The 56,038-nt window shown below is 68.3% G+C and carries 54 protein-coding genes and 1 tRNA gene (2 of these 55 only partly in view); 37 read left to right on the top strand and 18 right to left on the bottom strand.

Features of this window, described 5'->3' with window-relative positions:
- A protein-coding gene (locus ACTJKH_RS05445) for an extracellular solute-binding protein (protein ID WP_440736045.1) crosses the window boundary here: on the top strand, positions 1-559 show its 3' portion. 1,070 nt of this gene lie to the left of the window's left edge; the window shows 559 of its 1,629 coding nt (coding positions 1,071-1,629); its start codon lies off the left edge, out of view; the stop codon is at positions 557-559.
- Between the two features lie 148 nt (positions 560-707).
- Here the strand turns inward: ACTJKH_RS05445 and ACTJKH_RS05440 are convergent, their stop codons facing one another.
- The 6 genes from ACTJKH_RS05440 to ACTJKH_RS05415 all read right to left on the bottom strand — a co-directional run bounded on the left by ACTJKH_RS05440 (position 708) and on the right by ACTJKH_RS05415 (position 7,334).
- Entirely contained in the window at positions 708-1,874 is a 1,167-nt protein-coding gene (locus tag ACTJKH_RS05440; RefSeq protein WP_440736044.1) for an ROK family protein, read from the bottom strand.
- Between the two features lie 22 nt (positions 1,875-1,896).
- A complete protein-coding gene (locus ACTJKH_RS05435; protein ID WP_440736043.1) occupies positions 1,897-2,880 on the bottom strand; it encodes an acetylxylan esterase in 984 nt (327 codons plus the stop codon).
- Entirely contained in the window at positions 2,870-5,296 is a 2,427-nt protein-coding gene (locus tag ACTJKH_RS05430) for a glycosyl hydrolase family 95 catalytic domain-containing protein (RefSeq protein ID WP_440736042.1), read from the bottom strand. Before ACTJKH_RS05430 ends, ACTJKH_RS05435 begins: the two co-directional genes overlap by 11 nt.
- A 100-nt stretch (positions 5,297-5,396) precedes the next feature.
- A complete protein-coding gene (locus tag ACTJKH_RS05425) occupies positions 5,397-6,374 on the bottom strand; it encodes a zinc-binding dehydrogenase (RefSeq protein WP_440736041.1) in 978 nt (325 codons plus the stop codon).
- Positions 6,375-6,417: 43 nt separating this feature from the next.
- Positions 6,418-6,840 carry an organic hydroperoxide resistance protein gene (locus tag ACTJKH_RS05420; RefSeq protein WP_440736040.1) on the bottom strand — a complete coding sequence of 141 codons (423 nt, stop codon included), beginning with the start codon at positions 6,838-6,840 and terminating at the stop codon, positions 6,418-6,420.
- Positions 6,841-6,866: 26 nt separating this feature from the next.
- A complete protein-coding gene (locus ACTJKH_RS05415) occupies positions 6,867-7,334 on the bottom strand; it encodes a MarR family winged helix-turn-helix transcriptional regulator (protein WP_440736039.1) in 468 nt (155 codons plus the stop codon).
- Positions 7,335-7,408: 74 nt separating this feature from the next.
- Between ACTJKH_RS05415 and ACTJKH_RS05410 the strand changes: the two genes are divergently transcribed.
- Entirely contained in the window at positions 7,409-7,810 is a 402-nt protein-coding gene (locus ACTJKH_RS05410) for a hypothetical protein (protein WP_440736038.1), read from the top strand.
- Between the two features lie 48 nt (positions 7,811-7,858).
- The gene (locus ACTJKH_RS05405; RefSeq protein ID WP_440736037.1) at positions 7,859-9,517 is read left to right on the top strand and encodes an MFS transporter; all 1,659 of its coding nucleotides are present in this window, start codon (positions 7,859-7,861) and stop codon (positions 9,515-9,517) included.
- A 38-nt stretch (positions 9,518-9,555) separates the two neighbouring features.
- Here ACTJKH_RS05405 and ACTJKH_RS05400 read toward each other — a convergent pair whose 3' ends face one another.
- Entirely contained in the window at positions 9,556-10,392 is an 837-nt protein-coding gene (locus ACTJKH_RS05400; RefSeq protein ID WP_210097627.1) for a helix-turn-helix transcriptional regulator, read from the bottom strand.
- A 91-nt stretch (positions 10,393-10,483) separates the two neighbouring features.
- Here ACTJKH_RS05400 and hxlB point away from each other — a divergent pair, with 91 nt between their 5' ends.
- Complete coding sequence (gene hxlB / locus ACTJKH_RS05395; RefSeq protein WP_440736036.1) at positions 10,484-11,065, top strand: 6-phospho-3-hexuloisomerase; 582 nt, start codon at positions 10,484-10,486, stop codon at positions 11,063-11,065.
- A 43-nt stretch (positions 11,066-11,108) separates the two neighbouring features.
- On the top strand, positions 11,109-11,732 hold the full coding sequence (gene hxlA / locus ACTJKH_RS05390) for a 3-hexulose-6-phosphate synthase (RefSeq protein WP_210097629.1): 624 nt from the start codon (positions 11,109-11,111) through the stop codon (positions 11,730-11,732).
- A 66-nt stretch (positions 11,733-11,798) separates the two neighbouring features.
- Here hxlA and ACTJKH_RS05385 read toward each other — a convergent pair whose 3' ends face one another.
- Positions 11,799-12,581: a phosphatase PAP2 family protein gene (locus tag ACTJKH_RS05385; RefSeq protein WP_440736035.1), complete on the bottom strand. Its 783-nt coding sequence runs from the start codon at positions 12,579-12,581 to the stop codon at positions 11,799-11,801.
- 338 nt (positions 12,582-12,919) lie between these two features.
- Between ACTJKH_RS05385 and ACTJKH_RS05380 the strand changes: the two genes are divergently transcribed.
- The 3 genes from ACTJKH_RS05380 to ACTJKH_RS05370 are packed head-to-tail and all read left to right on the top strand — an operon-like array spanning position 12,920 to position 15,800.
- The gene (locus ACTJKH_RS05380) at positions 12,920-13,738 is read left to right on the top strand and encodes a COG4705 family protein (RefSeq protein ID WP_440736034.1); all 819 of its coding nucleotides are present in this window, start codon (positions 12,920-12,922) and stop codon (positions 13,736-13,738) included.
- Positions 13,739-13,761: 23 nt separating this feature from the next.
- A complete protein-coding gene (locus ACTJKH_RS05375) occupies positions 13,762-14,442 on the top strand; it encodes a response regulator transcription factor (RefSeq protein ID WP_440736033.1) in 681 nt (226 codons plus the stop codon).
- Entirely contained in the window at positions 14,439-15,800 is a 1,362-nt protein-coding gene (locus ACTJKH_RS05370; protein WP_440736032.1) for a sensor histidine kinase, read from the top strand. The genes ACTJKH_RS05375 and ACTJKH_RS05370 overlap by 4 nt, the downstream gene beginning before the upstream one ends.
- A gap of 65 nt (positions 15,801-15,865) precedes the next feature.
- On the opposite strand, the gene ACTJKH_RS05365 is transcribed toward ACTJKH_RS05370, so the two are convergent.
- Positions 15,866-15,938, bottom strand: a tRNA-Arg gene (locus ACTJKH_RS05365).
- Between the two features lie 16 nt (positions 15,939-15,954).
- Positions 15,955-16,764, bottom strand: coding sequence for an SGNH/GDSL hydrolase family protein (locus ACTJKH_RS05360; protein WP_440736031.1), 810 nt, complete (start codon positions 16,762-16,764; stop codon positions 15,955-15,957).
- A gap of 70 nt (positions 16,765-16,834) precedes the next feature.
- On the opposite strand from ACTJKH_RS05360, the gene argS reads away from it, so the two are divergent.
- A complete protein-coding gene (argS, locus tag ACTJKH_RS05355) occupies positions 16,835-18,499 on the top strand; it encodes an arginine--tRNA ligase (protein WP_440736030.1) in 1,665 nt (554 codons plus the stop codon).
- 37 nt (positions 18,500-18,536) lie between these two features.
- Positions 18,537-19,397: an LmeA family phospholipid-binding protein gene (locus tag ACTJKH_RS05350; protein ID WP_440736029.1), complete on the top strand. Its 861-nt coding sequence runs from the start codon at positions 18,537-18,539 to the stop codon at positions 19,395-19,397.
- Between the two features lie 2 nt (positions 19,398-19,399).
- On the opposite strand, the gene ACTJKH_RS05345 is transcribed toward ACTJKH_RS05350, so the two are convergent.
- Positions 19,400-20,458 carry a YhjD/YihY/BrkB family envelope integrity protein gene (locus tag ACTJKH_RS05345; protein WP_440736028.1) on the bottom strand — a complete coding sequence of 353 codons (1,059 nt, stop codon included), beginning with the start codon at positions 20,456-20,458 and terminating at the stop codon, positions 19,400-19,402.
- Between the two features lie 149 nt (positions 20,459-20,607).
- Here ACTJKH_RS05345 and lysA point away from each other — a divergent pair, with 149 nt between their 5' ends.
- The 5 genes from lysA to prfA all read left to right on the top strand — a co-directional run bounded on the left by lysA (position 20,608) and on the right by prfA (position 27,566).
- Positions 20,608-22,017 (top strand): diaminopimelate decarboxylase, encoded by a 1,410-nt coding sequence (gene lysA, locus ACTJKH_RS05340; protein WP_440736027.1) that lies wholly within the window; start codon positions 20,608-20,610, stop codon positions 22,015-22,017.
- A gap of 66 nt (positions 22,018-22,083) precedes the next feature.
- The gene (locus ACTJKH_RS05335; RefSeq protein ID WP_210097641.1) at positions 22,084-23,391 is read left to right on the top strand and encodes a homoserine dehydrogenase; all 1,308 of its coding nucleotides are present in this window, start codon (positions 22,084-22,086) and stop codon (positions 23,389-23,391) included.
- Positions 23,388-24,323, top strand: coding sequence for a homoserine kinase (gene thrB / locus ACTJKH_RS05330; RefSeq protein ID WP_440736026.1), 936 nt, complete (start codon positions 23,388-23,390; stop codon positions 24,321-24,323). Before ACTJKH_RS05335 ends, thrB begins: the two co-directional genes overlap by 4 nt.
- Before the next feature lie 196 nt (positions 24,324-24,519).
- A complete protein-coding gene (gene rho / locus ACTJKH_RS05325; RefSeq protein WP_440736025.1) occupies positions 24,520-26,475 on the top strand; it encodes a transcription termination factor Rho in 1,956 nt (651 codons plus the stop codon).
- A gap of 11 nt (positions 26,476-26,486) precedes the next feature.
- A complete protein-coding gene (gene prfA, locus ACTJKH_RS05320; protein ID WP_210097644.1) occupies positions 26,487-27,566 on the top strand; it encodes a peptide chain release factor 1 in 1,080 nt (359 codons plus the stop codon).
- Between the two features lie 37 nt (positions 27,567-27,603).
- On the opposite strand, the gene ACTJKH_RS05315 is transcribed toward prfA, so the two are convergent.
- Both ACTJKH_RS05315 and ACTJKH_RS05310 read right to left on the bottom strand, forming a co-directional pair.
- Positions 27,604-28,257, bottom strand: coding sequence for a response regulator (locus ACTJKH_RS05315; protein ID WP_440736024.1), 654 nt, complete (start codon positions 28,255-28,257; stop codon positions 27,604-27,606).
- Positions 28,254-29,903: a sensor histidine kinase gene (locus ACTJKH_RS05310; protein ID WP_440736149.1), complete on the bottom strand. Its 1,650-nt coding sequence runs from the start codon at positions 29,901-29,903 to the stop codon at positions 28,254-28,256. The genes ACTJKH_RS05315 and ACTJKH_RS05310 overlap by 4 nt, the downstream gene beginning before the upstream one ends.
- A gap of 152 nt (positions 29,904-30,055) precedes the next feature.
- Between ACTJKH_RS05310 and ACTJKH_RS05305 the strand changes: the two genes are divergently transcribed.
- Entirely contained in the window at positions 30,056-31,600 is a 1,545-nt protein-coding gene (locus ACTJKH_RS05305) for a CitMHS family transporter (RefSeq protein WP_440736023.1), read from the top strand.
- Between the two features lie 70 nt (positions 31,601-31,670).
- Positions 31,671-32,072 (top strand): phage holin family protein, encoded by a 402-nt coding sequence (locus tag ACTJKH_RS05300; protein ID WP_259159580.1) that lies wholly within the window; start codon positions 31,671-31,673, stop codon positions 32,070-32,072.
- Positions 32,073-32,097: 25 nt separating this feature from the next.
- Here the strand turns inward: ACTJKH_RS05300 and epsC are convergent, their stop codons facing one another.
- Both epsC and cysK read right to left on the bottom strand, forming a co-directional pair.
- Positions 32,098-32,667 (bottom strand): serine O-acetyltransferase EpsC, encoded by a 570-nt coding sequence (epsC, locus tag ACTJKH_RS05295; RefSeq protein ID WP_210097649.1) that lies wholly within the window; start codon positions 32,665-32,667, stop codon positions 32,098-32,100.
- Positions 32,668-32,675: 8 nt separating this feature from the next.
- Positions 32,676-33,614, bottom strand: a complete 939-nt coding sequence (cysK, locus tag ACTJKH_RS05290; RefSeq protein ID WP_210097650.1) for a cysteine synthase A — start codon at positions 33,612-33,614, stop codon at positions 32,676-32,678.
- Between the two features lie 101 nt (positions 33,615-33,715).
- On the opposite strand from cysK, the gene prmC reads away from it, so the two are divergent.
- The 17 genes from prmC to ACTJKH_RS05205 all read left to right on the top strand — a co-directional run bounded on the left by prmC (position 33,716) and on the right by ACTJKH_RS05205 (position 50,570).
- On the top strand, positions 33,716-34,576 hold the full coding sequence (gene prmC, locus ACTJKH_RS05285) for a peptide chain release factor N(5)-glutamine methyltransferase (RefSeq protein WP_440736022.1): 861 nt from the start codon (positions 33,716-33,718) through the stop codon (positions 34,574-34,576).
- Positions 34,577-34,623: 47 nt separating this feature from the next.
- Entirely contained in the window at positions 34,624-35,331 is a 708-nt protein-coding gene (locus tag ACTJKH_RS05280) for an L-threonylcarbamoyladenylate synthase (protein ID WP_210097652.1), read from the top strand.
- Positions 35,328-36,497: an MraY family glycosyltransferase gene (locus ACTJKH_RS05275; RefSeq protein WP_210097653.1), complete on the top strand. Its 1,170-nt coding sequence runs from the start codon at positions 35,328-35,330 to the stop codon at positions 36,495-36,497. The genes ACTJKH_RS05280 and ACTJKH_RS05275 overlap by 4 nt, the downstream gene beginning before the upstream one ends.
- Positions 36,494-37,069: a hypothetical protein gene (locus ACTJKH_RS05270; protein WP_259159573.1), complete on the top strand. Its 576-nt coding sequence runs from the start codon at positions 36,494-36,496 to the stop codon at positions 37,067-37,069. Before ACTJKH_RS05275 ends, ACTJKH_RS05270 begins: the two co-directional genes overlap by 4 nt.
- Positions 37,070-37,215: 146 nt before the next feature.
- On the top strand, positions 37,216-37,998 hold the full coding sequence (atpB, locus tag ACTJKH_RS05265; protein ID WP_210097654.1) for a F0F1 ATP synthase subunit A: 783 nt from the start codon (positions 37,216-37,218) through the stop codon (positions 37,996-37,998).
- Between the two features lie 43 nt (positions 37,999-38,041).
- On the top strand, positions 38,042-38,278 hold the full coding sequence (gene atpE, locus ACTJKH_RS05260; RefSeq protein WP_042541851.1) for an ATP synthase F0 subunit C: 237 nt from the start codon (positions 38,042-38,044) through the stop codon (positions 38,276-38,278).
- 27 nt (positions 38,279-38,305) lie between these two features.
- Positions 38,306-38,860 carry a F0F1 ATP synthase subunit B gene (locus ACTJKH_RS05255; RefSeq protein WP_210097655.1) on the top strand — a complete coding sequence of 185 codons (555 nt, stop codon included), beginning with the start codon at positions 38,306-38,308 and terminating at the stop codon, positions 38,858-38,860.
- Complete coding sequence (locus tag ACTJKH_RS05250) at positions 38,860-39,648, top strand: F0F1 ATP synthase subunit delta (protein WP_440736021.1); 789 nt, start codon at positions 38,860-38,862, stop codon at positions 39,646-39,648. Before ACTJKH_RS05255 ends, ACTJKH_RS05250 begins: the two co-directional genes overlap by 1 nt.
- A gap of 47 nt (positions 39,649-39,695) precedes the next feature.
- Positions 39,696-41,336, top strand: coding sequence for a F0F1 ATP synthase subunit alpha (gene atpA / locus ACTJKH_RS05245; protein WP_045255377.1), 1,641 nt, complete (start codon positions 39,696-39,698; stop codon positions 41,334-41,336).
- Between the two features lie 20 nt (positions 41,337-41,356).
- Entirely contained in the window at positions 41,357-42,256 is a 900-nt protein-coding gene (locus ACTJKH_RS05240; protein WP_210097657.1) for a F0F1 ATP synthase subunit gamma, read from the top strand.
- A 21-nt stretch (positions 42,257-42,277) separates the two neighbouring features.
- Positions 42,278-43,732: a F0F1 ATP synthase subunit beta gene (gene atpD, locus ACTJKH_RS05235; protein ID WP_045255375.1), complete on the top strand. Its 1,455-nt coding sequence runs from the start codon at positions 42,278-42,280 to the stop codon at positions 43,730-43,732.
- A 2-nt stretch (positions 43,733-43,734) separates the two neighbouring features.
- Positions 43,735-43,995, top strand: coding sequence for a F0F1 ATP synthase subunit epsilon (locus ACTJKH_RS05230; protein ID WP_056308253.1), 261 nt, complete (start codon positions 43,735-43,737; stop codon positions 43,993-43,995).
- A gap of 60 nt (positions 43,996-44,055) precedes the next feature.
- Complete coding sequence (locus ACTJKH_RS05225; RefSeq protein WP_440736020.1) at positions 44,056-44,802, top strand: YaaA family protein; 747 nt, start codon at positions 44,056-44,058, stop codon at positions 44,800-44,802.
- Positions 44,803-44,918: 116 nt separating this feature from the next.
- A complete protein-coding gene (locus tag ACTJKH_RS05220) occupies positions 44,919-45,728 on the top strand; it encodes a large exoprotein (protein ID WP_440736019.1) in 810 nt (269 codons plus the stop codon).
- Between the two features lie 104 nt (positions 45,729-45,832).
- Entirely contained in the window at positions 45,833-46,816 is a 984-nt protein-coding gene (locus ACTJKH_RS05215) for an aldo/keto reductase (RefSeq protein WP_440736018.1), read from the top strand.
- 105 nt (positions 46,817-46,921) lie between these two features.
- Positions 46,922-47,686: a PP2C family protein-serine/threonine phosphatase gene (locus ACTJKH_RS05210; protein WP_210097661.1), complete on the top strand. Its 765-nt coding sequence runs from the start codon at positions 46,922-46,924 to the stop codon at positions 47,684-47,686.
- A gap of 58 nt (positions 47,687-47,744) precedes the next feature.
- Positions 47,745-50,570: an FtsK/SpoIIIE domain-containing protein gene (locus tag ACTJKH_RS05205; protein WP_440736017.1), complete on the top strand. Its 2,826-nt coding sequence runs from the start codon at positions 47,745-47,747 to the stop codon at positions 50,568-50,570.
- 93 nt (positions 50,571-50,663) lie between these two features.
- Here ACTJKH_RS05205 and ACTJKH_RS05200 read toward each other — a convergent pair whose 3' ends face one another.
- Positions 50,664-51,659, bottom strand: a complete 996-nt coding sequence (locus ACTJKH_RS05200) for an asparaginase (protein WP_440736016.1) — start codon at positions 51,657-51,659, stop codon at positions 50,664-50,666.
- 85 nt (positions 51,660-51,744) lie between these two features.
- On the opposite strand from ACTJKH_RS05200, the gene ACTJKH_RS05195 reads away from it, so the two are divergent.
- Positions 51,745-52,239, top strand: coding sequence for an OsmC family protein (locus tag ACTJKH_RS05195; RefSeq protein ID WP_440736015.1), 495 nt, complete (start codon positions 51,745-51,747; stop codon positions 52,237-52,239).
- A 94-nt stretch (positions 52,240-52,333) separates the two neighbouring features.
- On the opposite strand, the gene ACTJKH_RS05190 is transcribed toward ACTJKH_RS05195, so the two are convergent.
- Complete coding sequence (locus ACTJKH_RS05190) at positions 52,334-53,113, bottom strand: lysophospholipid acyltransferase family protein (protein WP_440736014.1); 780 nt, start codon at positions 53,111-53,113, stop codon at positions 52,334-52,336.
- Positions 53,114-53,235: 122 nt separating this feature from the next.
- On the opposite strand from ACTJKH_RS05190, the gene ACTJKH_RS05185 reads away from it, so the two are divergent.
- The gene (locus ACTJKH_RS05185; protein WP_210099152.1) at positions 53,236-54,225 is read left to right on the top strand and encodes an FKBP-type peptidyl-prolyl cis-trans isomerase; all 990 of its coding nucleotides are present in this window, start codon (positions 53,236-53,238) and stop codon (positions 54,223-54,225) included.
- Between the two features lie 37 nt (positions 54,226-54,262).
- The gene (dxr, locus tag ACTJKH_RS05180; RefSeq protein WP_440736013.1) at positions 54,263-55,345 is read left to right on the top strand and encodes a 1-deoxy-D-xylulose-5-phosphate reductoisomerase; all 1,083 of its coding nucleotides are present in this window, start codon (positions 54,263-54,265) and stop codon (positions 55,343-55,345) included.
- Positions 55,346-55,388: 43 nt separating this feature from the next.
- Here dxr and ACTJKH_RS05175 read toward each other — a convergent pair whose 3' ends face one another.
- Positions 55,389-56,038 carry the final stretch of a Mur ligase family protein gene (locus ACTJKH_RS05175; protein ID WP_440736012.1) on the bottom strand. It continues 973 nt past the right edge of the window, so 650 of the gene's 1,623 nt are visible here — the last part of the coding sequence; the start codon falls outside the window, past its right edge; its stop codon occupies positions 55,389-55,391.

The raw sequence follows: 56,038 nt of genomic DNA, 5'->3' as shown, positions 1-56,038 counted from the left end.
CGAGGAGGAGCGCATCCAGGCCATCAAGGTCATCGACTACCTCGTGACGGAAGAGGGCGATCGTCTCGGCGCCATGGGCCCGGAGGGCGAGGCGTGGGTGCCGGCCGTCGACGGCGACGTCGCGCTCGACCCCGAGCTCGACCCCACGTTCAAGCCGCTCACCTACGACGAGACGTCGAACGCCTCGTGGCGCTCGATGGGTCAGTACTGGGACTCGCTCGAGTACCGCAACTCGCAGGTCGTGCCGGAGGACGTGTACTCGCCCGACGGGTATGAGCGTCGACTGCTCAACGCGTCACAGGAGTACGAGCCCTACGCTCCCGACGAGAGCATGCTCTTCCCCGTCGAGAAGCTGTGGCCCGACCCCGACACCTCGGCGGAGCTCGCCGAGCTGCAGACGAACATCGCGACCTACATCACGCAGGCGCAGGCGGAGTTCGTGACCGGTCAGCGCGACATCGATGACGACGCGACGTGGGATGCCTACGCCGCCGATCTCGAGGGCCTCGGGCTCTCTCGCTACCTCGAACTGCAGCAGGCTCTGTACGACGCGCTCTGAGCGACGGACACAGGATGCGCGGGGCGGATACGCCCCGCGCATCTCTGCGTCTCGGATGACAGGTGCCCGGCGCAGAACCCGCGGCGAGCATGCAGAGAGGCGGATGCCGTGCGGCATCCGCCTCTCTCGGAGTCTGTGTCGTGGGGCCTCAGCGCACGAGCGACTGGATGGCGGTGGCGGCGGCGCCGCGTGCCCAGTCCTCGAACGTGTGGGGGCGGGTCACGATTCGACAGCGCACGGCAGCCCCGAACGCGTGGTTCTCGAACGCGTCATGCAGCGTCTTCTCGAAGAGATCGAAGTCGGACACCCCCTCTCCGCCGATGATCACGAGCTCTGGTCCGGTCAGATTCACGAGAGTCGCGATCGCCGTGCCGATCAGGCGGGCGGCTTCGCGGAAAGCCGATTCGGCCTTGGGATCACCCGCGTGCGCGAGCGCCACGGCCTCGTCGATCGCGACGGGCCTACCGAGCGCCGCCGAGACCGCCGCTTCGATCGCTCCGGTCGACGCCGCGGCCTCGACGCATCCGCGCCGGCCGCAGGGGCAGACCAGAGCAGGGTCGGCGAGGGGCAGATGGCCGATCTCGCCCGAGACGCCGAAGGCGCCGCTCACGACCTCGCCGTTGAGGTGCAGGCCGCTGCCGATGCCCCGACCGATCGTCACGATCGCGAATGAGGCGGTGCCGAGGCCGATGCCGAACCAGTGCTCGCCGATCGTGAGGGCGTGTACGTCGTTCTCGATGGTCACCGGCCAGGCGAATCGCGACTGCAGCAGATCCCCGAGGGGGACGTCGGCCCACCCCATGATGTTCGATTCGCGCACGACTCCCGTGGAGCTGTCGACGTCGCCCGACACCGAGACGCCGATGCCGGCGATCGCGGATGCGCCGAGGCCGAGGTTCTGCTCGAGCTCGGCGACGACATCGCTGATGGCATCGATCACGGAGTGCGGATCGTCGGCAGGCAGAGCCCGCCTCGTGCTCGTGAGCACGGTGGTCGCGAGGTCGGTGGCGACAGCGATGACCTCGTCGACGTTCACCTTGACGCCGAGCATCACCATCGACTCGAGGACGATCGACACCGGACTCACCGGGCGGCCCGGGGTGCCGTCGCGATGCGAGGCGGGAGGTGCGTCGACCAGCCCCGCCGCCACGAGCGGAGCGACCGCCTTGGTGACCGCTGCCTGAGACAGACCCGTCTGCCTCGCGATGTCGATGCGGCTGATGGGGCTGCGCGTCAGGATCGTCTCGAAGACCCTCGACCCGGCGTCGGACGCCGAGCGGATGAGGGTGGTGCGCGAGGCGGTGTCGTGGTCCATCAGGTCCTTCGGGTCGTGTCGGCTATCGTAGCGAACTCGCTGCGGTGCGCGTCGGAGCGCCTGCCGCGAGGTGCGCGGCCGCGAACTCGAGCGCGTTCTCCTCGTCGAGATCGCCCCCGGCCTCATGTCCGTTGTAGGGCCAGATCACCACCGTCTTCTCGCCGCCGTATGCCGTGAAGGCCGGGAGCACCGTCTCCGGCGGTGCGATGCCGTCGAGCAGGCCGGTGCTCAACAGCGCAGGGGCGGTGCCCCGCTTGGCGTGATTGATGCCGTCGAAGTAGCGCAGCGTGTCGAGCGCCACGGCGGTGTCGCCACGCCGGTCGGCGAAGTACTGCGTGAGGAGCGAGTAGGGATGCTCGGTGCTGAGCGTCGCCGCCCGGTCGAGCTCGCAGAGGAAGGGCGCCTGCACGATCGCGACCGCGATGTCGGGCACGAGCCCGGCGATCGCGAGGGCGATACCGCCTCCCTGGCTGGCGCCGACCGTGCCGACGCGAACGGGATCGACGCCGTCGATGCTGCGCAGCGCGTCGACGGCGCGCACCGCGTCGGCGTAGACGCGACGGTAGTAGTACTCCTGCGGCGAGCGGATTCCTCGGGTGAGGAAGCCTCCCGCGGACGGACCGCCATCGGCGTGGTCGTCGTCGGTGTCGCCGTGTCCCTGTCCGCGTGCGTCGACGACGAGATGCGCGTAGCCGGCGGACGCCCACCGCAGGTCCCGCAGCGCGTGCCCTCTGCCGTTGCCGTAGCCGAAGAACTGCACGAGTCCAGGCAGGGGCTCGGTGACGCCGTGGGGGATGCGGAGCCACGCCCGGATCGGGGTGCCGCCGAACCCGCGGAACGAGACGTCGAAGACGTCGATCTGGGTGAGTCGGGTGGCATGCGGTGTGACGGTGAGATCGAGGGGAAAGCTTCTCGTCTCAGCGATCGTCTCGGCCCAGAACGCGTCGAAGTCGTCGGGTTCGGTCTGCGTGGTCGCCGCATCGACGGCGCGGAGATCACCGTGCACTGCGTCCCTCCTGCGGCAGAGCGGCCGAACCTGCGGTGGACGGCAGCGCGACATCGACGGTCGCGCCGGCCGCCACGTCGACCGAGGTCTCGCGGTCTGCGATCCTGACGATCACCGTCCGACGCTCGGAGCCAGGATTGTGCAGGGTCGCGCCTGTCACCCGCCCATCGCTCCACGTGAGATCGAGGACGAGGCCGGGGCGCACCGCGATGCCCTGCGCGTCGCCGCGGACCCACGAGTCGGGGAGTGCGGGAAGCAGATGTACGAGGCCGCCGTGGCTCTGCACGAGCATCTCGGCGATCGCGGCGGGGAAGCCCAGGTTTCCGTCGATCTGGAAGGGCGGATGCGTGCTGAACAGGTTGGGGAGGAGGCCTCCCCATTCCGAGCCGTCGACCGGGCCGTGGCGTGTGGCGTCGCCGTCGAACGGCGTCAGTGCCTCTTCGAGGAGCGATGCCGCGACCTCGCCCTGACGGGCGCGCGCGCGGAGGGCGACCTTCCAGGCCCAGGACCAGCCCATGGCACCGGGTCCCCGTGCGTCGATCAGACGGACTGCTCCGTCGAACAGCTCGGGGCTGCGCTCGGGGGTCACGGTGTCGAGGGGATACAGGCCGACGACGGGGGAGAGGTGGCGGTGGAGCGGTTCGTGCTCCTCCACCTCGGCCGACCACTCCAGCAGTCTGCCGTCCGAGCCGATCCGCAGCGGAGTCAGCGCCGCCAGTGCCTCGCGCACCTCGGCCTCCAGTGCGTCGTCGAGCTCGAGGTCGGCGATCGCGATGAGCGCGCGCTCGAAGAGGGCGCCGATGAGGCTGAGGTCTGACGTCGCGGTCAGACCGAGGGCGGTGGGCCGACCGTCGGCGGCGACGTAGGAGTTCTCCGGTGCGGTGGAGGGAGACGTAAGGAGTGCGCCGTCGGCATCCGCGACGAGCCAGTCGAGGCAGAACTCCACGGCTCCGCGCATGACGGGCCAGATCCGCTCGCGCAGGAGGTCTCGGTCCCCACCGAATTCGTACGCGTCCCACAGGTTGTGCGTGAGCCAGACGCCGCCCATCATCCAGATCGCCCAGCTCGCGGCTCCGTGGCCGCCGCCGACCGGAAGACTCCAGCCCCAGACGTCGCTGTTGTGATGCGCGACCCATCCGCGCGCGCCATAGAGCTCTCGAGCGGTGGCGGTGCCGGTGCTCGCGAGGCGCTCGACGAGGGCGAGCAGCGGTTCGAGCGCGTCTGGGGCGAGCAGAAGCGGCGCGGCCCAGTAGTTCATCTCGGTGTTGATGTTGATCGTGTAGTTCGACGACCATGCCGGCTGCAACTGGTCGTTCCAGATGCCCTGCAGGTTCGCGGCGGGGCTGCCCGCGCGCGAGCTCGATGCGAGCAGGTACATGCCGTACTCGGCGGCGACCGTCGCGCGCAGCTGCGGATCGGATCCGTGGAGCACATCTCGGTCGACGCTCCAGGTGCCCTCACGTCGACTGCCGATCGCGAATCGCGCGCGGGTGACGCGTCGCCGATCGGCGACGTGCTCGGCGAGGAGGTCGTGGGTGTCGCGCTGAGCCGCGGCACCCGCCCTCTCTCGTGCGCGATCCCGGATCGCCTCTCGTGAGGCGGTCCGCCAATCCCCGTCGGCGTCGGCCCACCACGACCCGGCGCGCGACGATGTGGACAGGGCGATCAGCAGGCGACGGGCCTTGCGGACGACGATGCGACCGTCGGAGTGTCGTACCTCGCCGTCCGAGTTCACGACGACCGCTGCGGCAGCGTAGGCGTCGAACTCCGTGTCGTCCTCCGCATAGCGCAGCGGGGGAACGACCGACTCCTCGTGCAGTGGCGCTCCGTCGACAGGGGCCTGCACGTCGAGGATCAGAGCGCCGGCGGAGTCGACGACTCGACCGCGCAGGGGAGTGGACAGCTCGATCGTGGTGTCGAACTCGACATCAGCGACGAGATCGACGATCAGCGCCTGCGCGGGCGCGGACACCCACGAGCGGCGAGTAAGGCGACCACCGGGGATGCGGAGGGTCTCGGTCAGAGCCGCGTCATCGAGGTCGAGGACTCTCGCGGGGGCGTCAGGATCGGTCTCGGCGCCCTCGACTCGCAGGTGCAGATCTGCGAGCGGAAGGAACTCCTGCGAGTACGGACCCTCGAAGGCCATCAGGAGCTCTTCCGCGAGCCGTACGTCGCCCGAGCCGAGCGCAGCGCGCACCTCCGTGAGGCGAGCGGGGCCCGCGCCGCGGGAGCGCACGTTCTCCAGCGCTCTGGCCGGCCCGTCGGGGGTGCCGGACCACAGCGTCGAATCGTTGAGCTGATATCGGCCGCTCGGTCCGCCGAACGCCATCGCGCCGATGCGGCCGTTGCCGAGAGGGGTCGCCTCCTCCCACAGTGTCGCGGGGGCATCCCAGCTGAGGCGCAGTGTGTCGGTCATCGCACTCCGGTGTGTTCGATCGATCTCGATGTCACCGTCAGCGTAGGCGGCATTAATTGCCGCTGTCAAGTAATGCTCGACGCCCTGCGCCTCATTGGGGTCAGAACGTCAGCAGAACCTTGCCCACGCGTCCGGCGGTGTTGCTGGCGCGAACCGCGTCGGCCACGTCGGCCGCGTCGAAGATACCCGCGACGGGAAGCGTGAGCGTACCCTCGGTGACCCGCTGGATGAGCTCTCCGAACAGGGCGCCGCGTGTGGCGGCATCCATCGTCTGGATGACCTTGCTGCCCCAGAAGCCCTTGACCGTGGCCTGCTTGAAGATCACATCGCCCGATGCGATCTCCATGGTGGGGGAGTTCATCGCGCCGAAGGCGACGAGCGTTCCTCCCTCGCCGAGGAGAGACAGCACGTCGCCGGCCGACGAACCGCCGACCGAGTCGATGCCGAACGCGACATGGGCGCCGCCGGTGAGCTTCGCGACCTGGTCGCGCCAGTCGTCCTGGTCGGTCGACACGACGTTCTCGATGCCCTGCTCCCGGAGCTCGTCGACTCCGGCGGCGCGACGAACCAGGCCGAGGACGTTCACGCCACGCGCGGCACCGAGCTGCGCGAGCATCCGTCCGACGGCGCCGTTCGCCGCGTTCTGGACGATCCAGTCGCCCTTCTCGGCTCCCAGGAACTGCAGCAGGCTGATGGTGCTGAACGGCATCGACACCAGCTGTGCGGCGCTCTCGTCGCTGAGCGACTCGGGTACCGGGATGAGTCCTGCGGCATTCGCGACCACGTACTCGGCCCAGGCGCCGAACGTGCCGCCCGTGGCGACGCGCTGGCCGACGGTGAGGTTCTCGACGCCCTCGCCCAGCGCATCCACGACGCCGAGCGCCTCGGTGCCCGATGCCGCAGGCAGCTCGGGCTTGAACCCGTAGGTGCCGCGGATGGTCCACAGGTCGTGGTTGTGGATCGGTGACAGCACGATCTTCAGCCGGACCTGACCCGGGCCGGGCTCGGGGGTGGGGCGTTCGGAGACGGTCAGGACCTGTTCGGGTTCGCCGAAGGTGTCGTGGGTGAGGGCGCGCATGATGTTCTCCTTGTGGGATGAATGGGGTGGATGCGGGTCTGGATCAGTCGTCGGTGACGGTGATCTGGACGTCGATGTTGCCCCGGGTCGCGTTGGAGTAGGGGCACACCTGGTGTGCGGCGTCGGCGAGTGCCTGAGCCTGGTCGTGCGGCAGGTCGGGGATGACGACCTCGAGCTGCACGGCGAGACCGAAGCCGCCCTCGCCGTTCGAGCCGATCTGCACGCGAGCGCCGACCGAAGAGTCGGTGATCTTCACCTTCTGCGTGCGGGCCACGGTCTGCAGGGCGGAGTGGAAGCACGCGGCGTAGCCGGCGGCGAACAGCTGCTCGGGGTTCGCTCCGTCGCCGCTTCCGCCCATCTCCTTCGGGATGGCGAGGTCGATGTCGAGTCGCCCTTCGCTCGTGGCGACGCGGCCGTTTCGGCCGGCTCCGGTGGCGAGTGCTTCGGCGGTGTAGAGAGCGTCCATCGTGTGGATTCCTTCCAGGGTTGGGTTCAGTCGGCGCGAGGTGCGCGCGCGGTGGATTCGGGGGCGACTGCCGAGTTCTGCAGTCGCGAAGTGAGCTCGTGGAGCTCGGCGATCAGTCGGTGGCGCTGATCGTCGTCCTGCATGCCGGCGAGAGCGGCGATCGCGGTGTGGACCGGCGCGACCTCGGAGCGCAGCGCCGTGCCGGCTTCGGTCAGCCCCACGGTGACGACCCGCTCGTCGGCAGAGCTTCGGGCGCGTGCGACGTAGCCCGCCTGCTCGAGGCGCCGGACGAGGGGGGAGAGCGTGCCCGAGTCGAGCTGCATGGCGTCTCCGAGCGAGCCGATCGTCTGCTCGCCCTCCATCCAGAGGATCGCGAGCACCAGGTATTGGGGATAGGTCAATCCCCACGGTGCGAGGAGGGAGCGGTATGCCTGCGTCGTCGCGCGGGCGGCGGAGTACAGGGAGAAGCACACCATCTCGTCGGTCACGGCCATGACTTAAGTATTGCACGCGATTAGATTGTGCACAATCTAATCGCGAGAGCGTCGTCTCGCACTAGGCTCCGACCATGAAGGTGCGCCCGGTCGATCTCGTCGACGTGTTCGTCTACCTCGTCGTGCTGGGGGCCTTCACGCAGCTCTTTCCCGAGGTCATCTCCGAATCGTTCCTGCTCGCGCTGCTCACGGCGATCCTGCTCAAGCTGGTGCTCGAAGTGGTCCTCCTGATCAAGAAGCGCATCGTCACTCGTATCCGGGGTGCACGCTCTCCCTGGATCCGAGTGGTGAACGTCGCTGCGCTCCTGCTCGTGCTCCCCGGCAGCAAGTTCCTCGTGCTCGAGCTCGTCGACGCGGTGTTCGGCGACGCCGTGTATCTGGGCGGCTTCTTCCAGGTGACGGCGCTGATCATCGTGCTGATGCTGGCTCGGGGCGGCGTCCGCCGGATCTTCGACACTCCCTCTCGCGACCTCTGATCTCGAGAATTCCCCCAGCCCGTCTCTTTGCTAGCTAAGCTAGTAGTCATGGAACGATACTTTCGGCTGCGGTGGGTAGGGCTCGTCTTCATCAGCATCGCCGTCTCGCTGATCATCGTCGACTCGACGATCGTCAACGTGGCGATCCCGGCGATCGTCGACGACCTGGGCATCACGTCGACCGAGGTGCAGTGGGTGCAGGAGGCCTACACGCTGGTCTTCGCCGCGCTGCTCCTCGTGTTCGGCAGTCTCGCGGACCGCTTCGGCCGTCGCCGGGTGATGCTCATCGGAGTGGTGGTCTTCGCGGCGTCATCCGTGCTAGCGGCCTTCGCCCCCGACGGTGGGATGCTGATCCTCGCCCGCCTCGCGCAGGGCGTCGGCGGAGCGATGATCCTGCCCACGACGCTGTCGATCATCAACGCGACGTTCCGTGGTCGCGAACGCGGCATCGCCTTCGCGGTGTGGGGCTCGACGATCGGTGGCATGGCCGCCGTCGGCCCGCTGCTCGGCGGATGGCTGACGACCGCCTTCTCGTGGCGCTGGGCATTCGGGATCAACATCCCGCTCGGGATCATCATCGTCGTCGGCGTTCTGCTCACAGTCGCCGAGTCGCGTAGCGATCGTGTCTCGAAGATCGACGTCGTCGGAGCGCTCCTGTCGGTGCTCACGATGGGAAGCCTCGTGTTCGGTCTGATCGAGGGCCGCACCTACGGGTGGTGGCTCGTGGATCAGCGCTCAGAGATCGGCGAATGGTCGTGGCCGCTCGACCTGTCGCCCATCCCGTTCGCCTTCGGGGTCGCCCTCATCTCGCTCATCGCCTTCATCGGTTGGGGAATCCACCGTCAGCGTCAGGGCAAGTCGACGCTGCTGGCCCTGCGTCTGTTCGCGATCCCCTCGTTCCGCAACGGCAACATCGCGGCGACCGTCGTGTCGCTCGGAGAGTTCGGGATCATCCTCGCGCTGCCGCTCTGGTTGCAGTTCGTGCTCGGATTCGACGCGCTGCACACGGGGCTGCTGCTGCTCGCCCTCGCCGTCGGATCGTTCGTCGCCAGCGGAGCCGCGGGAGCGGCGAGCGGAAAGATCGCGCCGGTCTGGGTCGTGCGTGCAGGGCTGGTCGCTGAGATCATCGGCGTCGCCGGCGTCGGCTTCGTCATCGCTCCGGATGCCTCGTGGGTGCCGCTCATCCCGTTCCTGTTCGTCTACGGACTCGGTGTGGGACTCGCCACGGCCCAACTGACAGGAGTCGTGCTCGCCGATGTGCCGGTCGCCGACAGCGGCGCCGCATCCGGAACCCAGTCGACGTCACGCCAGCTCGGTGCGGCCCTCGGTGTGGCCGTGCTCGGAACCGTGCTGTTCACCACCACCGCAGGCATCCTCGCCTCGTCCCTCGACGACCGAGGGCTGTCCGCGGATCAGCGCGACCAGATCGTGTCGTCCGTCGTCGACAGTGCGGGCGGAGCGATCAGCGGGCTCGAGGCGAACCCCGAGACCGCAGCCATCGCTGACGACGCGAAGGAGGCATTCTCAGACGGCACGCGCTTCGCCGCGTGGACGGCTGCCGGATTCCTCGCCGTCGGTCTTCTGTCGACGATCTCCCTCGGGGCAGGAGCAGGGGCAGGGGCGCGAGGCCGGAACGACGACGAGGCGAACACGGACTCGCAAGTGGCGGGCGCCGCTCCGGATCCGGGAGGGGATCCCTCGATCTGACCCCGGTCTCGCTGCCCGGCACGCGGGGTGCAGCGGGACTATCGGGCGAGTGACGCCAACTCTCCGCGAGTCCGGCATCCGGTCTTGCGAAGCAGGTTCGACACGTGGAACTTGACCGTGTTGTCGCTGATCCCGAGCGTCGACGCGATCTCTCGGTTACGTGAGCCGGCGACGACGAGACGAAGCACCTCTCGCTCTCGTGCCGACAATTCGGTGACCTCGGTGAGCGGCTCCGGCGCGGCGGGAGGATCGAGGGGGAGGCGGATGTCGATCGCCGACCCCCATCCCTCCGTCGACGACACCGCGAGATCACCGTTCAACGCGACCACGCTCTCGGCGGCGGGACGCAACGCGTCGTCGCTGACCGAGAGCTCACCGCGCCCGTCGTCCCTGATGCCGATCAGCAGGTTCAGACCGTCGCAGTCCCACTGGATGCGCACGCGGCGCGCGGTCGTGTCATCGACGATCGCGAGCACGGAGTTGCGCACGATCGCGCGAGCGGCGTGGGCGACCTCGCTCGGCAGAGCGCGGCCGGTCGCGGGCGGCTCGATGAACTGCACGTCGAGGTTCCCGAACCGCTCGAGGGGGCGCAGGTCCGACTGCAATCGTGCGAAGGCACCGACGACGGGCTCCAACACCGCCTCCTTCTGGCGATCGCTGGCGACCCGCAGCTGCACGAGCGCGTTCGCCGCCGACTCGATCGCGAGATTGCGCGCCGCACGGTCATCGAGTCGGTCGGAGCGCAGGATCGCGAGCAGCGACTCGAGGGCCACCGCGTGGCGATCGGCCAGCTCCGAGATCGCCCGCGCGCCGTCCTGATGCGCTCGCCGCAGGGCGGGGGAGTCGACTTCCGGTACTGCCTCGTTCGCACTCACCTACCCATCATGCACCACCCATCCTTTCGGGTAGGTCGAACCGTGCCGGCGGGCGGGGGCACGCCTCGCCGCTTCGGCGCACGATGGACACATGGACGTGATGGAGGTCGGCCTCGGGCATTCTCTGGGGCTCGTGGCGAATGAGGTCGGCGCGGTACTCGACTCGGTGATCCGCACCGATCCGGTGGCGCTCGCGCGCGTGTCCGACCTGGTGGCGGAAGCCCCGCGAGTGTTCGTGCTCGGAGCGGGGCGCTCCGGGCTGGCGCTGCGGATGACCGCGATGAGGCTCATGCACCTCGGTCTGGAGGTGCATGTCGTGGGCGAGACCACGACGCCGGCGATCGCTCGGGATGACCTCCTCGTGGTCGCGAGCGGTTCGGGCACGACATCCGGCATCGTCCGTGCGGCTGAGACCGCCGTGAGCGTCGGAGCGAAGGTCGTGGCCATCACGACGGACGCCACGTCGCCTCTGGCGGAGCTGTCGGGCTCAGCGACCGTCGTCGTTCCCGCAGCAGGCAAGCTCGATCGTTCGGGAGCCGCCTCCGCGCAGTACGCCGGCAGTCTCTTCGAGCAGGCGGTCGTCCTCATCGGCGACGCCCTTTTCCACGCTCTCTGGGCCCGAAGCGGACAGGACGCGGACGACCTCTGGCCGCGTCACTCGAACCTCGAATGACCGAAGCCCCCACATACTCACCCGCAGTAAGGAAAGGAACACCATGAAGCTGCAGTTCGCAATGGACACCCTGACGACCGAGGCCGCGCTCGCGCTCGCCGAGGCAGCCGCCCCGCACGTCGACATCCTTGAACTGGGGACGCCGCTGATCAAGAGCGCCGGCCTCAGCGCGGTGACCGCGATCAAGAAGGCGCACCCCGACAAGATCGTCTTCGCCGACCTGAAGACCATGGATGCCGGTGAGCTCGAGGCCGACATCGCCTTCACGGCCGGCGCAGACCTCGTCACGGTGCTCGGCACCGCGGGCGACAGCACCATCGCGGGAGCGGTCAAGGCGGCGAAGGCGCACGGCAAGGGGATCGTCGTCGACCTGATCGGCGTCAAGGACAAGCCCGCACGGGCGAAGGAGGTCGTCGAGCTCGGCGCCGAGTTCGTCGAGATGCACGCCGGCCTCGACGAGCAGGCCGAGGAAGGCTTCACGTTCGACACGCTGCTGCGCGACGGCGAAGCATCCGGTGTGCCGTTCTCGGTCGCGGGCGGAGTGAACGCCGCGAGCATCGGTTCGGTCCAGAAGTCGGGGGCGCAGATCGCCGTCGCCGGAAGCGCGATCTACAGTGCGCCGGATGTCGGAGCGGCCGCGGCCGAGCTGCGCGCAGCCATCGGCTGAGCGCGTCTGGCGGTGGGCGGGGTGGCGTGTCCGCCTCGCACGCTGAGAACGGCGAACTGATGGCGATCAATCGGATGCAGCTCGACCTGCTCCACGAGCTCCGCCGAGACCTGCCGTCCCCGGGCGCGATCGGGAGGACAGAGGAATCGCCCGTCGACTGACGTCGCGATCGCGCGCCCCGACGGTGAACAGCGCCCGGGTCACCGCCCAGTAGACGACCAGCGCGATCGACGTCCCGAGCACTGCACCGGCCAGCACGTCCGTGAGCCAGTGCGCTTCGAGGAACGTGCGACTCCACGCCATCGCGATCACCCACGGCACCGCGATCACCCAGAACCACCGACCGATCAGGAGTGCGAGGACGCATGCGGTCGTCGCAGCGAGAGCGGTGTGCCCGGACGGGAACGAAGCCAGACCCGTATCCGAGAGTGAGTCCGCCGGGCGCGGGCGCGCGACGAGCGTCTTGATCGTTCCCGTCGCGATCTCGGAGCAGATCATCGCCGCGGCGAGCGCGAGCGCGGCCCATGGTCGTCGCAGGATGAGCAGCGTGATCGTGAGAAGCACACCCACGATCACCATCGAGTTCACGCCGCCGGCGACCTCGAACCACCTCGCGACGGTGATGCCCGCATCCGTCCGCCTTTCCTGCATCAGATCGTGCCATGCGCTGTCGAGCACTGTCGGCCCTCTGCCCGAAGCGACGAGAAGGATCCCCATGGCCACGACGGCGGCGACTCCGATCGATCCGAAGATGACCAGGAGCCGGCGTGGGTGACGAACTCGCGCCGTCGTCGCGGACGCATCGTCGGGGAGGGGAGCAGTGGGGAGCATCGGTTCGCTTTCGTGCATCAGCGCAGACGCGTCGATCACGCGCCGAATCTGGTGCTTCGACCGTATGGACGCCCGCTGGGCATCGCATGCGTCTGCGCGGCGTCGCGTCTGAGAGAACCCTCAGGCGCTCGGAAGACCCACCGGCGCGATGCGGTGAACCGGAATGCAGAGCCGAGAAGGAGCCCGATGACGTTGGCCGAGATGTTGTCGGCGAGTGCGGAGTCGCCTCGGCGGACGCGGCCGATGAGTGAGAACACTCTCAGAAACGCGGCGGGTGAGCGTTCTCTGAGAGAACACTCACCGCTCAGGGGGCGCTGGTGGGGCGAACACCAAGAAAACGCCGGGACTCTGACGGCATGACGAACACGAATCCCGACCACACGCGCACCATCCTGTTGAACAGGGTGCCGGAGGTGACGCTCGCCTTCTGGGTGATCAAGATCCTCTCCACCACCACCGGTGAGACCTTCGCCGACTTCCTCAACGACGATGTCGGTCTCGGGCTGAGCCTCACGACCTGGATCATGGGCGGCCTCCTGCTGGTGGCCCTCGCCGCGCAGTTCGCGACCAAGCGCTACACGTCCGGCGTCTACTGGACGGTGGTGGTGCTGATCAGCATCGTCGGCACCCTCCTCACCGACAATCTGACCGACGTGCTCGGGGTCCCGCTCTGGGTGAGCACGCTCGTCTTCAGCGCCGTGCTCGCCCTCACCTTCGTGATCTGGTTCGCCCGCGAGCGCACACTGTCGATCCACACGATCTTCACCCGGCGTCGCGAGGCGTTCTACTGGATCGCCATCCTGTTCACCTTCGCGCTGGGCACCGCTGCGGGCGACCTGATCTCGGAGGGGCTCGGTCTGGGATACGTCTTCGGGACGATTCTGTTCGCCGCGCTGATCGGAGCGATCGCGATCGCACGGTTCGCGTTCAAGGCGAACGTGGTGTTCTGCTTCTGGGCCGCGTACATCCTGACGAGGCCGCTCGGGGCATCGATCGGCGACCTGCTCTCCCAATCTCCTGCTGACGGTGGCGTCGGGGTGGGGACGACCCTCACGAGCGTCGTGTTCCTGGTGATCATCGTTGCTGTCGCGGTGTACCTCGGGGTCAAGGTCGACCGGCAGCGTCGTGAAGCCTTGGCGAACGGCGCCCCAGCACTCGTCGCGGTCGCACCGTAGTATCGCCACGAGGAGGCGATCACGTGACGCTGAGGATCCTGACGGTCGAAGACGAACGCGAGATGGCTGACCTCCTCGCCCGCGGCCTGCGGCAGGAAGGATATTCCGTCGATATCGCCGGCGACGGGGTGGAGGCGATGGCACGTGCAGCCGCGGCTGAGTATGACATTGCGATCCTCGATGTCATGCTCCCCGGAATGTCGGGATTCGAGCTGTGCCGATGGCTGCGCAGACAGCATGCCGGGCTCGCGATCATCCTGCTGACGGCCCGCAACGCCGTCGACGATCGGGTGAGCGGTCTCGATGCCGGAGCCGACGACTATCTGACGAAGCCGTTCGAGTTCGTCGAGCTCGCGGCACGACTGCGCGCACTGCGGCGCCGAGACGCGATCGGAAGTACACGGTTGGACGTCGGCGGGCTGCACATCGATACGGCGAAGCACCGGATCTCGACAGACGGAGGCGAACTGCAGTTGAGTCGCACCGAGTTCGATCTGCTGCGGCTGCTCGCCTCCCACATCGGACGGGTCATGCCTCGGTCGGAGATCCTCGACGAGGTCTGGGGGTCGGCGTCGTTCATCGATCCCAACATCGTCGACCAATACGTCAGCTACGTCCGTCGCAAGCTCGACGCCGTGGGGGCTCCCGTGCGGATCGCCACGGCCCGAGGCGTGGGGTACGAGCTGATCGCGGTCGAACGGTGAATCTCGCGCGACTGACGATCCGGACGCGGATCACCGGGGGCAGCCTGCTGATCGCGCTGCTGATCTCGGTGGCCGCGGGAGTCGTCATCTACAGTCAGGTGGCGAGGATCGTCGGTGACAGCCAGATCCGAGTACTCGAAGGCATCGAGGGCCAGTACATCACGGCGATCACCACCGGCGACACGGCGGAGTTCGACATGCCGGGGCCGGGACAGCTCGTCGCTGTCATCGATCCGACGGGCGCGATCGTCATCGACACTTTCCCCGCGGCGCTCAGCGACAGGGTGGGCGCCATCTCCTCACGACCCGATGGCGATCGCTCCATGGAGGCCGGCTCCGCCGAATACATCGTTCGGTCCACGTCGGTCGAAGTGACGGGGGGAGTGTGGCACGTCATCACGGCCAGCGACAGCGACTCCGATGTTCTCGATGACGTCGCCTGGCTCCTCATCACCAGCATCGCCGGGATCAACATCGCCTTCGGCGCCTCTGCGTGGCTCATCGGGTCCGCCGCGCTCGGCCCTGTCTCGCAGCTGCGTCGGAGTGCGTCAGATCTCGTCGCGACGGGCAGCACCGAGCTGTTGCCCGTCGGCCCTGCGCACGATGAGATCTCGGAGTTGGCCGGGACGCTCAACACGCTCATCGCCGGGCTGCGCGCCTCGACCGAACGGGAGCGGCAGATCGTCTCGGACGCGAGCCACGAGTTCCGCACGCCTCTCGCGATCATCCAGACCCGGCTGGAGCTCGCGCAACGCCAGGCGCGGAGCCTCGACGAGATGAGGACGGACGTCGCCGCCGCGCAGCGGACCGTTGCACGACTGTCGTCGCTCGCCACCTCCTTGCTGGAACTCTCGCGGATCGACGCACAGACGTCGACCGGAACCGCCACGGAGGGGCGCCTGTCAGCGGAGCTGGCGGATGCCGTCGATCGCGGTCGCCTGCGCGTCGCCGATCGGAGCATCCGGATCGACTACGCGGATGACATCTCACGGCCGTCCGGGACCGTCGCGGTGAGTGAGGAGGACTTCGGCCGCATCTGCGACAACCTCGTGAACAATGCGGTGCACGCGATCGGAGACCGGGGAGTGGTCGAGCTCCGACTCGTCGAAGAGGACGGCGCTGTCATCCTCACCGTCGCCGACGACGGCGGAGGCATGGACGAGGGCTTCGTGGCCTTCGCGCTCGACCGGTTCTCGCGACAGAGCGAAGCGCGCACGAGCGGTGGGTCGGGGCTCGGACTGTCGATCGTCGCCGGCATCGTCGCCAACGCAGGGGGCACCGTCGCACTCACGAATCAGCCAGGCGTCGGACTCCTGGTCCGAGTGCAGCTGCCGATCTCGGACGACGCGCGGACGTAGTCGGGATGTGGGGTCCGGATGCAGAAGAACCCCGCCCGACGGGCGGGGTTCGTCGTCTGTGTGTGTGCCCCCGACAGGAGTCGAACCTGCGACCTACGGTACCGGAAACCGGCGCTCTATCCACTGAGCTACGGAGGCGTACCGATCGACAATATCACTGCTCGGGAGTGGTCTCCGACCCACCCGCCTCGGTGACCGGCGCGTCGCCGAGCTCCGCGAGTGCGGCGGCCAGCTTCTCAGCGAGGTAGCGATGGCCGTCGGTGGACGGATGCTTGCGACCGATCTCGACGTCGATGACCGACAGATAGTTCTGCTCGGTGATCCAGTCCTGCGCGACGGGGGAGATGTACCACCAGCCGCGGGCCGAGGCGAGCTCTCCGAGGTCCCTGTCGATGCGGGCGGTCTCGGTACCCACCGGAAGCTCGTGGGGAGCGGGGCCGAGGATCACGATCGCTGCCTCGGGGTACTTCGCCGCCATGGCGTCCCACGCGGCGGTCACGGCCTCGCGGTACCCCGCCTCGCCCTGAGCGCGGTCGTTGATCGATCCCTGCATGATGATGAGATCAGGGGTGAGAGCCGGATCCAGTGCGGCGATGCGCTCGCCGAAGGCTGGTCCGTCGAGACCGGGCTTGAGATAGCCGCTGCCTCGCACGCCTTTCACGATCGTCTCGCCGTCGAGCAGGTCGGCGAGGACGTACGCGTACCCGAGTGTCGGCTCGGTCGCGGCAGAGCCGTAGGTCCAGGAGTCGCCGAAGACGAGGACAGTCGGATGCTCGGGGAGCAGCAGCGGCTCCGGGGCGATCGTGACCGCCTCATCGTCTGCGGCAGCAGCTCCGACGGGCACCGATGAAGGCACCGGAACCCATGGACGCCACACGCCGAGGATGACCGCGGCGAGAGCCAGGATCACGGCGACGGCGAGGCCTGCGACGGGCAGGCGGTGGCGGGCGGATGCGGCCTTCATGGCATGACTGTAGATCAGGAATCCGTCTGCGCAAATTCGGCGCCGTGACGCGCCGTAAACTGGGAGGCCTATGAACCCTGAAACGCTCGCCGAAGCCCTCCTCGCCGTCCTCGCACCGATCGCCGAGGAACGACGTCCCGGCGAGCCGCTCGCGCTCTCCGCAACCGACATCGTCTTCGAGCGCCCGCGCAACCGCGATCACGGTGATTGGGCCTCCAACATCGCGATGCGTCTGGCGAAGCCGTTCGGCACGAACCCGCGGGAGCTCGCCCAGCAGATCGCCGACGGCCTCGCGCAGGTCGACGGCATCGCGAGCGCCGAGGTCGCCGGCCCCGGGTTCATCAACATCCGCCTGGATGCGGCCGCGGCCGGTGCGCTGGCGAAGGTGATCGTCGACGCGGGCACCGAGTACGGGCACAACGACACCCAGGCCGGGCAGAGCATCAACATCGAGTTCGTGAGCGCGAACCCGACCGGCCCCCTGCACATCGGGCACACGCGCTGGGCGGCCCTCGGTGACGCGATCGCTCGCGTGCTCGCGGCATCCGGTGCGACCGTCGCCCGTGAGTACTACATCAACGATGCCGGTGTGCAGATGGAGCGCTTCGCGAACTCCGTGCTGGCTGCCGCGAAGGGCGAGCCCACGCCTGAGGGCGGCTACGCCGGAAGCTACATCGGTGACCTCGCGGCTCGCGTGCTCGCGGCTCGTCCCGATCTGCTCGATCTTCCCGAGGACGAGCAGGTGGTCGTCGCGCGGGAACTCGCCTATGAGTTCCAGCTCGACGAGCAGAAGCAGTCGCTCTCGAAGTTCAACGTCGACTTCGATGTCTGGTTCTCGGAGCGCGTGCTTCATGCCAAGAACGATCAGGGTGTGAGCCTCGTCGACGAAGCCGTCGACCGCCTGCGCGAGCAGGGCCACGTCTTCGACGACGAGGGTGCGGTCTGGGTGCGCACGACCGACTTCGGTGACGACAAGGACCGTGTCATCCGTCGCTCGAACGGCGAGTACACGTACTTCGCCGCAGATGCCGCCTACTACCTGAACAAGGGCGACCGGGGCTTCGAGTACAAGCTGTACCTGCTCGGTGCTGATCACCACGGATACGTCCACCGTCTCAAGGCGATCGCCGGAGCCGCAGGTGAGAACCCGGAGAAGAACGTCGAGGTGCTGATCGGCCAGCTCGTCTCGGTCGGCGGTGCGCGCCTCAGCAAGCGCGCCGGAAACATCATCGAGATGGACGACCTGCGTGAATGGCTCGGCACGGATGCGCTGCGCTATTCGCTCGAGCGCTCGCCCGCCGACTCTCCTCTGGCACTCGACCCCGAGCTGCTGCAGAAGCGCACGAACGACAACCCGGTCTTCTACGTGCAGTACGCGCACGCCCGCACGCACAACGTGGCGCGGAACGCGGCTGACTCCGGAGTGGACCGGTCGGAGTTCGCCCCCGAGACCCTCACCCACGAGACGGAGAGCGCTCTGCTCGGCGCCCTGCAGGAGTTCCCGCGCATCGTCGCCTTCGCCGCGGAGGTCCGCGAGCCGCACCGCGTCGCGCGCTACCTCGAGGAGCTCGCAGGTCTCTACCACCGCTGGTACGACAACTGCCGCGTGATCCCGCAGGGCGACGACCCGATCGAGACCGTGCACCGCACGCGCCTGTGGCTCAACGACGCCGCAGGCCAGGTCTTCCGCAACGGCCTCGACCTGCTCGGCGTGTCCGCACCCGAGCGCATGTGACTCGGCCGCCGTCCGCGCCGTAGGGCAGGATGGCAGCATGAGCGACGACAACCACACCCTCCCTTACCCCGCCGCCGATTCCGAGCATCCGACGCTCGTGATCCCCGGCGAGAAGGGGACTGAGGGTGCTGTCGTCGCCGCGCCCGCGAAACGGAAGCGGAAGCGCTGGCCGTGGGTGCTGCTGATCGTCGTCGTCGTGCTGGCGTTGCTGGCCGTGGCCGCGGAACTCGTCGTGAGGTCGGTGCTCCCCGGAGTGGTGCGCGGGATCGTGATCGACCAGCTCGACCTGCCCGCCGACCAGCAGATCGATGTGGAAGCCGACGGCATCCTGCTTCCGCAGCTCATCGGCGGCACTCTCGACACGCTGCATCTCTCCACGGATTCCGTCACGCTGCAGGGGATCACCGGCGCTGCCGACGTCACCGCGACGGGCGTGCCGCTGCGGGGCGGAGACCTCGGCGGCGCGACCGGCACGATCCGCATCGACGAGTCGCAGTTCACCGCTCTTCTGTCGGGCACCGACCTGCCCGTCGAGACGGTGACCCTCGACGCGCCGAACGCGACCGTCGCCGGCTCGGTGACCGCACTCGGCATCGCCATCCCGCTCTCGCTCACCGTGACACCCGGGGTGGCTGAAGGCGACCTCGAACTCACACCGGTCAGCGCCACGATCGGAGGGCTCGAGGTGGACCTCGACCAGGTCGGTTCGTCTCTCGGATCGCTCGGCGGCCGTCTCACCGAGACGCAGCGGATCTGCATCGCCGATCAGCTCCCCGCCGGCATCACCCTCACGGGTCTCGAGATCGACGGTACGGAGGCCGTGATCGACGTCGATGTCGACGGTGCGATCGCCACCGATGCGAGCCTTCTCGACAAGGGCGTGTGCCCCCAGGGCTGACGTCAGTCCGCCGTCGAGCCGGTGCGGAACTCCTTCTCGGCCTTCTGAGCGGCGCGCAGTTCGGTGGTCGCGCGCGCCACCTCGGCTTCCGCCTGCTGCACCCGGCGCTGGGGGAACGTGGTCGCTCCGAAACGGGCGCGCACCCTGTCGTGGCGCTCGTCCTCGGAGGTCACGATGTACGCGCAGGCGATCAGGATGACCTGCGTCGACAGGTTGAGCCAGATCAGCAGCGCCAGCAGCGACGCGAACGAGGCGAGAAGCGGGTTGCTGGTCGCTCCGCCGATGAAGAGACCCGACAGCTCCTGCAGGATGAGCAGCCCGACGCCGCCCAGCAGCGCGCCGGTCCAGAGGGACCGAGCTGACGGATGCGTCCCTGAGAGCAGTCGGAAGACGCCCGCGATCAGGACCGTGTCGAGCGCGAGCACGACGAGGAGTGACACGATGCGGATGCTCCAGACCGCCGCGGGGGAGTCGTCGGCGATACCGAGCAGGCCGGAGATCCAGGTGATCCCGATGCGTCCGATGAAGGTGACCGCGGCCGCCGCCACGAACGCGAGGCCGATTCCGATCGCGAGGACGAGGTTGCGCAGCATCACCCAGATGAAGAGGATGTCCGCCTGCGCCGTGCCGGCGAGCAGTCGCACCGCGGTGCGGAGGGAGCCGACGGCGGCGAGAGCCGACCCGGTGAGAGCGACGACCGAGATCGCACCGGCGATCGTGAACGAGACCGGGGCCTCGAGGTCGGACGGGTCGATGAGCCCTCCGTCCTCGCCGATGAGCCCGGGCACCACGGACTGCACCGCCGCGATGATCGCCTTCCATGCGTCGGGGTTCCCAGCGAGCCACAGGGCCGCGATGGAGAATCCGAGCAGCACACCGGCGAAGACGCTGAACAGCGCCCGGTAGGTGACGCTGTCGGCGAGCATCGGGCCCCGGCGCTCCGAGTACAGCAGGAAGGCGCGGACCGGCCTCCGCGTCAGCGCCCAGCGGATCGCCGTCGCGCTCACGCGTGCGATGAAGCCGGGGTGGTCGGCGTCGGGGGCTGCGGATGCGGTGCTCATGCCACCACCTTACGAGTGGCACCGAAGACAATTCAGGGGGTTGACGTCGGGCGTCACCATGACGGATGCGGCATGCGGGGTGCCCTAGAATCGGGGGCAACCTCGCAGTGCGCGTTCCTGCCCGAGACCCGTCCCACGATTGGTGTTCCTTGCTTTCCCCTGCCGATTCGCTCGCCCCGGAATGGCTCGTCGAGCCCGACGACGCGAACGATCTCCCGACCGCTGTGTGGCCTGCATCCACAGTCCGTGATGCTCACGGTGTCATCCAGATCGGGGGCGTCGCCGCCACCGATCTCGTGCACGCCTACGGCACACCGCTGCTCGTGATCGACGAGGACGAGGTCCGCGCCCGTGCACGCGCGTTCCGGCAGTCGTTCGACCGGGCCGCGGCTGACCACGGCACGACCGCCCAGGTGTACTACGCGGGCAAGGCGCTGCTGACCACGACGATCGCCCGCTGGGTCATCGACGAAGGACTCCGGGTCGACGTCTGCACCGGGGGCGAGCTCGAGGTCGCCCTCGCCGCAGGTGTCGCGCCCGCATCCCTCGGCTTCCACGGCAACAACAAGTCCGTCGCCGAGCTCGAACGCGCCGTCGAGGTCGGCATCGGCACGATCATCGTCGACAGTGCGATCGAGATCGAACGTCTGGCGGCCATCACCGCGCGGACGGACACGACGCAGCGCGTGCTGGTACGGGTGATCAGCGGGGTTCACGCCGAGACCCACGACTTCCTCGCCACCGCCCACGAAGACCAGAAGTTCGGCTTCCCGCTGCCCGAGGCCGAGCAGGCGGTCGCTCGCATCCGTGAGATCCCCGGTCTCGAATTCGCCGGCCTGCACTGTCACATCGGATCGCAGATCTTCGGCGTCGCCGGCTTCCGTGAGTCCGCATCGCGGGTGCTCGAGCTCCACGCCGCGCTTCTCGAGCGCGGCCCCGTGCCGCAGCTCAACCTGGGTGGCGGCTTCGGCATCGCCTACACCAGCGTCGACGATCCCACGCCCATCGAGACGCTCGCCGGCGAGATCGTCACCGCTGTCGCCGAAGGGTGCGCCGCGCGAGGCATCTCGATCCCTGCCCTCTCCTTCGAGCCGGGGCGTGCCATCGTCGGCACCGCGGGCGTCACGCTCTACGAGGTGGGCACGACCAAGGACGTCGCGCTCGATTCCGGGGCCACGCGCCGGTACATCAGCGTCGACGGAGGCATGAGCGACAACGCCCGTCCTGCGCTCTACGGAGCGCAGTTCTCGGCTCGTCTGGCCTCGCGCGTCGGTGTGGGCTCGCCGCAGCTCAGCCGCGTCGTCGGCAAGCACTGCGAGTCGGGCGACATCGTCGTCGACCACGAATTCCTGCCCGTCGACGTGACACCCGGCGACCTGCTGGCCGTCCCGGCGACCGGCGCGTACTGCGCTCCGCTGGCGAGCAACTACAACCACGTTCCCCGTCCGCCGATCGTCGCCGTCCGCGACGGCAGGTCGACGGTCATCGTCCGCGGAGAGACCATCGCCGACGTCCTGTCGAGGGATGCCGGCATCGACGCGCCCGAAGCCCACAGGTGATCCGCGGGCCGCACGCGCTGCGGCAGCCGATGACGCACGACTGATCCACCCTCCTAAGGAGAAGCAATGACGACTGAGTACCGACGACTTCGGGTGGCGCTCCTGGGCGCCGGCGCGGTCGGCTCCCAGGTGGCCGACCTGCTGCTGCGACACGGCGACGAGCTCGCCGATCGCGCGGGGGCCTCTCTCGAGCTGGCGGGCATCGCCGTGCGAAACCTCGACGCACCTCGCGACGTCGACCTGCCCAAGGAGCTGTTCACGACCGACGCCGAGTCGCTGATCCTCGGATCCGACATCGTGATCGAGCTGATCGGCGGCATCGAGCCGGCCCGCACGAGCATCCTCCAGGCGATCGGCTCCGGCGCAGACGTCGTCACCGCCAACAAGGCGCTGCTCGCGACGCACGGCCCCGAGCTCTTCGAGGCGGCCGACCGCGTCGGCGCGTCCGTCTACTACGAGGCCGCGGCCGCGGGGGCGATCCCGATCATCCGCCCGCTGCGCGACTCCCTCGCGGGCGACCGGGTCGTGCGCATCATGGGCATCGTGAACGGCACCACCAACTACATCCTCGACCGCATGGACACCGAGGGCGCGGACTTCGCCGACGTGCTCGCCGACGCCCAGCGACTCGGCTACGCCGAGGCCGACCCGACCGCCGACGTCGAGGGCTACGACGCCGCGCAGAAGGCAGCGATCCTCGCGAGCCTCGCCTTCCACACCGCCGTCCCGCTCGACGCCGTGTACCGCGAGGGGATCACGTCGATCACCGCCTCCATGATCGACGAGGCTCGTGCGGCCGGATTCGTCATCAAGCTGCTCGCGGTGTGCGAGCGCATCGAGGCCAACGGCGCCGAGTCGATCTCGGTGCGCGTCTACCCCGCCCTCGTCCCGAAGACCCACCCGCTCGCGTCGGTGCACGGTGCGAACAACGCCGTGTTCGTCGAGGCGGAGGCCGCCGGTTCTCTCATGTTCTACGGTGCCGGCGCCGGTGGCGTGCAGACGGCATCCGCCGTCCTCGGCGACGTCGTCTCGGCCGCCCGTCGCCACATCGCGGGCGGTGTCGGCGTGGGGGAGTCCACCAGGGCCAATCTGCCCGTCGTGCCGATCGGCCACGTCACCACCCGCTACCAGATCACCCTCGAGGTCTCGGACGCTCCCGGCGTTCTTGCGACCGTCGCCGGGATCCTGAGCGACGGCGACGTCTCGGTCGCCACGGTCGTCCAGACGGTCGAAGGCGAGGGCGAGCCCACGGCCCGCCTCGTGATCGGCACGCACCGCGCGACGGATGCGGCGCTCAGCGCGACGGTCGACGCACTCGCCGACAGCTCTGTCGTCGAGCGCGTCGTCTCGGTGCTGCGCGTGGAAGGCGAATGACGGTGGCAGCGGGGCGCACGGTCGAGGTGACCGTACCCGCGACGAGCGCGAACCTCGGCCCCGGTTTCGACACGCTCGGTCTGGCTCTGAGCGTCTACGACACGCTTCTGGTCACCGGGTTGCCCGCAGGCGAGCTCGAGATCGAGGTCTCGGGATCGGGTGCTGCGGAGATCCCGCGCGACGCGTCGAACCTCATCGTCCGCACGATCGCGCACGTCTACGCCGACGTCGACCGCCCGCTTCCCGGTCTGCGCATCGTGGCTGAGAACGGCGTCCCGCACGGTCGCGGTCTCGGCTCCTCCGGGGCGGCCGTGGCCGCGGGCATCCTCGCCGCCAAGGGGCTTCTCGAAGGCGACGTCGAGATCGACGACGCCGATATGCTGCGACTCGCCACGGAGATCGAGGGGCACCCCGACAACGTCGCGCCGGCGCTGTTCGGCGGACTGACGATCGCCTGGGTGGGCGAGCGCGGACCGCAGCACAAGAAGCTGCTCGTGCACCGCGGAGTCTCGCCGCTCGTCCTCGTGCCGTCGTACACGATGTCCACCTCGAAGGCCCGCTCCCTGCAGCCGCCGCACGTGTCGACCGCGGATGCCGTGTTCAACGTCTCGCGCTCGGCGCTGCTCATCGCCGCTCTCATGCAGAGCCCCGAGCTGCTGCTCGACGCGACGGCCGATCGCCTTCATCAGGACTACCGCGCCGAGGCGATGCCCGAGACGCAGCGGCTCGTCCAGGCGCTGCGCGCCGCGGGGTTCGCGGCCGTCGTGTCGGGTGCGGGGCCCAGCGTCCTCGTACTCGCTGACGGCCCCGGCAGCCGTCAGGGTGCCGTGGAACTCGCCGAATCGACCACCGACACCCCGTGGGAAGCGCTGCTGCTCGCGGTCGACGTGCGTGGTGGTACAGTGGGGACTCGAGCGGAGGGCTCCACGTAACTGCGTGAATCTGGCCCCATTGCAACTCTGCAAGACCCGCACGCAAACCCCTGTGGCACTGCTCTCACCGAGAACTCGTTCTTTTCGAGAACCCAGTGCCGAGGCTGGCTGACGCCGAGCGTCAGCCCGTGCGACCGCGCGCAGCACCCGTTGTGCGCGTACCGCTCACGTCTCCGAGACCAAAGAGGGAGTACTCGTGGAGAATTTCTCCGAGACCCAGAACGACAAGGCGGCACCCGCCGCCGAGGCTCCGGCAAAGGCCGCGAGCTCCGACGCCGCGACCACCACTGCGACCGAAGTGGCCCCTGCACGCAAGCGCGCACCGCGCCGTGCGACCACGGCGACGGCGGCAGCCAAGGCCGACAAGGCCGCTGCGGCCGACGCCCCGGCCGACAGCGCACCCGCGAAGTCCGAGGCCCCGGCGAAGGCCGAGGCACCTGTCGCCGAGGCGCCGGCAGCCGAGGCCGCACCCAAGGCGAAGGCCCCTCGTCGCAGTCGTGCCAAGAAGGCAGATGCAGAGCCGGCCGCTCCGGCTGAGGCAGCCGCCGCTCCTGCCGAGGCGCCCGCAGCGCCCGCCGAAGCCGCTGCTGCTCCCGCTGCAGAGGCATCGGACGAGCCGAAGAAGACCACGGGTCGCGGCCGTCGCACGGCCAAGAAGCCTGCGGCAGAGTCCGAGGCCCCTGCCGCCGAGAAGCCCGCCGAGGCCGCACCGGCTGAGACCGCACCCGCCAACGAGTCCTCGTCGGATCAGGGCGAAGGCAGCGACGAGCAGGGCGGCCGAGGCCGCAACCGCAACCGCAGCCGTAACCGCGGACGCGGCCAGAACGGCAACGGCCAGGCCGGCGAGCAGCAGCAGTCGCAGCAGCCCCAGCAGCAGAACAACGCCGACGACGAGGGCGGCAACGGCCGGAACCGTCAGCGCAACAAGCGCCGCGGCGGAGCTGCTCCGACCGACGAGTTCGACACCGAGATCGGCGAGGACGACGTCCTCATCCCCATCGCCGGCATCCTCGACGTGCTCGACAACTACGCTTTCGTGCGCACGACCGGCTACCTCGCCGGCCCCAGCGACGTCTACGTCTCGCTCGGGCAGGTCAAGAAATACAACCTGCGCAAGGGCGACGCGATCGTCGGCTCGATCAAGCAGCCCCGTGAGGGCGAGCAGCAGGGCCGTCAGAAGTACAACGCCCTGGTGAAGGTCGACTCGATCAACGGTCTGTCGATCGATGATGCGGCCACCCGCGTCGAGTTCGGCAAGCTCACCCCGCTCTACCCGCAGGAGCGCCTGCGCCTCGAGACGGCTCCCGAGAAGCTGACCCAGCGCATCATCGACCTCGTCGCCCCGATCGGCAAGGGACAGCGCGGCCTCATCGTCGCACCGCCCAAGGCCGGCAAGACGATCGTCCTGCAGCAGATCGCCAACGCGATCGCGCAGAACAACCCCGAGGTCCACCTCATGGTCGTGCTCGTCGACGAGCGTCCTGAAGAGGTCACCGACATGGAGCGCACGGTCAAGGGCGAGGTCATCGCCTCGACGTTCGATCGCCCCGCAGAAGACCACACCACGGTCGCCGAGCTCGCCATCGAGCGCGCCAAGCGTCTCGTCGAGCTGGGCCGCGACGTCGTCGTGCTGCTCGACTCGATCACCCGCCTCGGCCGTGCGTACAACCTCGCGGCTCCGGCATCCGGACGCGTGCTCTCGGGCGGAGTCGACGCGTCGGCTCTGTACCCGCCCAAGCGCTTCTTCGGCGCTGCGCGCAACATCGAGAACGGCGGATCCCTCACGATCCTCGCCACGGCTCTCGTCGAGACCGGTTCCAAGATGGACGAGGTCATCTTCGAGGAGTTCAAGGGCACCGGAAACAGCGAGCTGCGCCTGTCGCGTCAGCTCGCCGACAAGCGCATCTTCCCGGCCGTCGACGTGAATGCGTCGAGCACGCGCCGCGAAGAGATGCTGCTGTCGAACGACGAGGTCAAGATCACCTGGAAGCTGCGCCGTGCCCTCGCGGGCCTCGACCAGCAGCAGGCCCTCGAGGTCGTGCTGGGCAAGCTCAAGGAGACGCACTCGAACGTCGAGTTCCTGGTGCAGATGCAGAAGTCGATTCCGACGCTCCCCTCGGGCGCGCACGGTCACGACAACAACATCCGCTGAGCGGAGTCGCTGTGTTCGAGTCCGTCCAGACTCTGATCGACGAGCATCGCCGGGTGCAGGAGGAACTCTCCGACCCGGCGGTGCACGCCGACGCTGCTCGTGCGAAGCGCGTCAACCGCCGCTACGCCGAGCTGTCCAGGATCGTCGCCGCCCACGACGCGTGGGTGGCGGCATCCGACGATCTGGAAGCGGCGCGCGAACTCGCCCGCGAGGATGAGGCGTTCGCCGCAGAGGTTCCGTCACTCGAAGAGGGCGTCGAGGCGGCGCAGGAGAAGCTCCGGCGCCTCCTCATCCCGCGCGACCCCGACGATGCGCGCGACGTGATCATGGAGATCAAGGCGGGGGAGGGCGGTGCCGAGTCGGCTCTCTTCGCCGCCGACCTGCTGCGCATGTACATCCAGTACGCGGCATCCAAGGGGTGGAAGACCGAGCTCCTCGAGCGCAACGAATCCGACCTCGGCGGCTACAAAGACGTCCAGGTCGCGATCAAGGGCTCATCCACAGACCCCGCGCAGGGCGTCTGGGCTCATCTCAAGTACGAGGGCGGCGTGCACCGGGTGCAGCGCGTGCCCGCGACCGAGTCGCAGGGGCGCATCCACACGTCGACCACCGGCGTGCTGGTGTTCCCCGAGGTCGACGAACCCGACGAGATCGCGATCAACCAGAACGATCTGAAGATCGACGTGTTCCGCTCGTCCGGCCCGGGCGGCCAGTCGGTCAACACCACCGACTCCGCTGTGCGCATCACGCACCTTCCCAGCGGCATCGTCGTGTCGATGCAGAACGAGAAGTCCCAGCTGCAGAACCGTGAGGCCGCCATGCGCGTGCTGAGGGCCCGACTGCTCGCCAAGCAGCAGGAGGAGCTGGATGCTGCGGCATCCGACGCGCGGAAGTCGCAGATCCGCGGCATGGACCGCTCCGAGCGCATCCGCACCTACAACTTCCCCGAGAACCGCATCGCCGATCACCGCACCGGATTCAAGGCCTACAACCTCGATCAGGTGATGGACGGCGCGCTCGAGCCGATCATCGAATCCGCGATCCAGGCCGACGAAGAGGCGCGACTCGCGGCTGTGGGCTCCGAGTCCTGAGCCGCAGCCCTCGCAGCGAGGGTCGTTTCGCCTCCGATCAGGTGCGGGCGGCGTAGCGGTGCTCCGGACGTCCGGTGGCTCCGTAGCGGAGTCGCACTTCGACGACCGTCCGCGCCGCGAGCGAGGCGAGGTGACGCTGTGCGGTGGCCCGAGAGATCCCTACGCGCTCTCCGACTTCGGCCGCCGATGCCTCGCCGTCGCCGAGCGCGGCCAACACCAGCTGCTCGGTCGCCGATCGTGAGACGGAGACCGGCTCTCCGGAACCGTGCAGGATCGCCAGAGCGCGATCCGTGTCGTCCTGGCGCACGGGGCGGTCGCCGGCGAGGATGTTCCGGTACCGCGAGTACCGATCGAGGAGGCCGGTCAGCGCCCGGCGCTCGAAGGGCTTCAGCAAGTAGCCGAGAGCTCCTGACCTCAATGCCCTCCGCACGGTCGGGGCGTCGTCCGCGGCGGAGATGAGGACCGCATCGACGCTGGCGTCCTGCACGAGGGCGATGCCGTCGCCGTCGGGCAGGAAGACATCGGCCAACAGCAGATCCGGGTGCGCGGTGCGGATGGCTTCCCGTGCCTCGGCGATCGAGCGCACGGGTTCCAGCGCGATGAAGCCGGGGTGCTCGTCGATGATGGCGCGATGCAGCTCTCCGACTCGGAAGTCGTCGTCGAGGATGAGAACGCGGAGGGGATCGGTCATGGGTGCTCCTCGTGAGTTGTCGTGATGTCTGTGACGGCGCCGCCGAGGCGCGCGGCGAATACGGCGCCGCACTCCGTGCCGCCGGGGTCGATGATCCAGAGGTCGCCGTTCCTGCGCCGTGCGATCTCGCGCGCGAGCGGGAGACCGAGGCCATGGCCGTGGATGCGGTCCGAGCCGACCTCGTCTGAGGGCTTCGGCGACATCGGATCGACGCTCCCGAGCCCCGCGCCCGAGTCCGCCACCGTGAGCACGAGCGCGTCTCCGTCGCCCAGTACGGCGACCTCGACCCAGCGAGGCGTGCGCTCCCCGGCGACGGCGGCGGTCACGGCGTTGTCCACGAGATTGCCCAGCACGGCGGCGACGTCTTCCGGTTCCGCCACGCTGCCCAACAGCTGGCTGTCGTCCGCGATGCGGAGGGAGACGCCGCGCTCGCCCGCCTCGACCCCCTTCGCGCCGAGGAACGAGGTCAGGAAGGGGTCGCGGAGGAGGCCGAGGCCGGCGACGGGGAACGCCACGGACCCCCGCTCGACGAGCTCGCCGAGGAAAGCCCGCGCGTCCGAGACCCGCTCCGCATCGATGAGCCCTGCGGCGACGTGCATGCGATTGGCGAATTCGTGTCGCTGCACACGCAGCGCTGCGGTCATCGTGCGTACCGTGTCGAGCCTCTCGGTGAGGGCGATCAGGTCGGTGCGGTCGCGGATGATCAGCACGTCGCCGAGAGAGCGTCCGTCGCGCACGACAGGCCTCGACTCGAGGTACAGCACGCGCTCGTCCACGACGGCAGTCGATCGCTCACGGTCGCCGGTCACGGTCTCGAGCGCGGTCGGGGGGAGCCCGAGGCCGGTGAGGGGGCGACCGATCGGCGCGGTGAGTCCCAGCAACCGATCGGCGGCGTCGTTGCTCACTCGCACGATGCCCGCGGTGTCGACGGCGAGCACTCCGTCGTCCACGCCGTTGAGGACGGCGGTCTGGTTCTGCACGAGCGCGACGAGCTCTTCAGGCTGCACGCCGAGCGTGAGGCGCTCCCAGCGGCGGCGCAGAAGGAGGAAGGTGAGGACAGCGAGGGTCAGTGCCCCCACGGCGGTGACGCCGATCACGGCGAGCAGCGGGGGCAGGTCGTCGAAGACGCCCGTCCGCTCGAACCCCACGCTGACCTCGCCGACGGGGGTGCCGCTCTGGTCGCGCACCGGCACCTTCGCACGGGCGGACTCGCCGAGAGTTCCGGTCTGCCAGTCGACCACCTCGTTGCCCGCGAGCACTTCCTCGAACGGGGTGCTCACCTCTTCGCCGATACGCGAGGGCGTGGGGTGGGCGAGACGGATGCCCTCGTCATCCGCGATCACGACGAAGAGCGCGCCGGTGCGTTCGGCGACGTCCGTCGCGGTGCGCTGGAGATCGCCGACTCTGAGCGACTCGGCATCCGGTCTGACAGCGGCAGAGGAGATGCGTGCGACCTCGGCGCGGACCTGCGGGTCCTCAGCCAGCGTCCTCGCGATGCCGAGAGCGGTGGACTCGGCCTCCGCGCGCAGCTGTTGGACGGCGAGTGCCAGGTAGATGCCTGTGCACAGGCCGACCACGAGTGCGACTGTGGCGAGGTGCAGGAGCAGCGCGCGGGTCGCGAATCGCGGCCGGTTCTTCGTCGTCATCGCCACGGGCGCTCCCTTCGCGCAATATGCGCAGAACCCACGCTACGCGCACAACGACAGGGAATGCGTCTTAACGCGCCAGTGCCGAGCGGATTGCCTAGTCTCGTCAGGATCCGTCACAGATGACGGAGCGACGACGAAGGAGTCACCGTATGCCCGACCTGCTCACCGGCCTGCCCGCGGCCGCAGAAGAGGCGCCCACGTATGACGTGGCGTTCGTACCGCCGGAGTGGGTGCTCGTCCTCCTCGGATTCACGATGGTGCTCGCCTTCATGACGCTCATCATGACCAAGCGTCTGACCCCGATGGTCGCGCTGATCCTCGTCCCGACCGCGTTCGGTCTGTTCGCAGGTGCCGGTCTCGGTCTCGGCGACATGATCCTGGACTCGATCGCGACGATGGCCCCGACGGCCGCTCTGCTGATGTTCGCGATCATGTTCTTCGGGATCATGATCGACGTGGGGCTGTTCGATCCGCTCATCCGCGTGATCACCCGAGTGCTCGGTGACGACCCCGCGAAGGTCGTACTCGGCACCGCGATCCTCGCCGGCGCGGTCTCCCTCGACGGCGACGGCTCCACCACGTTCATCATCACGACGTCGGCCATGCTGCCGATCTACCTGCGGCTCGGCATGAGCCCCGTGGTGCTCACCTGCGTCGCGGGTCTCATGAACGGCACGTTGAACATCGTGCCGTGGGGCGGCCCCACTGTGCGCGCGGCGACGGCCCTCGGGCTCCAGCCGACGGACATCTTCGTCCCGATGCTCCCGGCACTCGGTGTCGGCATCGTCGTCACGCTCGGCTTCGCGTGGATGCTCGGGCTGGGGGAGCGGCGCAGGCTCGGTCGCCTCGACTCGGAGGGGCTCCTCGCCGGGTCCGGGGGCGGTGCGCTGTCGACCGTGCCGAAGATCTTCCGCGGATCCGACGCGAAGCCCGGAGCACGCGCCGCGCTGCGCACCGGCAACATCGTCGTCGTCGCCGGCGGACGGGGACCGGTGGCTGCCGCGAGCGTCGACCCGGCGGACACCGCGATGGCCGACACCATGCTCGACCCGGCTCGCCCCACGCTGCGTCCGACGCTGATCTGGTTCAACCTCGCTCTCACGCTCGCCGTGATGGTCCTCCTCGTCCTCGACATCATGCCGCTGCCCTACGTCTTCATGGTCGGTGCCGCCGTCGCCCTTCTGGTCAACTTCCGGGGGATCAAGGATCAGGCGTCCGAGATCGTGGCGCATGCGCCGAGCATCGTCGGCGTGGTGTCGATGGTGATCGCCGCGGGAGTGCTGGTCGGAGTCCTGTCGGGGACCGGCATGGTCGATGCGATGGCGACGTGGATCACCGACGTCCTGCCCCCGGCGCTCGGCCCGTTCCTCGCACCGATCACGGGTGTGCTGTCGATCCCGTTCACGTTCTTCATGTCGAATGACGCGTTCTACTTCGGCATCCTGCCGGTCCTCTCGCAGAGCGCCGCGACGTTCGGCATCGACCCCGTCGAGATGGCGCGGGCCTCGATCATCGGGCAGCCCGTGCATCTGCAGAGTCCGCTGGTGCCGGCGATCCTGCTTCTCGTCTCCCTCGCGGGCGTGAACCTCGGCGATCACCACAGGAAGGTGCTCTGGCGTGCCACGATCGTGTCGCTCGTGATGCTCGGGATCGGCATCCTGTCCGGAGCGATCCCCTTCTTCGTCGCCGCGTGACCGCATCCGCCGCGGGGACCCGGATGCGCCGGTTCCCCGCGGCTCGGTGCCGGAGCGATATGCTCAGCGCGTGATCACGTTCCTCTTCCGTGCGCTTCTGTACGTCGTGTCCGCCGGGCTCGGCCTCATCGTCGCGGACCTCGTGCTCGACGGATTCCAGATCCAGTGGGACAAGTGGTGGGGTTTCGTCATCTGCATCCTGATCTTCGCGATCGTGCAGAGCATCCTCGCCCCGTGGGTCAGCAAGATCGCCGATCGCTACGCGCCGGTGCTGATGGGAGGCATCGGGATCGTGTCCACGCTCATCGCGCTGGTGGTCGTCGTGCTGCTGCCGATCGGCGGTCTGCGCATCGTCGACCTCGCGGGCTGGCTGCTCGGCGCGGTGATCGTCTGGCTGGTCACGGCGCTGGGAAGCGTGCTGCTGCCACTGATCTTCCTGCGCAAGAAGGTCGACAAGGCGCGCGGCCGTTGAGGCGCCCGGCGGTCGCCGGAGAGTCTCAGATCGAGTAGTCGGGTGCGGTGAGCATCGCCTTGGTGTCTTCGCCGAGGATGCGTGCCCGTGCCTTCGCCGGGATGCCGACCAGGATGCTGTCGGCGGGAGCGTCGCGCGTGACCACCGCGTTCGCGCCGACCACCGATCCCTCGCCGATCGTGATCGGTCCGAGGATCTTCGCTCCTGCACCCACGGCGACGCCGTCGCCGAGCGTGGGGTGCCGTTTACCCGAGTCCCTGGTGCGGCCGCCGAGCGTCACGCCGTGATACAGCATCACATCGTCGCCGACCTCGGCGGTCTCGCCGATGACGACCCCCATGCCGTGATCGATGAAGAATCTCCGTCCGATCTGCGCGCCGGGATGGATCTCGATGCCCGTGAGCCAGCGCGAGACCTGAGATGTGCCGCGCGCCAGCAGTCGAAGCCGCCGACGCCAGAGCGCATGCGAGACGCGATGCGCCCAGATCGCATGCAGCCCGGGGTACAGGAGCGCGACCTCTGCCGCGCTGCGGGCCGCGGGGTCGCGAAGTCGGGCTGCTGCGATGTCCTCGCGCATTCGGCCGATCATGCCCATCGGACGGATCAGGATTCGCGCAGGTGCTCGTACAGGGCGGTCGAGAGGTAACGCTCGCCGAACGAGGGGATGATGACGACGATGGTCTTGCCTGCGGCCTCCGGGCGCTTCGCGACCTGCAGGGCTGCCCAGATGGCGGCACCGCTCGACATGCCGACGAGGATGCCCTCTCTGCGCGCTGTCTCGCGGGCGACCTCGATGGCATCGTCGAACGTGACGTCGATGACCTCGTCGAGGATGTCCCGGTCGAGGATGGGCGGCACGAAGTTCGGTCCGATGCCCTGGATCTTGTGTGGTCCGGGGTGGCCCTCGGTGAGGATGGGCGAGTCCTTGGGCTCGACGGCGACGATCTGCACGCCGGGCACGCGCTCCTTCAGCACCTGGCCGACCCCGGTGATGGTGCCTCCGGTGCCGATGCCGGCGACGAGGTAGTCGACGGCGCCCTCCGTGTCCCGGAGGATCTCCTCGGCCGTGGTCCGGCGGTGGATCGCGGGGTTCGCCTCGTTGGCGAACTGCTTCGCCAGCACGGCACCCGGCGTCCGGGCGGCGATGGCCTCCGCCTCGGCGACCGCGTGCGTCATGCCCTTGGTGGGGTCGGTGAGGACGAGCTCGGCGCCGAACGCCTTGAGGAGCATGCGCCGCTCCTTCGACATCGACGCGGGCATCGTGAGGATCACGTTGTAGCCGCGCGCTGCGCCGACCATCGCCAGGGCGATACCGGTGTTGCCGCTCGTCGCCTCGACGATCGTTCCCCCCGGCTTCAGCTCGCCGGACGCCTCTGCGGCGTCGACGATCGCGATGCCGAGCCGGTCCTTGACGCTCGACGCCGGGTTGTAGAACTCGAGCTTGGCGAGCACCGTCGCGCCGAGGCCCTCGGTGACCCGGTTCAGACGAACCAGAGGGGTGTTGCCGAAAGCGGTGGTGATGTCGGAGTGGATACCGGGCATGGGGAGAGCCTTCCTGTGCGGGGTGACTGCGGCTCCAGCCTAGGCGAGCGCCCCGGGGGGTCGGGCAATATGACACCTGCCAGCGCCCTACGCTGGTGGTCATGCCTGACATCTCCCTCGCATCCGCTGTGCATGCCGCCGCTCGGCGACTCGCGGAGGCCGGCGTCTCGGATCCTGTCGTCGATGCGGAGCTCCTCGCGGGTCACGTCCTCGGCTCGCGGCGAGGCGAGGTGCAGGCGGCCGTGATCAGGGGCGACGCGATCGCCGAGGAATCGGCCGCGGCCCTCGATGCGCTCGTCACGCGCCGCTCCGCCAGGGAGCCGCTGCAGCACATCACCGGGACCGCGCCCTTCCGCCACCTGGAACTCGCGGTCGGCCCGGGCGTCTTCGTCCCCCGGCCCGAGACCGAGACCGTCGTGCAGTATGCGATCGATGCCCTGCTCGGCTCGGCGCATCCGGAGCCGATCGGCATCGACCTCGGCACGGGCAGCGGGGCGATCGCCCTCGCCATGGCCACGGAAGTCCCTCATTCGAAGATCTTCGCCACCGAGCTCTCGCCGGATGCGTACCCGTGGGCCGTGCGGAACACGCAGGGCATCGCCAACCTCACGCTCGTCAACGAGGACCTCGCCCATGCGTTCGGTGAGCTCGACGGCACGGCATCCGTCGTCATCTCCAACCCTCCCTACGTTCCGGATGCGGCGATCCCCCGTGACCCCGAAGTGCGCCTGTTCGACCCGTCGATGGCGCTGTACGGGGGAGAGGACGGTCTCGACATCGTGCGCGTCCTCAGTGTTCGGGCTCTCGAGCTGCTGCACCCGGGAGGTCTTCTGGTCATCGAGCACGGTGAGCTCCAGGGCGAGGAGATCCGCAGCATCCTCACGCAGGACGGATGGCGTGCGGCGTCCACCCATCGCGACCTGACGCTGCGTGATCGGGCGACGACCGCGCTGCGTCCGTGAGGGCGGACACGCGCCGCTCAGGCATCCCCACGTAGAATCGGATCGTCATGTCCTCCATCTTCGATTGCGGCGACGAGGCCCAGCTCCTCGCCGGTATGCGTCACGCCCGCCAGGCCATCGCCCGCGGCGAACTCATCGTGATGCCCACCGACACGGTCTACGGTGTCGCCGCCGACGCATTCTCGCCCGCCGCGGTGCAGCGCCTCCTCGATGCGAAAGGGCGTGGCCGCGATCAGCCGCCGCCCGTCCTCGTCGGCACGAAGGAGACCCTGCACGCCCTCGCCGAGTCGGTCCCCGAGCCCGTGCAGAGGCTCGTCGACGCCTTCTGGCCCGGCGGACTGACCGTCGTCCTCCCCGCACAGCCGTCTCTCGTCTGGGATCTGGGCGACACCCAGGGCACGGTGGCCGTGCGGATGCCCGAGGGGCGCGTCGCTCTCGAGCTGCTGGCGGAGACGGGGCCGCTCGCCGTGTCGAGCGCGAACCTCACGGGTCGCGATGCGGCGATCTCCGCCTCGGATGCCGAGCGGATGCTGGGCGACAGCGTCGCCGTCTACCTCGCCGACGGCCTCAGCCGTGACGGCATCGCGTCGACGATCGTCGACGCGACCTCTCTCGTCCCGCGTGGCGCGGAGCCGACGACCGGCGGCGTGCGAATCCTCCGTGCGGGAGCGGTGAGTCGTGAGCGGCTGGAGGAGGTGCTCGGCGACCTGCTCGAGCCCGCCGAACAGCCGACGGAAGCTGACGGGGATTCGTGAAGCAGTACCTCTTCACGATCATCCTCACCGCCGCGATCACCTTCGCACTGACCTGGGCGGTCTGGAGACTGAGTCTGCGTTTCAAGCTGTACCCGGGGATCCGTGAGCGGGACGTGCACACGACGCCGACCCCCCGCCTCGGGGGCGTCGCGATCTTCCTCGGCATCGCCGCGGCGATCGGCGTCTCGGCCGCGAATCCGTTCTTCGCCACGATGTGGATGCCCCCGCAGACGATGTGGTCGATCCTCGCCGCATCGCTGTTGATCGCGATCATCGGTGTCGTCGACGATCTCTGGGATCTCGACTGGATGATCAAGCTCGGAGCTCAATTCCTCGCCGCAGCGATCATCACGGTGGGCGGGGGTCTGCAGATCCTGTCGCTGCCGTTCGGCGACCTGATCGTGTTCTCGAGCTGGTTGAGCATCACCATCACGATGTTCGCGATCGTCATCGTGATGAACGCGGTCAACTTCATCGACGGCCTCGACGGCCTCGTCGCGGGTGTCTGCCTGATCGCGAACGGCGTCTTCTTCGCCTACTCCTACATCCTGACGCGCGACACCGGCGCCTCGAGCTACTTCAACCTCGCATCGTTCCTCGCGGCCGTGTTGATCGGCGCCTGCCTCGGATTCCTGCCGTTCAACTGGAGTCCGGCGAAGCTCTTCATGGGCGATTCGGGTGCTCTGGTGCTCGGCCTTCTCATGGCGACGTCGGCGATCGCCGTGACAGGACAGCTCGAGCCCTCGGCCCTCGACCCGGAGCGCCTGGGTCGCTCCCAGCTCCTCGGCGCGTTCATCCCGATCCTGCTTCCGCTGCTCGTCGTGCTCCTGCCGCTCCTCGACTTCGGGCTCGCGGTGCTGCGCCGCATGAACGCCGGCAAGTCGCCGTTCTCGCCCGACCGCAAGCACCTGCACCACCGCATGCTCGACCTCGGACACCGCGATCGTGACGCGGTGCTGATCTTCTACGCCTGGACCGCCGTCATCTCGCTCGCCGTCCTCCTGATGTACGTGGGAGCCCGCGAGGACTGGCCGGGTCAGTACGTCCCGGGCGTCGTCTTCGGTGTCGTCGGCATCGTGGCCTGCCTCATCATCACCCTCAGCCCCACTCGCCGACGGAAGTCCGCGGCGTCTGCATCCGACCCGACACCCGTGGAGTCCCCGTGAGCCCGAGCCCTGTTTCCAGCAATCCGATCCTGCGGAAGACGCTGCTCTGGTCAGCCCTCTCGATGGTCGTGCTCGCGATCGTCGCGGGCCTGATCGGTCTCCTCGTCGGCGGGGGAGAGGGGCTCGTGAGCGGCCTGCTCGGCGTCGTGCTCGCGATGCTGTTCCTCGGGATCACCGCACTCAGCATCCTCATCGCCAACCGATGGTTCGGCGACCCGCTGTACGTGCAGCTGTTCTTCGCGATCGTGCTGGGCGGTTGGCTGCTCAAGCTCGGCCTCTTCGTCGTGATCATGATCGTGCTGAGCGGTCAGCCGTGGATACACCCGATGGTGTTCTTCCTCTCGATCGTGACGGGCGTCGTGGCGACCCTGGTCATCGATGTGATCGTCATCACGCGGATGCGGCTGCCGAACGTGAGCGACGCGTCCCTGCCCACCGAAGCGCCTGACGATCGCGCTCCCGGCGTGCAGCTGCCCACGGTCGTGCCGGAGGATCGTGCCCCCGGTCGTCATCACATCGTGCCGGAGCCCGGCGACCAGGACGGGCCGGCCGACGCCGCCCCGCGGTCTTAGGTAACCCTCTTATTCTGATAGTGTTGACAAGTGCCCGCCGCTCGCCCGCGAGCGCTTGCGCTTGAAGCACACCGACCATCGTCGCCCCGGTTCTGACCGGTGCCCCGAAGCTGGAGCCCGCGCTGTTCAATCTTGCTGCGACCCTGATGCCCAAACTCGCCTCTGACGGCGAGTTCCACGGACCTTCGATCGACGAATTCTTCCCGGAGATCCTCTTCAACGTGGCGGGTATTCCCGTCCACCGGATCCACCTGGTTCAGTTCCTCGCCGTCGTCGCGGTCGTGCTGATCCTGGTTCTCGGAACCCGCCGGATGAAGATCGTCCCCGGTCGATTCCAGAGCGTCGTCGAGATGGGGCTGGACTTCGTCCGCTCCAACATCGCGCACGATCTGCTCGGACGCAAGGACGGCAACCGATTCCTGCCGATCCTCACCACGATCTTCTTCATGGTGCTGTTCATGAACATCACGGGAATCATCCCGTTCCTGAACATCGCCGGAACGAGCATCGCGGCCGTGCCGCTGACGCTCGCACTCGTGAGCTACATCACGTTCATCTACGCGGGTATCAAGAAGAGCCCCGTCGGCTTCTTCAAGAACGCGCTGTTCCCGGCGGGCGTGCCGTGGCCGGTCTACATCATCGTGACGCCGATCGAGTTCCTCTCGACGTTCATCATCCGTCCGGTCACGCTGATGCTCCGACTCCTGATGAACATGGTCGTCGGCCACATGCTGCTGGTGCTGTGCTTCGCAGCCACCCAGTTCTTCTTCTTCACCGCAGGTGGCGGCTGGGCCGCTCTCGGTGTCGGAACCCTCGCCTTCGGCGGTGCCTTCACTCTCTTCGAGATTCTGGTCGCCGTTCTCCAGGCATACGTCTTCACCGTCCTCACCGCGGTCTACATCCAGCTCGCGGTCGCAGAAGAGCACTGAGCGGGTCGGCAACTGCCGTCCCACCCAACGAAAGGAAAAACCCGTGGACGCTACTACGGTTCTCGCAGACATCAACGGTCACCTCGCTTCGGTCGGCTACGGCCTCGCAGCAATCGGCCCGGCCATCGGTGTGGGCATCGTCGTCGGCAAGACCATCGAGGGTGTTGCTCGTCAGCCCGAGCTGGCCGGCCGCCTCCAGGTCCTCATGTGGATCGGTATCGCCTTCACCGAGGCGCTTGCATTCGTCGGCATCGCCGTCGGATTCATCCCCTTCCCGTAATCTCTACCGACTTCTGAAGGAGACAGGATGCTGAACGCTCTTGTCACGAACCTCGCAGCAGAGGGTGAAGCGCACAACCCGCTGATCCCTGCGTGGTACGACATCATCTGGTCGGGTCTGTGGTTCCTCGTCATCCTCGTCGTCGTGTGGAAGGTCGCCCTTCCGAAGTTCACGGCGATGCTCGACAAGCGGTCCGCCGCGATCGAGGGCAACATCGCCAAGGCCGACGAGGCGCAGAAGCAGGCTGAGGCCGCTCTCGAGGAGTACACCCGGCAGCTCGCCGAGGCACGCACCGAGGCCGGTGAGATCCGTGAGGCCGCCCGCGAGGACGGCAAGAAGATCGTCGCCGAGGCCAAGGACAGCGCATCGACCGAGGCCGCTCGCATCACCGCGACCGCGCACACGCAGATCGAGGCCGAGCGTCAGGCTGCTCTCGTCTCGCTGCGCAGCGAGGTGGGCTCGCTCGCGATCGACCTCGCCGGTGGCGTGGTCGGCGAGACGCTCTCTGACGATGCTCGCGCGACGGCGGTCGTGGACCGCTTCCTCGCCGACCTCGAGGCATCCGAGAAGGCGGCTCAGTAATGGGCAGCGCGACCACTCAGGCACTCGCGGCATCCACTCAGGCGCTTGCCGCAGCGAAGGACGTCACTCTCGACTCGGCCAGGGAGCTGTTCGCAGCTGCCAGGACCGTGGCGGAGTCGTCTCAGCTGAGCGGCGCGCTCACCGACCCCTCGGCTCCGGCCGAGGCGCGACAGAACGTCGTGTCGGCGGTCTTCGCCGGATTCTCTCAGGACGTGCAGAACATCCTGAAGACCGTCGTGGCCCAGCGCTGGTCCTCCTCGTCGCAGCTCGTCGACGGCATCGAGGAGCTGGCCATCCGTGCTGCGGCGATCTCCACTCCCCAGGCCGACATCGGGGGAGAGCTGTTCGGCTTCTCCCGGGTCATCGCCGCGAACGCGGATCTCGAGCTCGCGCTCGGAACCCGCCTCGGGGGAGAGGACGCCAAGGGTGCACTCGTCGAGAGGCTTCTGGCCGGGGGCGTCAGCGACGCCGCCGCGCTGATCGTCTCATCGCTGGTCCGCCAGCCGCGTGAGCGTCGTATCCGGCAGATGCTGTCGCGTGCGACGCGAATCGTCGCGGACCAGGGCGATCGGGTGGTGGCGACGGTGCACACCGCGAAGCCGCTGACCGACGCACAGCGCACGCGCCTGAGCGCCGCTCTCTCGCACCGTTACGACGGCAACGTATCCCTCAACGAGGTCTTCGACCCCGCCGTCGTCGGAGGCCTGCGCGTGCAGATCGCCGATGACGTCATCGACGGCAGCATCTCCGCTCGACTCGCCGACCTTCGCCAGAAGCTCGCGGGCTAACACGACTTCGCGCGGGGAACCGCGCACCCAGATACAAAGGGAAGACAATGGCAGAACTATCGATCAGCCCCGACGTCATCCGTGACGCGCTGAAGGACTTCGCCGCCGCCTACGAGCCCACCGGGGCAGCGGCGACCGAGGTCGGCACCGTCATCGATGCAGCGGATGGAATCGCGCACGTCGAGGGCCTGCCCGGCGTCATGGCCAACGAGCTCGTGGCCTTCGCGAACGGCACCAAGGGCCTCGCGCTGAGCCTCGACCAGGACCAGATCGGTGTGGTCGTCCTCGGCGACTTCACCGGTGTCGAAGCAGGCCAGGAAGTCACCCGCACGGGTGAGGTCCTCTCCGTGCCCGTGGGCGACGGCTACCTGGGTCGCGTCGTCGACCCGCTCGGAAACCCGATCGACGGCCTCGGCTCGATCGCCACCGAGGGCTCGCGTGAGCTCGAGCTGCAGGCGCCCGGCGTCATGCAGCGCAAGTCGGTGCACGAGCCGATGCAGACCGGCATCAAGGCCATCGACGCCATGATCCCCGTCGGCCGCGGCCAGCGTCAGCTGATCATCGGCGACCGCCAGACCGGCAAGACCGCGATCGCGATCGACACGATCATCAACCAGAAGGACAACTGGGAGTCGGGCGACGTCAACAAGCAGGTGCGCTGCATCTACGTCGCCATCGGCCAGAAGGGCTCGACCATCGCCTCGGTGAAGGGCGCGCTCGAAGAGGCCGGCGCCCTGGAGTACACCACGATCGTGGCAGCTCCGGCATCCGACCCCGCCGGCTTCAAGTACCTCGCCCCGTACACCGGTTCGGCCATCGGCCAGCACTGGATGTACGGCGGCAAGCACGTCCTGATCATCTTCGACGACCTGTCGAAGCAGGCCGAGGCCTACCGTGCCGTGTCGCTGCTCCTGCGTCGTCCGCCGGGCCGCGAGGCATACCCGGGTGACGTCTTCTACCTGCACTCCCGTCTGCTGGAGCGTTGCGCGAAGCTGTCCGACGAGCTCGGCGCAGGCTCGATGACCGGTCTCCCGATCATCGAGACCAAGGCCAACGACGTCTCGGCGTACATCCCGACCAACGTGATCTCGATCACCGACGGCCAGATCTTCCTGCAGTCCGACCTCTTCAACGCCAACCAGCGTCCGGCGGTCGACGTGGGTATCTCGGTGTCGCGAGTCGGTGGTGACGCTCAGGTGAAGTCGATCAAGAAGGTCTCCGGAACCTTGAAGCTCGAGCTCGCGCAGTACCGCTCGCTCGAGGCCTTCGCGATGTTCGCGTCCGACCTCGACCAGGCGTCGCGTCGTCAGCTCTCGCGTGGTGCGCGTCTGACCGAGCTGCTCAAGCAGCCGCAGTACTCGCCGTACCCCGTCGAGGAGCAGGTCGTCTCGATCTGGGCCGGAACCAAGGGAAAGCTCGACACGATCGAGGTCGCGGATGTCCTCCGCTTCGAGCGTGAGCTCCTGGACTACCTCCGTCGCAACACCAAGGTGCTCGACACCCTGCGTGAGACCAATGTCCTCGATGACGACACGGTGGCTGAGCTCGAGAAGCACACCGACGCTTTCCTCCTGGAGTTCCAGGGTGGCAAGGGGCAGGCCATCGGCGCTCCCGGTCACGAGGAGCACGGTGCGGCCGAGGCCGACGACGTCAACCAGGAGAAGATCGTCAAGGGTCGTCGCGCGTAATCGCGTGAGGAACTGATTTCATGGGCGCTCAACTCAGGGTCTACAAGCAGAAGATCTCTTCTGCTCAGACGACCAAGAAGATCACGAAGGCGATGGAACTCATCGCGGCTTCGCGCATTCAGAAGGCGATGGGACGCGTCAAAGCGTCCAGTCCCTTCGCGCGTGCCGTGACGAGGGCCGTGTCCGCCGTCGCGACGCACTCGAACGTCGACCACCCGCTCACCCGCGAGCCCGAGACGATCCGCCGCTCCGCGGTCGTGATCTTCTCGTCGGATCGGGGCCTCGCCGGAGCCTTCAACTCGCAGATCCTCCGAGAGGGTCTCGAGGTGGCGGAGCTCCTGCGCAGTCAGGGCAAGGAGCCGGTGTTCTACCTCGTCGGTCGCAAGGCCGTCGGTTACTTCCAGTTCCGTCGCATCGCGGCGGCCGCGGAGTGGACCGGCGACACCGACACCCCGTCGTTCCACACGGCGGAGGAGATCTCGGCCACGCTGCTCGAGGACTTCTCGCGCGGTGCGGACGAGGGCGGCGTCGACGAGATCCACCTCGTGTACAACCGCTTCGTCAGCATGATGACGCAGTCGCCGGAATCCGTGCGTCTGCTTCCGCTGGAGATCGCGGAAGCCGATGACTCTGATGCGGGAAGCGCCGTCTACCCGCTGTACGAGTTCGAGCCGGATGCCGAGACAGTCCTCGACGCGATCCTGCCGGTGTACATCCAGAGCCGCGTCTTCAACGCTCTCCTGCAGTCGTCTGCTGCCAAGCAGGCTGCGACGCAGAAGGCGATGAAGTCGGCCAGCGACAACGCCGACAAGCTCATCACCGACTACACCCGTCTGCGCAACAACGCGCGTCAGGCGGAGATCACGCAGCAGATCGCGGAGATCGTCGGCGGCGCCGACGCACTCTCGTCGAGCAAATAGACCATCAGGAAAGAGACGAAAATGACCACCACCGCCACGGCTGACCAGCCGGCGACCGCGGTCGTCGGGCGCGTCGCACGCGTCAACGGTCCGGTTGTCGACATCGAGTTCCCGCACGACTCGATCCCCGACATCTACAACGCACTGAAGACCACGATCACGATCGGCGACGAGTCCGTCGAGATCACGCTCGAGGTCGCTCAGCACCTCGGCGACGACCTCGTTCGCGCCATCGCCCTGAAGCCGACCGACGGCATCGTCCGCGGCCAGGAGGTGCGCGACTCCGGTGAGGCCATCTCGGTCCCCGTCGGCGACGTCACCAAGGGCAAGGTCTTCAACGTGATCGGCGAGGTCCTGAACCTCGAGCCCGGCGAGACGATCGAAGTCACCGAGCGCTGGCCGATCCACCGCAAGGCTCCGAACTTCGACCAGCTCGAGTCGAAGACCACCATGTTCGAGACCGGCATCAAGTCGATCGACCTCCTGACGCCGTACGTGCTGGGTGGAAAGATCGGTCTGTTCGGTGGCGCCGGTGTCGGAAAGACCGTCCTCATCCAGGAGATGATCCAGCGCGTCGCGCAGGACCACGGTGGTGTGTCGGTGTTCGCCGGTGTCGGTGAGCGCACCCGTGAGGGCAACGACCTCATCCACGAGATGGAAGAGGCGGGTGTCTTCGACAAGACGGCCCTCGTGTTCGGCCAGATGGACGAGCCGCCGGGAACGCGTCTGCGCGTCGCCCTCTCGGCTCTGACGATGGCGGAGTACTTCCGTGACGTGCAGAAGCAGGACGTGCTGCTCTTCATCGACAACATCTTCCGCTTCACGCAGGCCGGTTCCGAGGTCTCCACGCTGCTGGGCCGCATGCCCTCCGCCGTGGGTTACCAGCCGAACCTCGCCGACGAGATGGGTCTCCTCCAGGAGCGCATCACCTCGACCCGTGGCCACTCGATCACCTCGCTGCAGGCGATCTACGTGCCTGCCGATGACTACACCGACCCGGCACCGGCGACGACGTTCGCCCACCTCGACGCCACCACGGAGCTCTCGCGTGAGATCGCGTCGAAGGGTCTGTACCCGGCCATCGACCCGCTGACCTCGACGTCGCGCATCATGGACCCCCGCTACTTGGGCGAGGACCACTACCGCGTCGCCACCACGGTCAAGCAGATCCTCCAGAAGAACAAGGAACTGCAGGAGATCATCGCCATCCTCGGTGTTGACGAGCTCTCCGAGGAAGACAAGATCGTCGTGTCGCGTGCACGTCGCATCCAGCAGTTCCTCTCGCAGAACACCTACATGGCCAAGAAGTTCACGGGTGTCGAGGGTTCGACCGTCCCGCTCAAGGAGACCATCGAGTCCTTCGATGCGATCACGCGCGGTGACTTCGACCACGTCGCCGAGCAGGCCTTCTTCAACGTCGGTGGCATCTCCGACGTCGAAGAGCAGTGGGCGAAGATCCAGAAGGAGAACGGCTGACCATGGCACTGCATGTCAGCCTCGTCTCCGCGGATGCGGAGGTCTGGACGGGAGAGGCGAGCCTCGTGGTCGCCAAGACCGTCGAGGGCGAGATCGGCTTCATGACCGGCCACGAGCCGGTTCTGGCGATCCTCGCCCAGGGCGAGGTCCGGATCACGCAGACGGATGGCACCAAGGTGCTCGCCAACGCACAGGACGGCTTCCTCTCGATGGAGAGCGACGTCCTGACGATCGTGGCAGGCAACGCGGCTCTCATCGCCTGATCAGTTCAGTTCATCGCGTCCGCCTCGGNGGGGCGGACGCGTCTGTATCCCCGAGGTCCCATGAAGATCCTGCTTCCCCCGTCAGAGACCAAGCGACCCGGCGGCGACGGCGCGCCGCTCGACGTGAACACCTTGGCGCTTCCCGGACTGCACAGCGCACGTCATGCGGTGATCGACGCGCTCGTCGATCTCGCTGCCGACGAGGATGCCGCGCGCAAGGTGCTGAAGCTGAGTCCGAAGCAGTCGGGTGACGTCGCTCACAATCGGATGTTGCGCTCCGCGGCGACGATGCCCGCTGTGGACCGGTACACCGGGGTGCTCTACGACGCGCTCGACGCGCAGACGCTGTCGTCGGCGTCGCGTCGCTGGCTCGGCTCGCACGCATGGATCCATTCGGCACCCTTCGGCCCGATCGGTGCGCTCGACGGCATCCCGTCCTATCGCCTGGCAGCCGGAACATCGCTTCCCGGCGTGCCGGCGCTGCGCCGTCATTGGGCGGATGCGACCACAGAGGCGATCGCGGGGGAAGACCCGGCATTCGTCCTCGATCTGCGCAGCGAGGCGTACGTCGCACTCGGGCCGGTGCCTGCATCCGTCACCTCCGCGTACGTCAGGGTGGTCACCGAGCACGGGCGGGCGCTCAACCATTTCAACAAGAAGTCGAAAGGCCTGCTCGTACGCGCACTCGCAGAGGACCGCCCCCGCGTGCGTTCCGTGCGCACTCTGCGCACCTGGGCCGACTCGCGTGGTCTCGTGCTTCGCGTCGCGGCGGAACCCGGAATCCTGGAGCTCGTCGTCGCCGAGTGATCCAGCGTCATACAGGCGCGGACTCCCGCGTGTGTCGTTGCCTCATATATTGCCGCCCCGCTATGGTGGGTGACGCGGCGCGCACGGCGTCAGCTCCATCGGATCCGGAGGGATTCATGTACAACGACTATTACGACAGCGGGGCGGCCCTGGCAGGCTTCTTCGCTGCACTCCTGATCGGTCTGCTGTTCGCAGCGGCGTTCTACGTGATCGCGTCGATCTTCCTGATGAAGATCTTCGAAAAGGCCGGCGTGCAGGGCAAGTGGCGCGCATGGGTTCCCGTGTACAACATGATGGTCTTCGCCAAGCTCGGAGACGTCTCGCCGTGGGTGGTCCTCATCGGGATCGGCCTCTCCTTCATCCCCTACCTCAACTTCCTGACCAGCATCGCGCTTGCCGTCGTGCTGGCTCTCGCCGCATGGCGCATCGGCCTCAAGCTGCAGAAGGACGCCGTCTGGGTCGTTCTCTACGTGCTGCTGTCGATCGTCTGGTACGGCATCAACGCGTTCGACAAGTCGCGCTGGAACCCGAACATCGCGCCGGCTCCGTGGGCTGCGAACGGATTCCTGGCCGACACGACCGTGTGGCAGGGCATTCCCGTGCAGCCGCGACCGGCCGCAGGCCCGGGATACGGCGCTCCGCAGGGCTACGGTGCCCCCCAGCAGGGGTACGCGACGCCCGCGCCGCAGGGGTACGCGCCCCCGGCTCAGCCCGGCTACACACCTCCGGCTCAGCCGGGATACGCGCCGCCCGCCCAGCCCGGCTACACGCCTCCGGCCGCGCCGTCCGCTCCGGGCGCACCCGGTGTCCCGCCGGCAGCTCCGGCAGCGCCTCCTGCTGCTCCGCAGGTTCCGCCGGCACCGCCCGCAGCGCCTCCTGCTGCTCCGCAGGTTCCGCCGACGGATCCCACGCAGCCTCCGGCCTGATGATGTGACACAGAGCCCTCGACTCCGGTCGGGGGCTCTGTGCTGTCTCGGAGCGGTCTGCTCTCGATGCCGAGGGTGTCGGCGCGAGGCGATAGCGTGGAGACATGCTCATGTCGCAGCGCCGGGTCGGTGCCTCAGGACTCCTCGTCTCGTCGACGGGCCTCGGTTGCAACAACTTCGGTCGCGCCGGCACCGCCACCGAGTCGCTCGAGGGCACCAGAGCGGTGATCGACGCCGCGATATCGAACGGCATCACGCTGCTCGACACCGCCGACATGTACGGAGCGACCGCCGGCGCGAGCGAGACGCTCATGGGGGAGGCCCTCGCGGGGCGCCGGGACCGCGTCGTCCTGGCCACCAAATTCGGGCACGAGCGCGACATGGGATACGCCTTCCCCGCGGCACGTGGTTCCCGCCGCTACGTCCGTCGTGCCGTCGAGGAGTCGCTGCGTCGCCTCCAGACGGACTGGATCGACCTCTATCAGCTGCACCTTCCAGACGCGGGAACACCCATCGCCGAGACGATCGACGCACTCGACGGACTCGTCGCAGAGGGCAAGATCCGCTACTACGGGCATTCGAACTTCTCCGGCTGGCAGGTCGCCGAGGCGGAGTTCGTCTCTCGTGAGCGCCACACCGGGCGTTTCGTGTCCGCTCAGAACCACTATTCGCTGCTCGCTCGGGCGGCGGAGCGCGAGGTTCTCCCGGCCGTCGAACGCTACGGGCTCGGATTCTTCCCGTACTTCCCGCTGCACAACGGATTGCTCACGGGCAAGTTCACCCGCGAGGGAGGCCCCGCGTCGAGCCGGATCATGTCCGCTCGTCGCCATGTGTGGGAGAACGCACCGTGGGACGCCATCGAGGCGTTCCGCGATTTCTGCTCCGAGCGCGGCATCACCATGCTCCAGGCGGCATTCGGTTGGCTGCTGGCGAACCCCGTGGTCTCGAGCGTGATCGCGGGAGCCACGTCGGTCGAGCAGATCGAGGCGAATGCCGAGGCAGGAGATGCGTGGCGACCGGATGCCGAGGAACTGGCTCTCATCGATGACCTGTTCCCTCTGCCCGACGACCCGGGGGCGCGAGTGTGAGCGACTCGGTTTCCACTACGATGTGTGAGTATCCTGGGGCGGCCCGGCCCGCAGGAATTTCGGAGGCGACGAGTGTCTGACACGACGACGAAGACGCGAAGCGTCATGGTTGCGCAGCGCCCGCTGCTGCTGTCCTGGGCGGGCGTGACCGACGTCGGTCGGCGACGCGAGAACAATCAGGACGCGTTCTTCGCTGAATACCCTCTGTTCATCGTCGCTGACGGCATGGGAGGTCATGCTGGCGGTGAGATCGCGAGTCAGAGCACCGTGACCCGCCTCGAAGCCGTCGTCGCCTCCGGTGCGGTCGAGCGAGACGCCATCGAGGGTGCGCTGCAGCTCGCGGTCGGCGACATCGCCGATCATCCGGAGACGACCGACGAAGGCACCGGCACGACTCTCACCGGTGTCTTCCTCGAATTCGAGAACGACGAGCCCCACTGGGTGGCGCTGAACATCGGCGACTCGCGCGTGTATCTCCTCCGTGACGACCGCCTCGTGCAGGTGACGACCGACCATTCGGTGGTCCAGGAGCTTATCGCCGCGGGCAAGATCAGCCCGGAGGAGGCCGAAGGGCACCCGTACAGCAACGTCATCACCCGCGCGGTCGGTGCGAGCGAACTCACTGCGCCCGACTACGTCACGCTCGACGTGAGGGCGGGCGACCGCTTCGTGATCTGCTCCGATGGGCTGACGAAGGAACTGACGGACTACGGCATCCAGCACTTCCTCCGCGAGAACGCCGACCCCGGTGCCGCGGTCGATGCCATGCTCGCCGCCGCATTGGAGAACGGCGGCCGCGACAACGTGACGCTCGTCATCGTCCAGATCGCCGACGAGTCCTCCTCCACAACGGAGTCCGCAGCGGAGTAACGTCCCGTTCTCTGTGGAGGTCGCCCCCGCGACCCGCAGATGAGATCGACTGATGGGCATGGATTCCCTGCCCATCGCCATCCCCGTGGCCCCTGCGGCTGCACGCCGTCCGCCGATTCCGTTCGTGGCGGCCCTCGTCCCGGTCGTCGGCGGCGTGGTTCTCTGGCTCGTGACCGGTTCGCTGTTCTCGCTGTGCTTCGCTGCCCTCGGCCCGTTGATGGTCGTGGCGTCCCTGATCGACGGTGCGCGCTCTCGGCGCAGAGCGCACCGAGAGGCTGAGGCGCATGTGGCGGAGGCATGGTCGCAGGCCGAGTCGCAGCTCTCCCGACTCCACGACGAAGAACGCAGGATCCGGTGGCACCGGCACCCGGATGCGGCCGCCTGCCTGGCGCAGCCGCCGCTTCGGGGCCCCGATCTCCCTGATTCCCGCACCGAGATCGTGGTCGGCACGGGCCGCGGCGTCAGCGCTGTCAGAGCGTCCGGGGGTGAGGGCGAGCGCGAGCGTGACTTCCGGGAACGATGCTCGGCGCTCGAGGGGGTGCCGCTCACGGTGCCGATCGGCGGGGGCGTGGCGTTGCGCGGTGCCTACCCGGTCGTCGCGTCGGCTGCCCGGGCGCTCATGGTGCAGATGTGCCTGCGGTTCTCCGCGTCGCAGCTCACGGTCGTGGGAGGTGGACTGGAGCACTGGGGTGTGGCGGGGCTTCCCCAGGCTCGCGCGGCGCGACGAGGGGCGTTCCGGCTCGGTGTGAGCCAGGCCGGAGAATCTCGACCGGTCGCAGATGCAGTGATCGCGCTTCTCGCGCGTGACGAGGAGGTGCCCGAGGGCATCACGACGGTCATCGACATCATCGAGCCGAGACGCGCGACTCTGCGCACCCCGCAGGGGATCGTCGAGATGGAAGCCGAGTGCATGTCGCACGCGCAGGCGGTCGCCGTGGCACTGGCGCGAGCAGGAGAGGCGGAAGCGTTGGAGTCGCTTCCCTCAGGCGTGGCGCTCAGCGACCTCACGCAGCCGGGATCGGGGTCGGGCCTGGCTGCCACGATCGGGCGAGGCGAACGTGAGGAGATCGTTCTGGACATCGTCGACGACGGACCGCATGCCGTCGTGACGGGCACCACGGGGACCGGCAAGAGCGAGCTTCTGGTGTCGTGGGTGACTGCGATCTCGAGCAGCCACAGCCCCGACCGCGTGCTCTTCGTCCTCGCCGACTTCAAGGGCGGCACGGCGTTCGAGCCTCTCCGGATGCTTCCCCATGTGGTGGCAGTCATCACCGATCTCGATGACGAGGGGGCGCGGCGTGGCGTCTCCAGCCTCACGGCCGAGCTGCGCCGCCGCGAGTCCGTGCTGGCTGCGGCGGGCGCACGCGACGTGAGTGAGAGCGAGATGCCGCGCCTCATCATCGTCGTCGACGAGTTCGCGGCGCTGCTGCAGGAGCACTCCGACCTCGGGGCCGTCTTCACCGACATCGCCGCACGGGGGAGGGCCCTCGGAATGCACCTCATTCTGGGCACCCAGCGTGCCTCCGGCGTGATCCGTGATGCCCTCGCGGCCAACTGTCCGCTGCGGATCAGCCTGCGGGTCGGGGAAGCATCCGACAGCCGCGTCGTGATCGGAACGGATGCGGCGGCTGATCTCCCGGGTGGTGTCGAGGCGCGAGGGCTGGCACTCGCGCGACGCCCCCAGGATTCGGAGCCGGTTGCGATGAGGGTCGCTCTGACGAGTGCCGCAGACCTGCGAGCCGTCTCTGTGCAGTGGGAGCATGTGGACGTTCCGCAGAGCCCGTGGCTGCCCGCATTGCCTCGCGTCCTCCCGCTCACGGCTCTTCGCAACGACGCGAACCACGGTGAGGTCGTTCTCGGCCGCGCCGACGAACCGGAACGTCAGCGACAGCCTCTCGAAACCCTGTCGATCGGCGAGGAGCGCGGCATCGCGTTGCTGGGAGCGTCCGGATCCGGGCGCACATCCGCGCTCCGGGCCCTCATGAAGCAGCACCCGGACGCACTTCTGCTTCCGGTGGACTCGGAGCTGGCCTGGGATGCCGTCACAGATTTGGCCGACGGTCGGACTCGGCCCGCATTGGTGCTCTGCGACGACATCGACGCGCAGATCAACGATCTGCCGGTGGAGTACGCGCAGCATCTCGCTCAGCTGTGGGAGCAGATCATCCGAGGAGCCGCGGGCACGACTTTCGTCCTCACCGCCACACGCTCCGCGGGCGCCGTGGGGCGCCTTCTCGATGCGCTCCCGAGACGCGGCCTTCTGCGGATGCAGAGTCGCGTCGATCACCTGGCAGCGGGCGGAGACTCCGGCGGGTTCGAGCGCGATCGGCCGCCGGGGCGGATGAGGGTCGACGACCGTGAGGTCCAGCTGGCGTGGGTGCCTGAGGACCGTCTCAGGTCAGCGCACCTCCATCGCACGACGTCGCCGGGCGGTGGCCAGCAGGCGTGGTCACCACGCGCCGCCGTGACAGCACTGATCACACCGGGAGTCTCGACTGTCGCCGTCGCGGTTGCTGATGCCTATCCCGGGTGCGACGTCATCCCCTTGTCCGCTGACCTCCCGCAGGTTCCGGAGCAGTCCGGGCGATCGGTGATCCTGCTGGGGGAGCCCGACGCCTGGCAGCGCCACTGGACCCTCTGGCAGCGAGTACGTCGCGAGGGTGAAGTGCTCGTCAGGGCGGAGCACATCTCGGAACTCCGGCAGCTGGCCGGCGTGCGCCAACTGCCTCCCTACGCGCGATCTCACGCCGGACGCGCCTGGTCCCTCACCGGGGACTCGGGCCCACGGCGCGTCGTCATCCCCGCGCTCATTCCCGGGCGCCGAGGCGAGGGCGCTGAGGCGAGGGCGCCGTGGCGTGGGCACGGATGGGCGGACGGCGACTGACTGGTGCACCGGACGCCTGCAAGGGTCTCGCCCGACACTCCTGCTCCGGATTCGCGACCAGGGAGGGCGTGCCCGAATTCGAGGTGGCGTGGATCAGATGCCGTCGCCTGTGCGGATCTTTCCGACGGCTTCGCCGCCCCCCAGCACGTCGAGCGAGAGGGCCGCGCCGAGGGACTCGACATCGGCGTCGGCGAGTGCACCCGCTCGTGCCAGCAGAGTCGCCGCCACGATCGTCGACGCGCGGGCGCCGCCGTCGAGCATCTTCAGTGCGACGGTGGTCCCGTTCGGTGCGACCATCACCATGACTCCCTCAGCGCCGCCCTTGGCGAAGACGCCGAGCTTCTCGATCGCGATGGTGTCGGGGCGTCCGGGGCCGTCGATTGTCCAAGGGTGCTCGCGAACAGCGCGCACCAGCGAACCGGCTACGCGGTGGAGTGCGAACGGGGATCGGTCCGAGGCGGTCCCGATCCGGTGGATCGATCGTGCCAGCCCCGTGAGCGTGATGGCATACACCGGGGCTCCGCAGCCGTCGATCGCCGTGTGCGCGATCTTCTCGCCGGTGAGGCGTTCGATGACGTCGCGGATGTGCACCTGCAGGGGGTGAGCGGCGTCGAGGTATCCGTCGACGGGCCAGCCGGTCGCGACGCAGGCACGCAGCATCGCCGCATGCTTGCCCGAGCAGTTCATGCGGATGCGGGTCTGTGCGCCGTGCTCGCGCACGAGTTCGTCCCGAGCTGCCGTGTCGCTCGGCCACGCGGGTGGGCAGCCCAGGGCATCTTCGGTGAGTCCGCCTGCGGTCAGCACATCACGAACCACCGATGCATGACGGTCCGTGCCGCTGTGGCTCGCGGTCGACATGGCGAGCTGCTCTCCCTCGAGGGAGGCGCCTGCCGTGATGCACGCCACGGCCTGCAGAGGCTTGAGGCTCGACCGAGGCAGGATCAGGACATCGGCGTTGCCGTGCCGGGCGATGACCTCGCCGTCGGGGGAGAGCACCACCGCCGCCCCCGCATGGCGGGATTCGACGAACCCGCTCCGCTCGACGACGGCAAGTTCCACAGCATCCTGAACGGTGAGAGTCTCCAACACCTCCCAAGGATATCGTCGGATGCCGCCGGCGCTGCGACAGAGCACCGCGGTTCCCGACGTCGGATGCGGCTGGCAGACTGTCGGCATGGCAGATCGTCCCGCGCCCCTCGGCGAGCACCGCTACTCACTCACCTCGACCTGGACCGGGAACTCCGGGACAGGCACGAGCGGCTATCGGGAGTATCGGCGCGACGTGACGCTGGAGGTCGAGGGGAAGCCCGAGATCCTGGCCTCCGCGGACAAGCCCTTCCGTGGCGATCCGTCGCGCTGGAACCCCGAAGATCTCCTCCTCGCCTCGCTGTCCGAGTGTCATCTGCTCTCGTACCTGCACGCCTGCGTCACGGCGGGGGTCGTGGTCGTCTCGTATCGAGACACCGCCTCGGGCATGATGCGGGAGAACGGCGCGGGCGGAGGTGCGTTCGTCGAGGTCATGCTGCGTCCCGAGGTCGTCGTCGCCGACGCATCCATGATCGATGCGGCCGAGCGCGCGCACGCTCAGGCGAACGAATGGTGCTTCATCGCGAACTCGATGAACTTCCCGGTGCGGCACGAGGCCACGGTGCGCGCGGACCAGGGCTGAGGGTCCATCCGCGATTTCCGTCCGGAAGATCGCAGCCGCACCCGGTGAGGCAGATCGCACCCGAGACGGGCAGCGATCACGCCGCCGAACGGTGTCAGCGACGCTCGTGCGGCAGCGCCTGCTTGATCTTCTCGATCGTGCCCTGGGCGGGGGCTTCGTTGTACGCGTCCGCGAGTTCCTGCCCGGAGAGTGCGTGGATCGCAGCCATGATCTCGTCGGTCGCGAGTCTGCGCGCGCGACCGCTGGTGGCGGGGCCGTGCGGAGACAGGTCGAGCGGCTCGCCGAACCTCACGGTGATGCGCTCCTTCAGCGTCGGCACCTTGGCGCCGACCGGCATCACGGTGTCGGTGCCGATCAGCCCCACGGGGACGACAGGTGCGCCCGTCTGCAGAGCGAGGAACGCGACACCCGTGCGGCCCTTGTAGAGGCGGCCGTCGGTGGACCGCGTGCCTTCGGGATAGAGAGCGACCGCGAGGCCCTCGTCGAGCAGCTGGCGCTGGACGTCGAGCGCATCCAGAGCGGCCTTTCCTGCGCCGCGGCGCACGGAGATGGCGCCGATGGACTCGAAGAAGGTCTTGCTGAGCCAGCCCTTCACGCCTGTCCCCTCGAAGTACGTGGACTTGGCGAGGAAGTGCACGGGCCTCGGCGCCGCGACCGGGATGGCGATCGAGTCGATGAACGACAGGTGATTGCTCGCGAAGATCACAGGACCGTCCTGGGGCACGTTCTCGCGGCCTTCGATGCGCGGTCGATAGATGGTTCGAGCGAGCGGGGTGATGAGGCTGCGGCCCAGCGCGTAGGCGAAGCCGGCGTGACGAGGCTTCTCAGTCTCTGCGGGCGATGCTTCGGGCTCCACGGACTGCTCTGACGTCATCAGAGCAGATTACCCCCGGATCCATGCCTCGGTGGGAATGAAGCTCCAGGCGCGCCTCCCAGCATCGACAAAGGGGTATGGGGGATGATGGGGTGTCCCGCCCGCGATCCTGAGGTCTCACTGTGCGCAAGCGTCCGCTCATCGTCCTGTCCACCGTCGCTGCGGCGACCCTGCTGCTGGCCGGTTGTGCCGGCGGCTCGACCCCCGATGCGACGGAGACCCCTGACGCCTCTGCGCAGACCTCCTGCCTCGCCGATCTCCAGTCCGGGGCGGGGTCCGACGCCGTCACGGTCGACGGAACCGGCGCCGATGCGAAGGTGACCGTCCCCGCGGATGCCGATCTCACCGAAGCCCAGAGGTCCGTCGTGGTGGAGGGCGACGGCGACGACGTCATGCCCGGCGATCTCGTCTCGCTGCGCTATCAGCTCGTCGACGCCACGACCAACGAGGTGCTCAGCACGTCTGAGCGGGGCCCTGACGGCGTACTGTCGGCCCTTCTCGCGGTGCAGCAGCCGCAGCAGATCGTGGACCCGACCCAGTCGACCGTCTTCACCGTCGCCGCGGAGTGCCTTCCGATCGGCTCGAGCGTCGTCCTGACCCTTCCTGCAGCGCAGGAGGGCATGAACCCGAGCGTGCTCTACGTCGAGACCATCGAGGAGCTGCCGACCATCGCGTCCGGCTCCGACGTCGACGCGACCGAGGGCATGCCGACCGTGGAGCTCGACGACGCCGGCTCGCCGACGATCACCCTCCCGGACTCCGACGCTCCCACCGAGACGGAGGTCGCCGTCCTCAAGCAGGGCGACGGTGCCGTCGTCGGTGCCGGCGACCTGGTCACGGTGCAGTACCGCGGCGTGAAGTGGTCGGACGGCAGCGAGTTCGACTCCAGCTGGAGCCGAGACGCCGCGCCGTCGCAGTTCCAGACGAGCGGGGTCGTGACCGGCTTCAAGATGGCTCTCGAAGGCCAGAAGGTCGGCTCCCAGGTCATCGTCACCATGCCTCCGAAGGACGGCTACGGCGAGGGCGAGATCAACGAGAACGATCTCGTCGGCGAGACCCTGACGTTCGTCGTCGACATCCTCGCGACCACGCCGATCGAGCAGGCCGAGTAAGCACGGCGGGGTGCAGGGGGTGGCCTAGGCTGGCGGCATGCGTCGCATCATCGTCCTCGGCTCCACCGGCTCCATCGGCACTCAGGCGCTCGACGTCATCCGCGCCAATCCGCGCCGGTTCGAACTCGTCGGCCTCGCTGCGGGGTCCAACGCCGAGATGCTGGCCGAGCAGGCTCAGCAGTTCCAGGTGGAGAGCACAGCCCTCGGTGCCGCCGAGGCTGAGCAGCTGGTTCGAGACGTCGACGCCGATGTGGTGCTCAACGCCATCACCGGATCGATCGGTCTCGGCTCCACACTCGCCGCGCTCGAGGCCGGACGTACGCTCGCGCTCGCGAACAAGGAGTCTCTCATCGTCGGCGGTCAGCTGGTGCTCGCGGCTGCGGCCCCCGACCAGATCGTCCCGGTGGATTCCGAGCACTCGGCCATCGCCCAGGCTCTGCGCAGCGGCACGCATGCCGAGGTGCGACGGCTGGTCGTCACGGCGTCCGGAGGGCCGTTCCGCGGGCGCTCACGCGACGAGATGCTCCAGGTCACTCCGCAGGAGGCGCTCGCGCACCCGACGTGGGACATGGGACGCATGGTCACCACGAACTCCGCGACGCTGGTGAACAAGGGCCTCGAGGTGATCGAGGCGCACCTGCTGTTCGACATCGCCTACGACGACATCGATGTCGTCGTGCACCCGCAGTCGGTCGTGCACTCGATGGTGGAGTTCATCGACGGATCCACGATCGCCCAGGCATCCCCGCCAGACATGCGTCTGCCCATCTCGCTCGGTCTCGACTGGCCGAATCGCGTCGGTGGTGTGGGAAGCCCGCTCGACTGGACCAGGGCGACGTCCTGGACGTTCGAGCCCCTCGACGACAAGGCGTTCCCCTCGGTCACGCTCGCCAAGGCTGTGGGGCGCGCGGGCGCCACGTTCCCCGCCGTCTACAACGCGGCGAACGAGCAGGCTGTCGACGCGTTCCACGAGGGACGCCTGTCGTTCCTCGGCGTCGTCGACACCATCTCCCGGGTGGTCGACGCGCACGAGCCGCCTCAGGCTCTGACGGTCGAGTCCCTGGCCGCCGCCGAGGACTGGGCTCGACGCAAGGCCGACCAGCTGATCGCGAAAGCCTGACTCGGAAGCGGCCGCAACGGATCGCTGCGGCCGCTGATCGGGTTCAGTCTTCGTCGGCGTAGGGAACGGGCCAGTGCGAGTCGGGCACCGGCCATCCCGCGGCCCGCAGTGCCCGACGAGCCAGCTCACGCGCAGAATACGGGGTGCGCACACCGCGGATGTCGCGGTAGTCCTGGTGTCCAGGACCCGCCCACAGGATCGAGTCGCCCTCGCCCACCATCCCGACGGCGGCCACGATGGCGGTCTCGGGCGGCGAGTACTCGAAGATCTCGGCGTCGGGTCGTGCCTTGCGGGCTCCGGCGACGAGGGTGGCCCTGATCGAATCCGGATCCTCGAAACGAGGGTGGTGGTCCGTCACGACGAGGATGTCACTGCCTTCGACAGCCGTGCGAGCCATGTCGTATCGCTTGCTGGCGTCGCGGTCGCCGTCTGCACCGAAGAGCATCAGCACCTTGCCGGGGGTGACGCGGCGCACTGCGGCGAGGGTCTTCTCGAAGGCGTCGGGGGAGTGCCCGAAGTCCACGAACACCACAGGCCCGGTGTCGCCGGACACGAGCTGGGTGCGACCGGGGAGGTGGGCGTCGATGCCGCCGTCGCGGTCGAGGGCCGCGACGATCCGATCCCACTCGTAGCCGCCTTCGAGCAGCATCACGATCGCCAGGGCAGCGTTCGCGGCCATGTGAGGTCCGATCA

It is taken from the genome of Microbacterium sp. 22215 (genome assembly GCF_052045655.1).
Lineage (GTDB): Bacteria > Actinomycetota > Actinomycetes > Actinomycetales > Microbacteriaceae > Microbacterium > Microbacterium phyllosphaerae.
The sequence above is the reverse complement of the archived record's forward strand: the minus strand, read 5'-3'. Positions and strand labels throughout refer to the sequence as shown.

Excerpts from the sequence above, each read along its gene's own strand:
- epsC (WP_210097649.1), bottom strand. The coding sequence starts at position 32,667 with ATGGGCATGATCGGCCGAATGCGCGAGGACATCGCAGCAGCCCGACTT.
- ACTJKH_RS05280 (WP_210097652.1), top strand. The coding sequence starts at position 34,624 with ATGTCCTCCATCTTCGATTGCGGCGACGAGGCCCAGCTCCTCGCCGGT.
- atpB (WP_210097654.1), top strand. The coding sequence starts at position 37,216 with ATGCCCAAACTCGCCTCTGACGGCGAGTTCCACGGACCTTCGATCGAC.
- ACTJKH_RS05335 (WP_210097641.1), top strand. The coding sequence starts at position 22,084 with ATGACGACTGAGTACCGACGACTTCGGGTGGCGCTCCTGGGCGCCGGC.
- ACTJKH_RS05240 (WP_210097657.1), top strand. The coding sequence starts at position 41,357 with ATGGGCGCTCAACTCAGGGTCTACAAGCAGAAGATCTCTTCTGCTCAG.
- prmC (WP_440736022.1), top strand. The coding sequence starts at position 33,716 with ATGCCTGACATCTCCCTCGCATCCGCTGTGCATGCCGCCGCTCGGCGA.
- ACTJKH_RS05205 (WP_440736017.1), top strand. The coding sequence starts at position 47,745 with ATGGATTCCCTGCCCATCGCCATCCCCGTGGCCCCTGCGGCTGCACGC.
- ACTJKH_RS05220 (WP_440736019.1), top strand. The coding sequence starts at position 44,919 with ATGTACAACGACTATTACGACAGCGGGGCGGCCCTGGCAGGCTTCTTC.
- ACTJKH_RS05305 (WP_440736023.1), top strand. The coding sequence starts at position 30,056 with ATGCCCGACCTGCTCACCGGCCTGCCCGCGGCCGCAGAAGAGGCGCCC.
- ACTJKH_RS05230 (WP_056308253.1), top strand. The coding sequence starts at position 43,735 with ATGGCACTGCATGTCAGCCTCGTCTCCGCGGATGCGGAGGTCTGGACG.
- ACTJKH_RS05385 (WP_440736035.1), bottom strand. The coding sequence starts at position 12,581 with ATGCACGAAAGCGAACCGATGCTCCCCACTGCTCCCCTCCCCGACGAT.
- ACTJKH_RS05215 (WP_440736018.1), top strand. The coding sequence starts at position 45,833 with ATGCTCATGTCGCAGCGCCGGGTCGGTGCCTCAGGACTCCTCGTCTCG.
- ACTJKH_RS05360 (WP_440736031.1), bottom strand. The coding sequence starts at position 16,764 with ATGAAGGCCGCATCCGCCCGCCACCGCCTGCCCGTCGCAGGCCTCGCC.
- ACTJKH_RS05190 (WP_440736014.1), bottom strand. The coding sequence starts at position 53,113 with ATGACGTCAGAGCAGTCCGTGGAGCCCGAAGCATCGCCCGCAGAGACT.
- ACTJKH_RS05255 (WP_210097655.1), top strand. The coding sequence starts at position 38,306 with ATGCTGAACGCTCTTGTCACGAACCTCGCAGCAGAGGGTGAAGCGCAC.
- ACTJKH_RS05425 (WP_440736041.1), bottom strand. The coding sequence starts at position 6,374 with ATGCGCGCCCTCACCCACGACACCTTCGGCGAACCCGAACAGGTCCTG.
- ACTJKH_RS05250 (WP_440736021.1), top strand. The coding sequence starts at position 38,860 with ATGGGCAGCGCGACCACTCAGGCACTCGCGGCATCCACTCAGGCGCTT.
- ACTJKH_RS05405 (WP_440736037.1), top strand. The coding sequence starts at position 7,859 with ATGGAACGATACTTTCGGCTGCGGTGGGTAGGGCTCGTCTTCATCAGC.
- thrB (WP_440736026.1), top strand. The coding sequence starts at position 23,388 with ATGACGGTGGCAGCGGGGCGCACGGTCGAGGTGACCGTACCCGCGACG.
- hxlB (WP_440736036.1), top strand. The coding sequence starts at position 10,484 with ATGGACGTGATGGAGGTCGGCCTCGGGCATTCTCTGGGGCTCGTGGCG.
- dxr (WP_440736013.1), top strand. The coding sequence starts at position 54,263 with ATGCGTCGCATCATCGTCCTCGGCTCCACCGGCTCCATCGGCACTCAG.
- ACTJKH_RS05420 (WP_440736040.1), bottom strand. The coding sequence starts at position 6,840 with ATGGACGCTCTCTACACCGCCGAAGCACTCGCCACCGGAGCCGGCCGA.
- ACTJKH_RS05410 (WP_440736038.1), top strand. The coding sequence starts at position 7,409 with ATGAAGGTGCGCCCGGTCGATCTCGTCGACGTGTTCGTCTACCTCGTC.
- atpA (WP_045255377.1), top strand. The coding sequence starts at position 39,696 with ATGGCAGAACTATCGATCAGCCCCGACGTCATCCGTGACGCGCTGAAG.
- ACTJKH_RS05345 (WP_440736028.1), bottom strand. The coding sequence starts at position 20,458 with ATGAGCACCGCATCCGCAGCCCCCGACGCCGACCACCCCGGCTTCATC.
- ACTJKH_RS05225 (WP_440736020.1), top strand. The coding sequence starts at position 44,056 with ATGAAGATCCTGCTTCCCCCGTCAGAGACCAAGCGACCCGGCGGCGAC.
- argS (WP_440736030.1), top strand. The coding sequence starts at position 16,835 with ATGAACCCTGAAACGCTCGCCGAAGCCCTCCTCGCCGTCCTCGCACCG.
- ACTJKH_RS05210 (WP_210097661.1), top strand. The coding sequence starts at position 46,922 with ATGGTTGCGCAGCGCCCGCTGCTGCTGTCCTGGGCGGGCGTGACCGAC.
- ACTJKH_RS05195 (WP_440736015.1), top strand. The coding sequence starts at position 51,745 with ATGGCAGATCGTCCCGCGCCCCTCGGCGAGCACCGCTACTCACTCACC.
- hxlA (WP_210097629.1), top strand. The coding sequence starts at position 11,109 with ATGAAGCTGCAGTTCGCAATGGACACCCTGACGACCGAGGCCGCGCTC.
- atpD (WP_045255375.1), top strand. The coding sequence starts at position 42,278 with ATGACCACCACCGCCACGGCTGACCAGCCGGCGACCGCGGTCGTCGGG.
- ACTJKH_RS05430 (WP_440736042.1), bottom strand. The coding sequence starts at position 5,296 with ATGACCGACACACTGCGCCTCAGCTGGGATGCCCCCGCGACACTGTGG.
- ACTJKH_RS05350 (WP_440736029.1), top strand. The coding sequence starts at position 18,537 with ATGAGCGACGACAACCACACCCTCCCTTACCCCGCCGCCGATTCCGAG.
- ACTJKH_RS05315 (WP_440736024.1), bottom strand. The coding sequence starts at position 28,257 with ATGACCGATCCCCTCCGCGTTCTCATCCTCGACGACGACTTCCGAGTC.
- cysK (WP_210097650.1), bottom strand. The coding sequence starts at position 33,614 with ATGCCCGGTATCCACTCCGACATCACCACCGCTTTCGGCAACACCCCT.
- ACTJKH_RS05440 (WP_440736044.1), bottom strand. The coding sequence starts at position 1,874 with ATGGACCACGACACCGCCTCGCGCACCACCCTCATCCGCTCGGCGTCC.
- ACTJKH_RS05380 (WP_440736034.1), top strand. The coding sequence starts at position 12,920 with ATGACGAACACGAATCCCGACCACACGCGCACCATCCTGTTGAACAGG.
- ACTJKH_RS05310 (WP_440736149.1), bottom strand. The coding sequence starts at position 29,903 with ATGACGACGAAGAACCGGCCGCGATTCGCGACCCGCGCGCTGCTCCTG.
- ACTJKH_RS05415 (WP_440736039.1), bottom strand. The coding sequence starts at position 7,334 with ATGGCCGTGACCGACGAGATGGTGTGCTTCTCCCTGTACTCCGCCGCC.